Origin of the sequence: Robertmurraya mangrovi, from assembly GCF_034427655.1 — a bacterium.
GTDB lineage: Bacteria > Bacillota > Bacilli > Bacillales > Cytobacillaceae > Robertmurraya_A > Robertmurraya_A mangrovi.
On the sequence record NZ_JAXOFX010000016.1, the window covers coordinates 57,672 to 114,458 of the forward strand.

General features: G+C 35.1%; 55 protein-coding genes and 2 riboswitches (1 of these 57 cut by a window edge). Of the genes, 17 read left to right on the forward strand and 38 right to left on the reverse strand.

Going from position 1 to position 56,787, the window contains the following annotated elements:
• Positions 1 to 380 carry the final stretch of an MGDG synthase family glycosyltransferase gene (locus tag SM124_RS18790; RefSeq protein ID WP_322448068.1) on the forward strand. 748 nt of this gene lie to the left of the window's left edge, so 380 of the gene's 1,128 nt are visible here — the last part of the coding sequence; its start codon lies off the left edge, out of view; the stop codon is at positions 378 to 380.
• 41 nt (positions 381 to 421) lie between these two features.
• On the opposite strand, the gene SM124_RS18795 is transcribed toward SM124_RS18790, so the two are convergent.
• Positions 422 to 700, reverse strand: a complete 279-nt coding sequence (locus SM124_RS18795; protein WP_322448069.1) for a hypothetical protein — start codon at positions 698 to 700, stop codon at positions 422 to 424.
• Between the two features lie 211 nt (positions 701 to 911).
• Between SM124_RS18795 and SM124_RS18800 the strand changes: the two genes are divergently transcribed.
• Positions 912 to 1,403: a GNAT family N-acetyltransferase gene (locus SM124_RS18800; protein ID WP_322448070.1), complete on the forward strand. Its 492-nt coding sequence runs from the start codon at positions 912 to 914 to the stop codon at positions 1,401 to 1,403.
• Positions 1,404 to 1,548: 145 nt separating this feature from the next.
• Here the strand turns inward: SM124_RS18800 and SM124_RS18805 are convergent, their stop codons facing one another.
• From SM124_RS18805 to SM124_RS18830, 6 genes are all read right to left on the reverse strand, one after another.
• Positions 1,549 to 2,334, reverse strand: coding sequence for an ABC transporter ATP-binding protein (locus SM124_RS18805; protein ID WP_322448071.1), 786 nt, complete (start codon positions 2,332 to 2,334; stop codon positions 1,549 to 1,551).
• Positions 2,335 to 2,342: 8 nt separating this feature from the next.
• Entirely contained in the window at positions 2,343 to 3,173 is an 831-nt protein-coding gene (locus tag SM124_RS18810) for an ABC transporter ATP-binding protein (protein WP_322448072.1), read from the reverse strand.
• Positions 3,174 to 3,929: a nickel transporter permease gene (gene nikC, locus SM124_RS18815; RefSeq protein WP_322448123.1), complete on the reverse strand. Its 756-nt coding sequence runs from the start codon at positions 3,927 to 3,929 to the stop codon at positions 3,174 to 3,176.
• Positions 3,930 to 4,003: 74 nt separating this feature from the next.
• Positions 4,004 to 4,945: a nickel ABC transporter permease gene (gene nikB / locus SM124_RS18820; protein WP_322448073.1), complete on the reverse strand. Its 942-nt coding sequence runs from the start codon at positions 4,943 to 4,945 to the stop codon at positions 4,004 to 4,006.
• Position 4,946: 1 nt separating this feature from the next.
• Positions 4,947 to 6,479 carry a nickel ABC transporter substrate-binding protein gene (gene nikA / locus SM124_RS18825; RefSeq protein WP_322448074.1) on the reverse strand — a complete coding sequence of 511 codons (1,533 nt, stop codon included), beginning with the start codon at positions 6,477 to 6,479 and terminating at the stop codon, positions 4,947 to 4,949.
• A 416-nt stretch (positions 6,480 to 6,895) separates the two neighbouring features.
• Positions 6,896 to 7,096 (reverse strand): cold-shock protein, encoded by a 201-nt coding sequence (locus SM124_RS18830; protein ID WP_322448075.1) that lies wholly within the window; start codon positions 7,094 to 7,096, stop codon positions 6,896 to 6,898.
• A gap of 392 nt (positions 7,097 to 7,488) precedes the next feature.
• Here SM124_RS18830 and SM124_RS18835 point away from each other — a divergent pair, with 392 nt between their 5' ends.
• Both SM124_RS18835 and SM124_RS18840 read left to right on the forward strand, forming a co-directional pair.
• The gene (locus SM124_RS18835) at positions 7,489 to 7,647 is read left to right on the forward strand and encodes a hypothetical protein (protein ID WP_322448076.1); all 159 of its coding nucleotides are present in this window, start codon (positions 7,489 to 7,491) and stop codon (positions 7,645 to 7,647) included.
• Between the two features lie 188 nt (positions 7,648 to 7,835).
• Entirely contained in the window at positions 7,836 to 8,462 is a 627-nt protein-coding gene (locus SM124_RS18840) for a LysE family transporter (protein ID WP_322448077.1), read from the forward strand.
• Positions 8,463 to 8,503: 41 nt separating this feature from the next.
• Here the strand turns inward: SM124_RS18840 and SM124_RS18845 are convergent, their stop codons facing one another.
• The 3 genes from SM124_RS18845 to SM124_RS18855 form a co-directional block, all read right to left on the reverse strand.
• Positions 8,504 to 9,877 carry an amino acid permease gene (locus SM124_RS18845; RefSeq protein WP_322448078.1) on the reverse strand — a complete coding sequence of 458 codons (1,374 nt, stop codon included), beginning with the start codon at positions 9,875 to 9,877 and terminating at the stop codon, positions 8,504 to 8,506.
• Between the two features lie 97 nt (positions 9,878 to 9,974).
• Complete coding sequence (locus SM124_RS18850) at positions 9,975 to 10,256, reverse strand: spore germination protein (protein WP_322448079.1); 282 nt, start codon at positions 10,254 to 10,256, stop codon at positions 9,975 to 9,977.
• 167 nt (positions 10,257 to 10,423) lie between these two features.
• On the reverse strand, positions 10,424 to 11,677 hold the full coding sequence (locus tag SM124_RS18855) for a two-component system sensor histidine kinase NtrB (RefSeq protein ID WP_322448080.1): 1,254 nt from the start codon (positions 11,675 to 11,677) through the stop codon (positions 10,424 to 10,426).
• A gap of 311 nt (positions 11,678 to 11,988) precedes the next feature.
• On the opposite strand from SM124_RS18855, the gene SM124_RS18860 reads away from it, so the two are divergent.
• Positions 11,989 to 12,276 (forward strand): DUF6509 family protein, encoded by a 288-nt coding sequence (locus tag SM124_RS18860; protein WP_322448081.1) that lies wholly within the window; start codon positions 11,989 to 11,991, stop codon positions 12,274 to 12,276.
• A 55-nt stretch (positions 12,277 to 12,331) separates the two neighbouring features.
• Here the strand turns inward: SM124_RS18860 and SM124_RS18865 are convergent, their stop codons facing one another.
• The 6 genes from SM124_RS18865 to SM124_RS18890 all read right to left on the reverse strand — a co-directional run bounded on the left by SM124_RS18865 (position 12,332) and on the right by SM124_RS18890 (position 18,551).
• Positions 12,332 to 12,727 carry a cytosolic protein gene (locus SM124_RS18865; RefSeq protein WP_322448082.1) on the reverse strand — a complete coding sequence of 132 codons (396 nt, stop codon included), beginning with the start codon at positions 12,725 to 12,727 and terminating at the stop codon, positions 12,332 to 12,334.
• Between the two features lie 214 nt (positions 12,728 to 12,941).
• Positions 12,942 to 13,142: a cold-shock protein gene (locus SM124_RS18870; RefSeq protein WP_322448083.1), complete on the reverse strand. Its 201-nt coding sequence runs from the start codon at positions 13,140 to 13,142 to the stop codon at positions 12,942 to 12,944.
• A gap of 104 nt (positions 13,143 to 13,246) precedes the next feature.
• Positions 13,247 to 14,734: a degradosome RNA helicase CshA gene (gene cshA / locus SM124_RS18875; RefSeq protein ID WP_507185126.1), complete on the reverse strand. Its 1,488-nt coding sequence runs from the start codon at positions 14,732 to 14,734 to the stop codon at positions 13,247 to 13,249.
• 446 nt (positions 14,735 to 15,180) lie between these two features.
• Positions 15,181 to 15,381, reverse strand: a complete 201-nt coding sequence (locus SM124_RS18880; protein ID WP_322448084.1) for a cold-shock protein — start codon at positions 15,379 to 15,381, stop codon at positions 15,181 to 15,183.
• Positions 15,382 to 15,652: 271 nt separating this feature from the next.
• Positions 15,653 to 16,504, reverse strand: coding sequence for a bifunctional 5,10-methylenetetrahydrofolate dehydrogenase/5,10-methenyltetrahydrofolate cyclohydrolase (locus SM124_RS18885; RefSeq protein ID WP_322448085.1), 852 nt, complete (start codon positions 16,502 to 16,504; stop codon positions 15,653 to 15,655).
• A 42-nt stretch (positions 16,505 to 16,546) separates the two neighbouring features.
• Positions 16,547 to 16,629: riboswitch (ZMP/ZTP riboswitch) on the reverse strand.
• Positions 16,630 to 17,645: 1,016 nt separating this feature from the next.
• Positions 17,646 to 18,551 carry an NAD-dependent epimerase/dehydratase family protein gene (locus SM124_RS18890; protein ID WP_322448086.1) on the reverse strand — a complete coding sequence of 302 codons (906 nt, stop codon included), beginning with the start codon at positions 18,549 to 18,551 and terminating at the stop codon, positions 17,646 to 17,648.
• A 320-nt stretch (positions 18,552 to 18,871) separates the two neighbouring features.
• Between SM124_RS18890 and SM124_RS18895 the strand changes: the two genes are divergently transcribed.
• Complete coding sequence (locus SM124_RS18895; RefSeq protein WP_322448087.1) at positions 18,872 to 20,389, forward strand: M1 family metallopeptidase; 1,518 nt, start codon at positions 18,872 to 18,874, stop codon at positions 20,387 to 20,389.
• Between the two features lie 171 nt (positions 20,390 to 20,560).
• Complete coding sequence (locus tag SM124_RS18900) at positions 20,561 to 21,784, forward strand: S8 family peptidase (RefSeq protein ID WP_322448088.1); 1,224 nt, start codon at positions 20,561 to 20,563, stop codon at positions 21,782 to 21,784.
• A gap of 50 nt (positions 21,785 to 21,834) precedes the next feature.
• On the opposite strand, the gene SM124_RS18905 is transcribed toward SM124_RS18900, so the two are convergent.
• From SM124_RS18905 to ku, 5 genes are all read right to left on the reverse strand, one after another.
• Positions 21,835 to 22,389, reverse strand: a complete 555-nt coding sequence (locus SM124_RS18905; protein WP_322448125.1) for a DUF421 domain-containing protein — start codon at positions 22,387 to 22,389, stop codon at positions 21,835 to 21,837.
• Positions 22,390 to 22,543: 154 nt separating this feature from the next.
• Positions 22,544 to 23,536, reverse strand: coding sequence for a UDP-glucose 4-epimerase GalE (gene galE / locus SM124_RS18910; RefSeq protein ID WP_322448089.1), 993 nt, complete (start codon positions 23,534 to 23,536; stop codon positions 22,544 to 22,546).
• Positions 23,537 to 23,586: 50 nt separating this feature from the next.
• Positions 23,587 to 25,257: a glycerol-3-phosphate dehydrogenase/oxidase gene (locus tag SM124_RS18915; protein ID WP_322448090.1), complete on the reverse strand. Its 1,671-nt coding sequence runs from the start codon at positions 25,255 to 25,257 to the stop codon at positions 23,587 to 23,589.
• Positions 25,258 to 25,438: 181 nt separating this feature from the next.
• Positions 25,439 to 26,929: a glycerol kinase GlpK gene (gene glpK, locus SM124_RS18920; protein ID WP_322448091.1), complete on the reverse strand. Its 1,491-nt coding sequence runs from the start codon at positions 26,927 to 26,929 to the stop codon at positions 25,439 to 25,441.
• A 199-nt stretch (positions 26,930 to 27,128) separates the two neighbouring features.
• Positions 27,129 to 27,998 carry a non-homologous end joining protein Ku gene (ku, locus tag SM124_RS18925; protein ID WP_322448092.1) on the reverse strand — a complete coding sequence of 290 codons (870 nt, stop codon included), beginning with the start codon at positions 27,996 to 27,998 and terminating at the stop codon, positions 27,129 to 27,131.
• A 144-nt stretch (positions 27,999 to 28,142) separates the two neighbouring features.
• On the opposite strand from ku, the gene SM124_RS18930 reads away from it, so the two are divergent.
• Complete coding sequence (locus SM124_RS18930) at positions 28,143 to 29,975, forward strand: DNA ligase D (RefSeq protein ID WP_322448093.1); 1,833 nt, start codon at positions 28,143 to 28,145, stop codon at positions 29,973 to 29,975.
• Positions 29,976 to 30,026: 51 nt separating this feature from the next.
• Here the strand turns inward: SM124_RS18930 and dapF are convergent, their stop codons facing one another.
• The 5 genes from dapF to ribE all read right to left on the reverse strand — a co-directional run bounded on the left by dapF (position 30,027) and on the right by ribE (position 35,073).
• Positions 30,027 to 31,004, reverse strand: coding sequence for a diaminopimelate epimerase (dapF, locus tag SM124_RS18935; RefSeq protein ID WP_322448094.1), 978 nt, complete (start codon positions 31,002 to 31,004; stop codon positions 30,027 to 30,029).
• A gap of 111 nt (positions 31,005 to 31,115) precedes the next feature.
• On the reverse strand, positions 31,116 to 32,360 hold the full coding sequence (locus SM124_RS18940; protein WP_322448095.1) for an EAL and HDOD domain-containing protein: 1,245 nt from the start codon (positions 32,358 to 32,360) through the stop codon (positions 31,116 to 31,118).
• 322 nt (positions 32,361 to 32,682) lie between these two features.
• Complete coding sequence (gene ribH / locus SM124_RS18945) at positions 32,683 to 33,150, reverse strand: 6,7-dimethyl-8-ribityllumazine synthase (RefSeq protein WP_322448096.1); 468 nt, start codon at positions 33,148 to 33,150, stop codon at positions 32,683 to 32,685.
• Between the two features lie 15 nt (positions 33,151 to 33,165).
• The gene (locus SM124_RS18950; protein WP_322448097.1) at positions 33,166 to 34,359 is read right to left on the reverse strand and encodes a bifunctional 3,4-dihydroxy-2-butanone-4-phosphate synthase/GTP cyclohydrolase II; all 1,194 of its coding nucleotides are present in this window, start codon (positions 34,357 to 34,359) and stop codon (positions 33,166 to 33,168) included.
• A gap of 60 nt (positions 34,360 to 34,419) precedes the next feature.
• Positions 34,420 to 35,073, reverse strand: a complete 654-nt coding sequence (gene ribE, locus SM124_RS18955; protein WP_322448098.1) for a riboflavin synthase — start codon at positions 35,071 to 35,073, stop codon at positions 34,420 to 34,422.
• Between the two features lie 256 nt (positions 35,074 to 35,329).
• A riboswitch (FMN riboswitch) is annotated at positions 35,330 to 35,480 on the reverse strand.
• Positions 35,481 to 35,681: 201 nt separating this feature from the next.
• Here ribE and SM124_RS18960 point away from each other — a divergent pair.
• Positions 35,682 to 36,491, forward strand: coding sequence for an EcsC family protein (locus SM124_RS18960; protein ID WP_322448099.1), 810 nt, complete (start codon positions 35,682 to 35,684; stop codon positions 36,489 to 36,491).
• A 61-nt stretch (positions 36,492 to 36,552) separates the two neighbouring features.
• Here the strand turns inward: SM124_RS18960 and SM124_RS18965 are convergent, their stop codons facing one another.
• Both SM124_RS18965 and SM124_RS18970 read right to left on the reverse strand, forming a co-directional pair.
• The gene (locus tag SM124_RS18965; protein WP_322448100.1) at positions 36,553 to 37,131 is read right to left on the reverse strand and encodes a peroxiredoxin family protein; all 579 of its coding nucleotides are present in this window, start codon (positions 37,129 to 37,131) and stop codon (positions 36,553 to 36,555) included.
• A gap of 114 nt (positions 37,132 to 37,245) precedes the next feature.
• Complete coding sequence (locus SM124_RS18970) at positions 37,246 to 38,028, reverse strand: hypothetical protein (protein ID WP_322448101.1); 783 nt, start codon at positions 38,026 to 38,028, stop codon at positions 37,246 to 37,248.
• A gap of 99 nt (positions 38,029 to 38,127) precedes the next feature.
• Between SM124_RS18970 and SM124_RS18975 the strand changes: the two genes are divergently transcribed.
• Together SM124_RS18975 and SM124_RS18980 are read left to right on the forward strand one after the other, a co-directional pair.
• The gene (locus SM124_RS18975) at positions 38,128 to 38,685 is read left to right on the forward strand and encodes a YdcF family protein (protein WP_322448102.1); all 558 of its coding nucleotides are present in this window, start codon (positions 38,128 to 38,130) and stop codon (positions 38,683 to 38,685) included.
• A 348-nt stretch (positions 38,686 to 39,033) separates the two neighbouring features.
• Positions 39,034 to 39,528, forward strand: coding sequence for a GNAT family N-acetyltransferase (locus SM124_RS18980; RefSeq protein WP_322448103.1), 495 nt, complete (start codon positions 39,034 to 39,036; stop codon positions 39,526 to 39,528).
• Between the two features lie 50 nt (positions 39,529 to 39,578).
• On the opposite strand, the gene SM124_RS18985 is transcribed toward SM124_RS18980, so the two are convergent.
• Positions 39,579 to 40,430, reverse strand: coding sequence for a patatin-like phospholipase family protein (locus SM124_RS18985; RefSeq protein ID WP_322448104.1), 852 nt, complete (start codon positions 40,428 to 40,430; stop codon positions 39,579 to 39,581).
• Between the two features lie 200 nt (positions 40,431 to 40,630).
• Positions 40,631 to 40,951: a DUF4870 domain-containing protein gene (locus SM124_RS18990; protein WP_322448105.1), complete on the reverse strand. Its 321-nt coding sequence runs from the start codon at positions 40,949 to 40,951 to the stop codon at positions 40,631 to 40,633.
• Between the two features lie 258 nt (positions 40,952 to 41,209).
• Between SM124_RS18990 and SM124_RS18995 the strand changes: the two genes are divergently transcribed.
• From SM124_RS18995 to SM124_RS19010, 4 genes are all read left to right on the forward strand, one after another.
• Positions 41,210 to 41,989 carry an undecaprenyl-diphosphate phosphatase gene (locus SM124_RS18995; RefSeq protein ID WP_322448126.1) on the forward strand — a complete coding sequence of 260 codons (780 nt, stop codon included), beginning with the start codon at positions 41,210 to 41,212 and terminating at the stop codon, positions 41,987 to 41,989.
• 15 nt (positions 41,990 to 42,004) lie between these two features.
• Positions 42,005 to 42,601, forward strand: coding sequence for an undecaprenyl phosphate transporter UptA (gene uptA / locus SM124_RS19000; RefSeq protein WP_322448106.1), 597 nt, complete (start codon positions 42,005 to 42,007; stop codon positions 42,599 to 42,601).
• Positions 42,602 to 42,856: 255 nt separating this feature from the next.
• Complete coding sequence (locus SM124_RS19005; protein ID WP_322448107.1) at positions 42,857 to 43,984, forward strand: amidohydrolase; 1,128 nt, start codon at positions 42,857 to 42,859, stop codon at positions 43,982 to 43,984.
• Between the two features lie 305 nt (positions 43,985 to 44,289).
• Entirely contained in the window at positions 44,290 to 44,850 is a 561-nt protein-coding gene (locus SM124_RS19010; RefSeq protein ID WP_322448108.1) for a GNAT family N-acetyltransferase, read from the forward strand.
• A 69-nt stretch (positions 44,851 to 44,919) separates the two neighbouring features.
• On the opposite strand, the gene SM124_RS19015 is transcribed toward SM124_RS19010, so the two are convergent.
• From SM124_RS19015 to SM124_RS19035, 5 genes are all read right to left on the reverse strand, one after another.
• On the reverse strand, positions 44,920 to 45,726 hold the full coding sequence (locus SM124_RS19015; RefSeq protein ID WP_322448109.1) for a hypothetical protein: 807 nt from the start codon (positions 45,724 to 45,726) through the stop codon (positions 44,920 to 44,922).
• Positions 45,727 to 45,852: 126 nt separating this feature from the next.
• Positions 45,853 to 47,319, reverse strand: a complete 1,467-nt coding sequence (locus SM124_RS19020) for a phytoene desaturase family protein (protein ID WP_322448110.1) — start codon at positions 47,317 to 47,319, stop codon at positions 45,853 to 45,855.
• Positions 47,316 to 48,419 carry a glycosyltransferase family 2 protein gene (locus SM124_RS19025; protein ID WP_322448111.1) on the reverse strand — a complete coding sequence of 368 codons (1,104 nt, stop codon included), beginning with the start codon at positions 48,417 to 48,419 and terminating at the stop codon, positions 47,316 to 47,318. Before SM124_RS19025 ends, SM124_RS19020 begins: the two co-directional genes overlap by 4 nt.
• Before the next feature lies 1 nt (position 48,420).
• Positions 48,421 to 49,143, reverse strand: coding sequence for a lysophospholipid acyltransferase family protein (locus SM124_RS19030; RefSeq protein WP_322448112.1), 723 nt, complete (start codon positions 49,141 to 49,143; stop codon positions 48,421 to 48,423).
• Positions 49,121 to 49,903 (reverse strand): carotenoid biosynthesis protein, encoded by a 783-nt coding sequence (locus tag SM124_RS19035; protein ID WP_322448113.1) that lies wholly within the window; start codon positions 49,901 to 49,903, stop codon positions 49,121 to 49,123. The genes SM124_RS19030 and SM124_RS19035 overlap by 23 nt, the downstream gene beginning before the upstream one ends.
• 133 nt (positions 49,904 to 50,036) lie before the next feature.
• Here SM124_RS19035 and SM124_RS19040 point away from each other — a divergent pair, with 133 nt between their 5' ends.
• Both SM124_RS19040 and SM124_RS19045 read left to right on the forward strand, forming a co-directional pair.
• Entirely contained in the window at positions 50,037 to 51,131 is a 1,095-nt protein-coding gene (locus tag SM124_RS19040) for a mechanosensitive ion channel family protein (protein ID WP_322448114.1), read from the forward strand.
• 109 nt (positions 51,132 to 51,240) lie between these two features.
• Positions 51,241 to 52,608 (forward strand): MATE family efflux transporter, encoded by a 1,368-nt coding sequence (locus SM124_RS19045; RefSeq protein WP_322448115.1) that lies wholly within the window; start codon positions 51,241 to 51,243, stop codon positions 52,606 to 52,608.
• Between the two features lie 70 nt (positions 52,609 to 52,678).
• Here SM124_RS19045 and SM124_RS19050 read toward each other — a convergent pair whose 3' ends face one another.
• From SM124_RS19050 to SM124_RS19060, 3 genes are all read right to left on the reverse strand, one after another.
• The gene (locus SM124_RS19050; protein ID WP_322448116.1) at positions 52,679 to 53,596 is read right to left on the reverse strand and encodes an aminoglycoside phosphotransferase family protein; all 918 of its coding nucleotides are present in this window, start codon (positions 53,594 to 53,596) and stop codon (positions 52,679 to 52,681) included.
• A 295-nt stretch (positions 53,597 to 53,891) separates the two neighbouring features.
• Positions 53,892 to 55,409: an HD-GYP domain-containing protein gene (locus tag SM124_RS19055; protein ID WP_322448117.1), complete on the reverse strand. Its 1,518-nt coding sequence runs from the start codon at positions 55,407 to 55,409 to the stop codon at positions 53,892 to 53,894.
• Between the two features lie 244 nt (positions 55,410 to 55,653).
• Positions 55,654 to 56,424 carry an SDR family oxidoreductase gene (locus SM124_RS19060; protein ID WP_322448118.1) on the reverse strand — a complete coding sequence of 257 codons (771 nt, stop codon included), beginning with the start codon at positions 56,422 to 56,424 and terminating at the stop codon, positions 55,654 to 55,656.
• Positions 56,425 to 56,787: the final 363 nt, after the last annotated feature.

A 56,787-nucleotide genomic window follows, 5' to 3' on the forward strand; every position in this document is an offset into this window, starting at 1 on the left:
AACGAAGTAATATTATTCCTTTATCTTATATTTCCTGTCGAGAAAAAATGAACGAGTTATATGACAAGATCGATGCCATTATTACAAAGCCCGGTGGAGTAACCGTTAGTGAGGCTTTACTTAAAAAGAAACCGATTTTTTCCTATCATGCTTTACCTGGACAAGAAAGAATTAATTTAAAACAGTTGGACGAACTGGGAGTCATCATTCCACTAAAAATGGATGCTATTGAAGAACAACTGACGGACTTTTTTAATAATCAAGACTTAATACAAACGTACGTTGAAAAAGTAGATCTGTATCACCAGTATTTCTACCAAAAAGAGCCCTCCAAAATTATTGAAGAGCTTATTAATAAGTCTTTTAATTCCTCTGGTTGACTGGCAATATTGTTCAACTGGAGGAGTTGATTTCTCACTTCTTATTTTAGTTCTTTAAACATATCGATAAATTCGTAGGGTTCTTTATACACGATAAAAGAGTAAACACCTTTATTCGTATGAAGGTAAAGAAACCCAGAAGAATTTGAAAAGATTTTATAAGAAATATCATGCACTTCTCTTAATAGGAACACATTTGAATCAGTAATAATTTGATCTGCATACAGATGTAAATAGTCTTCAACTTCAATTGACTTTTGTTGGTTATCCTCTATCGAACGAATTACCTTTATATAAGGCTGTGAAAGAATGATTTCCATTGCCCCTCCTCGGTCCTTAATTGACTCTAGTTTCAGTTACCTCAATAGTTTATATTATAGTGACTATTTTTATCATCAGCCAGCAAGTTTCATTGAAATTTGCTCAAAATATATTTTAAACTAGATGATCTAATACTGAAATGTGTACCTACACTTCAAAGTATCGTCGTATAATATGGTTAATTACAACTGATCGGGGGAAAGTATTAAAATGCTAAACATTCGTAACGCCACGATTTCAGACCTTCCAGCCATGTTGGAGATTTATAATGATGCCATTCTAACCACGACGGCTACCTTCGACCTAGAAGTCGAAACACTAGAGACTCGTAAAATCTGGTTTACTAAATACGGGGAAAAATATCCTTTAATTGTTGCTGAACTTGATAGTAAGGTCGTTGGTTATTGCTGCTTAAATCCTTTTCGGGACAAACCAGCCTATTCCAAGTCTACTGAACTCTCAATCTATATTGACAACAAACACCGTGGTGCGGGGATTGGCAGCTTATTAATGACGGAAATCATTGAAGAAGCAAAGAAACTTGGTTATCATACCTTACTCGGAGGAATAACCGCCGGGAATGAAGGAAGTGTAAGGCTTCACGAAAAGTTCCGCTTTAAGAATGTTGGTTGTTTAAAAGAGGTTGGATATAAATTTGGGGAATGGCAGGATGTATATTTTTATCAATTGATGTTGGAATAGTAAACTTTGCCCACTTTATCTTAAAATAAGTGGGACCCTTCAGACCGAATGACCGAACTTGTAATGATTGGGATTGTTTATTTAGTAAGTCTGTAAACAAGATGAAACGAGAGCCCCCATGGTTCCGTAATAAAATATTCGATTACTAGGATTCAAATACATGTAACAACTGCCTCGTATATGTATGTCTTTCATCTGAGAATAAATCTTGCTTCGTACATTCATCCACAATCTTACCTTGCTGCATGACCATCATTCGATTACTCATAAAATTTACCGCAGCGAGGTCATGTGAAATGAATAAATACGAAACCCCTAGCTGGTCTTGTAAATCTTTTAATAAATTTAAAATTTTCGCCTGTATGGACACATCTAAACTGGCTGTTGGTTCATCTAGGATGATTAGGGAAGGTTCAATACTTAGAGCTCTTGCTATGAGTACTCTTTGTTTTTGCCCACCACTTAATTCATGAGGATAAGAATGAAGATATGTTTTAGATATTCCAACCATATCTAGCAAGTACTCCGCTTTCTTTAACCGATCATTTTGAAATCCATTAAAAAAACAAGGTTGAATATCTTTCTGGAAATCCAATGCCTCCATCAATGAATCCATTATTTTCAATTTAGGATTCAATGAAGCGGTTGGATTTTGAAAGACTGCTTGAATTTCCTTTCTAGCTTTTCTTATCGTGCCTCGATGAACCTCATGAAGTGGGGTTTCTTTCAGCCAGATTTCCCCTTCGTCTAATCGTTCTAATAATAATAAACACCTTGCCAATGTACTTTTCCCACACCCACTTTCCCCTACTAGCCCTAAACATTCACCTTTGTTTATTTCTAGTGAAATACTATCAACTGCCTTATGGCCACACGCATACTTCTTTGTTATATTCTTTGCTGTTAATATACTATTTCCCACTAATTTCATGTTTCCTCCTACACAATAGTGACTTCTTTTTCCTTTTCAGTATTTATAGTTAGTAACCTAGTTGGTGAGTTTCTTAAAGGAGGAATAGCTGATAACAACTGCTTTGTATATTCATGTTTAGGCTTTTCTACGATTTCCTTTTTATCACCGTACTCCACTAACTTCCCACGAAGCATGATGCTCAAGTTGTTAGCATATTTTTTCACATGTCTTAAATCATGAGTAATAAACAAAACAGCACAGCCTGTTTGTTCCTTTAAATTGTAGATAAGCTCCAGTACTTTTAGAGACGTTAAACTGTCTAATGCCGTTGTTGGTTCATCAGCAATTAATAGTTTGGGTTTTAAAATAGTAGCTATGGCTATTGCAGCTCTCTGCACTTGTCCCCCACTTAATTGAAAAGGGTAGTTATTATATACCTGTTGTGCTGATAAATTTACACTGTCAAGCATGTGAAGAGTTAATTCTACTCTCTCCCTTTTTTTCCACGTTGTGTGTGATGCTAACATCTCGTCAAACTGCTTTCCTATTTTAATAAATGGGGAGAATGCACCTTGATAATCCTGAAAAATATAGGAGATTTGTTTTCCTCTAATCTTTCTAAACGCTCTCTCATTTAAGTTTAGTATGTTTTGATTTTCTAAAAGAATGTTACCAGATTCTATTTTTAATGCTTTTGGTAAAAGTCCTCCAATAACGGTAGCGGTAACGCTTTTACCGCTACCGCTTTCTCCTACCAATGCTAACCATTCGCCAGCTTTTATATCTATACAAACATTATCCACAATGGTTTCTTCTTGTTTTTTTATGGTTAAATTTTCTATTTTTAATACAGACAATTAGAGTCCTCCTTTTTGATCTTTCACATCGAATCGATCTCTCAAATAGTCCCCTAACAAGTTAAATATAAAAACAATGATCATGATACTTAGCCCAGGGATTATCATTAATTGAGGTGCATTATAAAAAAATGATTTTCCCTCATTTAACATCGCTCCCCATTCTGGAGATGGGGGCTGAGCACCCAAACCAATATACGAAAGTGCAGCAATCATAAGAATGATTTTCCCAATATCTAACGTTGCTAGAACCATGACATTCCCTAAAATATGGGGAATCATGTGCTTCAGTAATATTTGAAAGGAACTAAGACCGTTAATTTTTGCCCCAGCTATATAATCCTTTTGTTTTTCCGATAAGACCGTACTTCGGACTAACCTTGTATATCCTACCCATTTGACTGTCACAATAGCAATCACTAAATTAATCATCCCCGGTCCTAACAAGCCACTTAAAACGATTGCTACCAAATAATCAGGAAATGCTAGAAATGCATCGACCACCCTCATCATCATACGATCGATTCTTCCTCCTATATAACCAGATATAAGACCAATTGGGATGCCAATCAATAGAGCAATGGATAATACAAAGATACTGGTACCAACAGTTGTTTGTGCTCCTACTAATATTCGGGAAAACAGATCTCTCCCTAAATGGTCCGTTCCAAGAAGGTGTTCTACACTAATAGGTTGAAGTCGATTTCCCATGTCTACATGGTTTGGGTCAAACGGGACTAAAACCGGTACTGTCATTAAAATAACAGATAATGCTAGTAGAACTAGGATTACTACTCTGTAAGGGTTTCTTGATAAAAGCAAAGTTTGTATCAATTACGATCTAGCTCCTTTAAACGAATCTCTGGGTTAAGAAAGCGATATGATAAATCAACCAATATGTTTATGGTTACTACAAAGAGACCCATAAATAATATATAACCTTGTATAACTGGGTAATCCCTTCTAACAATTGCATCAACAGCTAGTTTACCGACACCTGGATACGCAAATAAAACCTCAATGATAACTGCCCCTCCAAGTAAGCTCCCTAAGCTAACACCCAGGACGGTTATTACTGGAATTAAACTATGTCTAAATGCATGAAAAAAGAAAATCCTACTACTACTTAGTCCTCTAGCCTTCGCGGATTTTATGAAATCTTGACCTAAGCTTTCTAGTAAGCTAGAACGTAATAATCTAACATATACAGCAGCCATAACCAGCCCAAGTGTGAGAGATGGTAAAATCATATGTAGAATGGTTCCTTTCCCCATAGATGGTAACCAACCTAATCTAACCGAGAATAATTGGATGAACAATAAACCAAGCCAAAAGCTAGGTACGGATGCTCCAATTAATGCAAAAGCCCTACTCAAATGATCAACCCATGTATCTTTGTAAAGCGCTGAAAGTGTTCCAATAGGTACCGAAATTACTGTTAATATAAGTAAAGCTGAAAAAGTTAATGCTAAAGAGGCAGGTATTCTTTTGGCTAACTCCTCAGTGACTGGTTGATTGGTCATGAAAGATTGACCTAAATCAAACTGAAAGAAACGTAAAACCCACCGACCAAATTGAATATACACTGGGTCATTAAAACCTAACTCTTCTCTTAAACTTTCAATCTGTTCCTCACTGATAGAAACATCATCTACATTTAACATGAATCTAACAGGGTCACCTGGTGTTAACTTCATAATAAGAAAGCTAATAAAAGAAAGAATGAGCAGAAATAGGAGCAGTTCTATTAATCTTTTTCCTATTTGCTTCACTTTATTTCACACCTGTATCTTTTGTTAAAACATAGAACTCACTCTTACTTAAATTCCAGTTTTGAACCTTGTTTTTATATGCTGCAAAATTGTTTGGATAGACAATAAATGAATGTAATCTTTCTTGATCTATGATTGTAATAGCGTCTTTCGCTATTAGATTGCGTTCCCCTTCATCTACTGTCTTATTAAGCTCGTTAATCTTCTCAATCAATTTATCATGCTTTAGGTGTCCCGGATTTAAAGCTCCGCCTACCATATATGCGGAGTTTAAGAAATAACTTGCGTCACCCCTTGGCGCAGTATTCAAGCTATATGTGGCTAAACCCCAGTCGCTGTTTTGAGATAAATACTCGTCGATATTCTCAACAATTTGAATCTCTATATTGATACCAATCTGTTTAGCATTCGATTGGATTAGTTGAGCAATCAAAGGAAGTTCTGGTCTATAAGAATAAGTGAACAACTGTAATGATAATTGCTTACCATCTTTTAAAGCTTTGCCATCTTTAATCTCATAACCTGCTGCTTCTAAGTGCTTTTTAGCAAGATCTATTCCAAAGCTCTTTACCTCGTAATTTGGAGTAAATGGAAATTCAGGTAAAAACGGACCATTTGCTACAGTTGCTTGGCCAGCCATTATACTTTCTACCACTTCATTTCTATTAATTAAAGCATCAAAAGCTTTTCTAACATTTATATCTTTTAATGTTTCATTACTCATGTTGTACATTAATAAATGAGTTCTTAAGCTTGGAACAACTGTAATTACATTTGATTGCTCAGTAGCAAGTGTTTCTAAACTTTCAATTGCAGGACGGTAAACGATATCTGCGTCCCCTGCTTGTAATGCAAGTGTTCGAGCGTTAGCGTCTTCATTAAATGTTAAAGTAGCTCGGTCTAGTTGTACTTTCCCATCCCAATAGCCTTGATACTTATCTAAGACCAATTTACTGTTAGCCTCGTAACTTACTACTTTAAACGGTCCTGTACCAACAGGTGATTGTTCTATTTTTGACTCGCTAACGTCAATGATTGCTGTATTTGGATGCACCAACTCTGATGGAAATTGTGGAAGCGGTTGCTCTGTCTTAATCACGACCATTTGTCCTTCAGAACGGATAGATTTAATTTTTAAAGAAGCTTTCATTGCTTCACTAACTTGAATATTTCTTTCTAAAGATGCTTTAACGGCTTCTCCATCTAATTTATTTCCATTTTGAAATGTAATATCGTCTCTAATCTTAAATATCCAAGTTTGCCCATTATCTTCGCTTTTCCATTCTTCTGCTAGCCAGGGCTCTAGCTTTAAATCTTCTGTCATTTTAACAAGAGTTTCTACCATTCCCGCTCTCAATGGCGTCCAATTCAAATGTGGATCTAGAGTCTCACTTGGAAAGTTTGATAAGAAAGTTAATTCTTTTAAATGATCTCCTGAACTATTTACTTCCTCCTTGCTAGAATTCTCTGTAGAACATGCAGATAAGAAAGTTAATATTATGCTTAATAGCAATGCAAGTTTCATTCTTTTCATAATGTATGTATTCCCCCTAAATTGAAATGATTACGATTTAATGAATATAGTTAAGTTTTAAAAATATATCTCAAAAGTTATATATATTATCTGGTTGCTTATTTAGATTAAAAAATTACGAATTATTATATGTATTAATAAATATAATTTTTGTACAACCACCTTTCTTACATTTGTTTAGTTAACAAATCGTAAATGTTACGATTTGTATTGTATCTTTATTACTTTATGAAATCAAGATAAATTTCTTTTAAAATCGGTTTTTATCTAAAAGATGGTATTATTAATCTATTTTGTCCGTTCTTTTGCTTTTGAAAAAGACACGGGAGTTTCATGATATGTAAAATAATAGATTCATAAATAAATAATAAAGAACCTGCTCTATACAGAACAGGCTCTTTATTATTATATATGGTTTATGGATGTCTCACGGGATTATGAATGACTTCAAGAACTCTTGTAGATTGTTCCATTTCACTGTTACAAATTGGACAAGTTGGTTCTTCGCTACTTTTAAAGTTGTCACGTAACCAACAATTACATTCTTCTGATTTACATACCCAAATTTTAGTTTCTTCTGTAACGACTTCTTCTTGATTTCTCTTACCGAATCCCATACATCTCACTCCTAATAAAGTTGACATTTTCCTAATAAAAGAACCTGAAGGAAATAAAAAACCACTCATTATAAAAAGTACCACTAAAGCGCTAACTCTTTATAATAAGTGAATTGAATACAAAAAGTAAAATCATTTTTATATTTTAACATTTTTTTTATGCTTTGTATATCCATAATACATAAAAATATTAAATATATACTATTCAACTAGATTTGTCTAGACTTTATACTGATTTTTTGATCATTTTTCCCCTCATAAATTTCCCCACCCTCCATTATATTCTAAAAGAAAAATTTAATTCCTATAGACATGTTTTAAGATTAAATTTTGTCTTTGAGTATGGATAACTATAATATAATTGGTCCATGTTATTACTGAGGTGATTTTGTTTGAATGAAAAAGACTTTAATGAGGATAATAAAAAACATTCTAGAAAGGATCATTTTGGATTAGAGGAAGAAATGAGCTTGCAGTCCGTTCAGTTCGCAACCACTTTAAACACCTATTTAAATGAACGTGCACAAGCTGAAGAATTTGAAAATGATTAATTTAAGACATAACCTTTAGGAAACTAGAGGTTATTTTCAACCCTTCCTCCTAACACTCTAGTAGTCAATGAAATTACTTTCTGGATTTTATACTTATAAAATATAAAACAATTAAATAGTGATACATGTCCATCCTCGTGAATAAACTGTGTACAAGCACAGTAACTGTTTTCAGGAGGATATTTTCAATGAGCGTATTTATAAGTTATGTCTTTCTTGGCCTCTCTTTAGCTGCACCTATTGGTCCAATTAACGCTGCACAAATGGATAAGGGAATTAAACATGGGTTTTTAAATGCATGGGTATTAGGATTAGGGTCTGTAGCAGCCGATATCGCTTACATGATGACTGTCTTTTTAGGATTATCACAATTTATTGAAATCCCTATCGTAAAGACATTCTTATGGTTATTTGGCTGCTTTGTTTTGCTTTATACTGGAATAGAGAGTCTACTTGGGGCTGGTAAGTTTGAAATGTCATCTAGAACTAAAGATGAAACTTTAAAGAAATCCTTTTTTACCGGATTTTTCATGGCCATTTCTAACCCGCTAACGATTCTATTTTGGCTAGGAATCTATGGCTCTGTTTTAGCGAAGACCGCTTCTACATATGATACCAGCCAGTTGCTCATTTATAGTAGTGCCATCATTTTAGGCTTAGTTATTTGGGACGTTTCTATGGCAGGAGTTGCTAGTAGCTTCAGAAAACTACTAACAACAAAGGTGCTAACCATTATTACCATTATTTCAAGTATTTCACTTATTGGCTTTGGTATATATTTTGGATATGAAGCGTACAAAGTGCTTTTTGGATAAAATGAATAACCTTCCACCAAAACCTAGGTGGAAGGTTAATTTTATCTTCGAGGTTTACGAGGTTTAGAAATGCGATGATTTCTAAGTTTCTTAGCTCTTTGCTTAATGCGAACAAAATGTAATATGATTGTGGCTGTTGAAATAATCAGTAAGAAAGCTAAACTAACAAATAATCCTGGTCGAGTAGATTTGTCAGCGAGTGTCCCCGTAATGGCAAGGAATATAAAGGCCATCCCTAAGTATCTTTTTATTTGGTCAAAATGTGTAATATGAATTAACCTAGGTGCAGAGAACAACACTAAAATCCAATTATAGAGCAACATTAAACTAGCTGCCGTTGTTATATATTTATACAAACTGTCAGGCATCACTAATGCCAGTATTACGGAAGTTGCAAGACCTGAAACAGTCAGGGCTAATGCTAGTGTAGGAATTTTCAACTTACCCTTTTGAGCTAACTTTTTCGGGGCGTCACTGTCCTCTGCCATCGTGACAAGCATGGTAGTAACAGCAAATAACGAAGCAGACATAGTCGAGAACCCTGCAATAATTAGTGCCCCGTTAAATACATGTGGAACAAACTTCAGATTATCATAATTGTGTAGGGCTGTTACGAATGGACTTTGCTTATCGTTAAAATCAGATAAAGGCACTAAAGTGATAGCTAGTCCTATGGATATTAAATAAATGATAATCAACGTAACTAACATAATCTTCCCGGCTTTTGGCGCGTCTTCTTTATTTTTCAACCTAGTAGCCATAATGCCCATGACTTCAATCCCACCAAAGCCATAGAAACCAAAGATTAATGCTCCCCATAACCCTAGAAAGCCTTTAGGTAAGTATTCACGAAAAGTGTCTGGTAACCCACTTATACTAGCGTTACCCCCTATTACACCAAAGATCGCTAGTAATGCAATAATTATGAACATAAGAATAGCAGAAATTTTTATAACACCTAATATATTTTCAACTTTTTCAAACCCTTTACTACCTAAAAGAACGACAATAATTCCCAGCACGGCATAGATGGATGAAAATACCCATAAAGGAATACTTGGAAACCAAAATTTTGTAAAAATGGATAAGGCTGTCAATTGGCTTCCCATAATCAACATTTCAGCAGACCAATAAACCCATCCACTACTAAACCCTGCCCAAGGTCCAAATGCTTTTTTCGCATAAGATCGAAAGGATCCCTTTTGAGGATCTTGTGCTGACATTCTTCCTAGTGAATCATATACAATAATGGCACCTGTACCCGCAAGAAGATAAGCTATTAAGACAGAAGGACCAGCCATTTGTATAGCAATACTCGAACCAAGGAAAAATCCGGTACCAATAATACTACCGATTCCTAATAATGAGAGCTGCCACCAAAGCAAATCTCCTTTTTCAGCACTTTTATTCGCCACTACTTCCTCCCCTTTCACCAATACTTTTCAGACTTATGTCTATTGTTCGATGAAATGGAAGGAGTTATGTATTAAGGTCTCCTTTTAAAAGGAGAAGTTATGCCTCACTCCCTGTTGGTCCGCCTGAATCCGGCTGATTATTTAGTGCACTTTGTTGTGCTGAAATGGTTGTGTCTATTAGTAAATCATTTAAAAAGGGGTTTAGCCGCTGTGATGTACTGGCACCGTTATTTGTCAAAACAACGCCACCACTGTTTTCTGAACCGGACCCCGAGGTAGAGCTTGAATTTGATGATGGACTATAACGATAAATGTCACCAAATTGTATATTTCCTCCGGATACATTCTTTATTTGAACGGGTCCGAAAATGATTGACATAAGACCATTCCTTTCAATTAAACATCCATTATATTTACATTCCCTTTTTTATATCATATTTAGCCAAAACAACTTGGTTTGTGGACCTGCCCAATAAAAGAACAAAAGGTGCAACATTTTGAACGAATCAAAAAGACCTCATCAACAGATGAAGAGGTCTTTATCTTTTATTTACATTCATGACATGTTACTGGAAGCTCAATATAAAAATGAGTTCCCTCACGACTACTACTTACATTCATTGTTCCCTTATGGTTCTCAACGATTTTTTTTGAAACCGATAAGCCTAAGCCAGTTCCATCGTCTTTCGTAGTAAAGAAAGGGTCAAATACGTGATTTAGAATAGAGGCACTTATTCCTTTACCATTATCGGAAAAAGTAAACCTTACCTTATTACCGACTACTTCAGTCTTGATCGTAATTTTTAATGTATTTTCGGATTTTGCTTGAAGTGAATTTCGAAATAAATTAATAAAAACTTGAAATAACTCATCTTTATCTCCTATGAAACAGCTGCTTTCCGCAACTTCTTCTATATGATAGATTATCTCAACATTATGGAATAGTGCCTCACTGTTAAGAAAATTTGCCAGGTAGTCACTTACAAACTCAGTAATTTTTACAGCCTCTTCCGTTGTTTGTGAAGGTTTGGCCATTCTTAAGAAATCGGAAATGATTTTATTAGCCCGATCAATCTCAGGAATGAGTAAATTTGAAAATAAAGAGGCAGTTTCTACATCAACCCGATTTTGTAATAGCTGCAAATATCCTCGTACCGTTGTGAGTGGATTTCTCACCTCATGTGCTATACCAGCAGCGATTCTTCCCGCAATGGCTTGTTTTTCCGCTTCCTTTATCGCATTCAAAAATTGAAAAATACCTAATACTCTTTCAATTGAACCATCCGGATTTCTAATGATTCGTGTATTATTAATTCCATAGTTTTTATCTAGGACTTCTCGGTTAATAATCGGATTACCAGTAGCTAAGGTTTCTAACATATTGATTTGGGCGTCAGGAATTTTTAATAAATCTCTAATGTGTTTCCCAATAATTTCATTCCGTTCAATATTTAAATCATTAGCAGCTTGTAAATTACATAGTGTAATTCTGCCTTCTTTATCTATAAATACAATATGATGAGGAACTAAATCTAATATTGGATTCAGAAATGACTCTATTTCCTCAAAAGGGATCATATAATGGGAGTCGAGATTCATCTCACGTTTCTTTACTGGACCCTTATAAGGAGACAAAACTCCTTTCCCCATACTCTCTTTTTTCAACTGTAACTGTAATTCAGGATCTATGTATTCCAAAGAGAAAGGTAGTTTATCTACAAGCCCCTTATAAAAGTTAAGTTCCTTTAAAAGTTCCTGTTCATTATTTAATTGTTGCACAGTTTCTTGAACTTCTTTCATTTAATGACTCCTTGTATATATAGAAATGACTATCCCTCAAAGACTTTCCTGCACCAAAAAATCCCATTTAAAACTTCTACTTATAATATAACTATATTTGTGCCTGTATAGACACGAGTATAGCAAAACTTAGCGTAACACTTATACATTTAACTTATTATTAATTAATACTACCTTAATTTTAATTAATTGATAAGTGTCATCCTAGCCATTTCATTAATAAATCTTCCTTAAAGTTTTTTAAAGAAACTATTTTCAAAAAAAATGTGTATAATATAAAATGCAGTCTTTACATAGAGAGGGTGAAACAGATGGAGATTATTAGCCACACTGTTGAAAAAATTGAGGATCCATTTGGAATATTATCAGGTGATCGTTATGAATTTTTCTTAAATATAGAGGTTCCAGAGGATGACGAACTATACTCAGAACATGGTTTAAGAATTAAAGTGCTGTACATAGTGGATGAAAACGGCTCTAGAATTTCACATTATCATATTTTTGAAAACAATACAGAGAAAGTTTTAGAATTTGAACTTGAAGAAGATGAAGAGTCATTAATAAAAGCATATTGTCAAGAGCATTTAATTGAGGAATAAAAAAAGAGCAAATCTGCTCTTTTTTTATGGGCATTTTTAGCAGTTTTATGTAATCTTAAATGTTTTTACCTTCTTCAATAATATGATGCATTAAATGGGCTAAATGATGGATTGGCGTATACTCTTCTTCCTCATTTTCATCACTTGTTTCAGAAGAATAACTTAAATCACTCAAGTAAAGAGCTGAAAACTGATAAAAGTCTTTAAGCTCAAAAGAATAACAACCCGATGGATCTTCGCTATTCTCCTGATAATGTAGAACTAAATACGATTCCACTCCATTACTATCAATTGCATCGAAATAGATAAAATAACCGATATTCGTATCCAATTCAAATAAATGTCTAGTACCACCTTCTGAAACTTTCTCAAACTCTTCTTCCGTTAATTTTTGCACTTGCATAGCATTGATTTGGTCTTCTTTATGAAAGTTTACATTAAAAGTTTTCATTTTTTCACCTCATATATGTATTAGCTTTCTAGCTAATTCTTAGCTTAAACTATTTCTTATGATTTATCATCAAAATAGACATGTTTAAAATGTAACTTATCATTAATCATGTATCCGACAGAATAATTACTCTCATTACTATTTCTTATAAAGTTAATTAAAAAAATCCCAAGTAAAAAGAGTTCCCCTTAAAGAGGAACTCTAGTAGGAACCATTATAGTTTTTGTACATTAACAGCTTGTGGTCCACGTTGCCCTTGCTCGATGTCAAAGCTTACTTCTTGACCTTCATCTAGGGACTTAAATCCTTCGCTTTGGATAGCTGAGAAGTGAACGAATACATCTTCGCCGCCTTCTACTTCAATAAATCCAAAACCTTTTTCTGAATTAAACCATTTTACTTTACCAGTTGCCATGAAAAATTTCCTCCTAAAATTCGAAAACTCTAATTTGATGATAACTTTGTATCACATTACTTATTTTGCCTAATTTTTTAAATTTAAATCATAAATTTAGACATTTATTGATTTTTATTTTTATTTCTTGGTCTACTACCTCTGTCTTTGCCTCCATCTTTGCTTCTATCGCGGTCGCGATCTCTATCTCTGCCTCGATCTCTGCCTCTATCTTTACTTCTATTACGGTCACCTGAACGGTTTCTATCTCTGCTTGCTTTAGGTTTTCTAGATCTTAGTGGCTCGATAGCTGATAATTTGATTGGAGTCACATCTGGCTCTTTTGTTAAAAGCTTAAGTGTAGCTGATAACAAAGTCACTGAATCCATATCTTCTAATAATGTTTCAGCTGTTCTCTTATAGTCGGAGTAATCTTCTTGCTCGATTACTCTCATGATTTTATTAATCGTCGCTTGTTGGTTACCTGCAATTACATCTTTAAAGCTAGGTATCGGTTTCTTTGTCATCTTTTTCTTTGTAACTTGCTCGATAATTTTCAAGTGATCGATTTCTCTAGGTGATACAAATGTGTATGCAAGACCTTTTTTACCTGCACGACCAGTTCTTCCAATACGGTGAACATAGCTTTCAGGATCTTGTGGAATATCAAAGTTATAAACATGAGAAACTCCACTAATGTCTAAACCACGTGCTGCTACATCTGTTGCTACCATGATTTCAATTGTTTGATCTTTGAAACGACGAATAACTTGATCACGCTTCGATTGTGGGATATCCCCGTGAATCCCCTCTGCAGAGTAACCACGCTTGATTAAACCTTCTACCACTTCATCAACGCGCTTTTTCGTACGACCGAAAACAATAGCCAGTTCTGGAGATTCGATATCCAAAAGACTTGTAAGAACATCAAACTTTTGTTTTTCGTGAACTTCCAAATAAAACTGTTCGATATTTGTTACAGTCATTTCTTTAGCCTTAACTTTAACTAACTCTGGCTCTACCATAAATCTCTCTGCTAATGATTGAATTCGTTTTGGCATAGTAGCAGAGAATAGCAAAGTTTGACGTTCTTCTGGTACATCACTTAAAATTCTTTCAATGTCTTCAATAAAGCCCATGTTTAACATTTCATCAGCTTCATCTAGGACTACCATTTTGATGTTATTTAACTTGATTGTTTTTCTATCTAAATGGTCAATAAGACGACCAGGTGTTGCAGCGATAATTTGTGGTCTGTTTTTTAAAGAACGAATTTGGCGATTAATATCTTGCCCACCATAAATTGGAAGAGTGCGGATACCCTTTACTTGACCAATTCGGTTAAGTTCTTCTGCTACCTGCACAGCAAGTTCTCTAGTTGGAGCAACTACAACACCTTGAATGCCACCATCTACTGATACTTTTTCTAATAGAGGTACACCAAAAGCAGTTGTTTTCCCTGTACCAGTTTGTGCTTGCCCAATCATGTCTTTTCCTTGCATAGCAATTGGAATTGCCTGTGATTGAATTGGAGTTGGTTCTTCAAACCCCATGTTTGATAATGCTTTAACTAATTCATTACTAAGACCAAAATCCGAAAATGTAGTTGTCAAATTAATTGTTCCTCCTTAGATTAAAAACCTATATGATTATTCTGCCCTTTTCTCACTTTTACTTTTCCAAAAAAAAATTGTTTTCAAACAAACAAACGGAATTTTCTTTTACCTTTTATCGGAAGTGTTTTTTTGAATGAGGGAAATGGTGCTATTGTACACCTTATTAAGGAAAGCTCTACAGAAGGCGACTAGCCTTCGAGGATTACACTTTTGGAGCCTTACGAAGATATGCCCTCAACACAAAGAAAAGCTTAAGGCGCTTGCCTTCATAATAAGTATTAGCAATAGTAGGTATGTTCTATCCTTCTATACGGAACTTATAACTATTTCTGCACCTGGAGCTAGACAGATTCTAACTGCTCGATTCTCTTTATTAAACTGCTAACAACAAATTAAAAAGGTGATGCTTAATTGATAAGCATCACCCAACAATTAATTATTTATTATGCTTTAGTAACGTTAGCAGCTTGAGGGCCACGGTTGCCTTCAACGATTTCGAAAGTTACAGCTTGACCTTCTTCTAAAGTTTTGAAACCTTCAGTTTGGATAGCTGAGAAGTGAACGAATACATCTTGACCTTCTGAAGACTCGATGAATCCGAAACCTTTTTCTGCGTTAAACCATTTTACTTTACCTGTGTTCATGTGTAAAACCTCCAAAAAAATGTTCACCATAAGTACAAAATATATAATTTAAAAATGAAAAAGTCGTAGCTGTGGCAATAATGTAAGGATCAAAATCGCCTACATTACATTTGCAGCTACGACCACTTATCCAAAAATATATACCGAACTTTATAGCGTTACCCTAATAATAATGAATAATGCTATCAAAGTCAATATATATGACTAACTTTGTTTCTAATCTTTGGTTAGATAGATTATCCATTTCCTATTGTGTTGATTAAATACCTATTTAGACAAATTGTGCTAACTTTTTTTCTGCTGAATCAACTGTATGTTTCAATAACATCGAAATGGTTACAGGCCCTACTCCACCAGGAACAGGAGTAATGGCAGAAGCTTTCTCAAAGCAAGATTCGTATTCCACATCTCCTATATTACCTGGATTGTAACCAGCATCTAACACGATTGCACCTGTTTTAAGCCAGTCACCTTTAATAAAACTCGGTTTTCCTACAGCTGCAATCACAATATCGGCTTGCTCTACTAATTTTGGTAAGTTTTCTGTATAAGAATGACAAGTAGTAACAGTAGCGTTTTTATTTAAAAGCAGTGCAGAAACAGGCTTCCCTAGAATTGGACTTCTTCCGACTACTACAGCATGCTTCCCTTTAGTTTCAATGTTATAATACTCCATGATTTTAAGGATAGCTGCAGGAGTACAAGATGGATAAACACCAAATCCTAAAGCTGTTTGTCCATACCCCCAACTTGTCACACCATCGACATCTTTATCAAGAGAAATCTCTTCGAAAGCTGCTCTCTCATCAATTTGGCTAGGTACAGGATGTTGTAGCAAAATACCGTGTACCGTCTCATCATCATTCAGATCATTAATCGTTTTGATTAGTTCTTCCGTTGTCGTTGTTTCAGGTAAATGTATTCTTCTAGAATCAATTCCTAGACGGGCACAAGCGTTTCCTTTCATTTTCACATATGTAGCAGAAGATGGATCATTACCAACTAAAACAGTTGCTAAACAAGGTGTAATTCCTTGACTTTTAAGTTGAACAACCCTTTCCTTTAATCCTTCTTTAATGTCATTTGCCACTAAGTTGCCGTCTAAAATGATTTTCTCTAACATATATACCCCTCCTGGAATGTAAAAAGAGACAAGGGTATCCCTTATCTCTGCCCAGACGACCGGCTATACAGCGACGCAGCTCCCCTGTGGTTATTTCCACATTGTCGTCAGTTACTGCGATTTTTTAGAGTATCTATTTAATTTTGTGTCTAAAATCCGTATGTATTTACAAATTCATTATATGTAATAAACACAAATAATACAACAAAATTTTCTAATAACGTTCGTGTTTTTATCCGTTTTTTATAATTAAATGTCAATTTTTCAAAAAAATAAAAGGACAATAAGCGGTATTATTGTCCTTTACTGATATCTTTGAGGGGGATTTGTTTGTAAACCTATAAAACCTAAAACAACGAAAGCCCTACCTCTCTTTCATCCTTACGGCTCCTAGGCCGTGCCAGTCAGAATCAGGTACTATATTACTTATAGTAAATAATACTCCATAAATACTTCTCGAAAAAAATAAATAAGAAAAGGATAATCAAGTGTTGATGAGAATAATTGGGTTAATGAAAAAGGAGATGTATGAGGAAAACCATCTAACTTTTTTCGATTTTTTGAATTAAGTCGAAACAAGTATACATTGATGGATTATGCTTATTACTCTTTCTTTACTCACATTCACTTACAAAGCTCTTTTCACAGTACACACTGTAAAAGGCCATATTAATAAGAGCATTATCTGTTACGAACGAATCCGAATAAATAATGGTTAAATCTTTTATATTCTTTGCAGCCTAAGAATAATATCGACTCAAAAATATCAAGAAATTTTATTTTACAACACATTTGCGTTTCTGTCTAGTTTATTTATAAATTTAGTTTATATATATCAAAAGGGTCTGTCCAATATTTCATTATTACAAAGGACAGACCTCGTTTTATTAAACTATTGATTATTTCAATTGTTCTAGTAACTTTGTCCGTTGATTTCCGGTCCAGGCACTTGCTTTCCGCGGGGAGGAAGTCGAGCCTCCTCATACCGTCTGCGGGGTCTCGACCTTTCCTCTGCATCCCGCAGGAGTCAAGTGCCTTCCCCTCCAATCAACTCAGTGCTTTAAACTAAATAGATAAAGAAAAATCTATTTTCTCTACTTCTTATATTTAGTTACTAATTAGACAGCCTCTTCATTAAATCTTATTTATTAACAACTTTCACATTTTCACTTTTATAAAACTCAATCAATTCGTTTAATGTTTTGTGTAAGTCGGAAAATGTAAAGCCAAGAGTTTCTGCTTTTTCTGTATTTGTTGACCAAGAACCAGGTAAAGAAAAAGGAGATGCATTGGTTTGATTTAATTCATCCGTTACAATGGCGCTTTTTCCTGTTTGATTTTCGATCATGTCTAACAATTCTCTCATAGATATATCCCCAGCACATCCAGGGTTAATTGGGCCAGTAAATGAGGACTGTCCGATTTCATATAAGAACGAAGCTGCCTCATGAGATAAAATGTAACCGTATCTACTATCTACATTTTTAATCCCAATGGGTTCATCATTCAGTACTTTATCTACATGGAACTTTAATCTGTTAGTATAGTCATCTCTTCCAACTACAATTGAAAAACGAACGGCAACTACTTCAAAATCGGTTTCTTGAAAAAGATAAGCCTCTGCTGCCCTTTTCGCTTCTTGATAACCCTCGTATCCCGGGTACTCTCTTCTACCTTTAAATTCATACTTAAACTCATTTGGGTTAAAGTTCTCTTCTTTGTGAAGTGTACCATAATCATATACAGCTTGAGAGGATGTAAAAATATAGCGTTTTACTTTCCCTTTTAGAACATCCGCTACATCTTTAACCTCTTGCGGAGAGTAACATGTTTGGTCATAAACAATATCCCACGTTTGACCTTTTAGAGCAGAAATAATTGAATCTTTATCTTCCCTATCTAGAATTAGACGATTAACCTTATCTCCAAAAGAATCTGCTGTTTTCCCTCTTGTTGCGATCGTAACATTTTTACCTTCTTCTATTAATCTCTCTACAAGTCGTTTACCAAAGAACTGTGTACCACCTAATACTAGTATATTATTCACTTTTATTTCCCCTTTCTAAAATTTATTATTCGATGATATAGGTAGACTTTCCTTTTTTTAAATCAAAATTCGAATATCGTCCATTCCTATCATACATAATAATTCTTCAGTAAAAATTTTAGCAAACACCCTTATATATAAAGGCTGTTTTCGTAATATAACCTTTTAAGCCCAATAGAGCATGTATACCACAGATCCATTGAGAACTAGTAGAATGTCAAGATTCTATTACACACAAAAACTATTATAATAGAAAAAAATGGAAGAAACCAAGGATTAAAATGTATAATTAAGGAAGAAACATAAAGGGGGAATAATACATGCTTAAAAGGTATTTCTTTTGCTTATCCATGCTCTCACTTCTCTTAGTAGGCTGTGTACAAAAAGAAGAAATAACTGTTTCTAAACCAGTAGAGAAAGAAAAGGTAGAAGAAACAGACGAAAATAAGGAAACAGATACTCAAGCCAGAGAAGAAAAACTTACATTTAAAAAAGCGACTCAACGACCTGTTGATTTAAGTAGGAAAGATGAATCTATAGCTTCTTTTAAACCAGAAGGATTTGTAACTGAAAATAAAGCAAAATATGACCTAAGCATAAAACTAGCTGAGGATGGTAAGTTTACGGCTTCTAGTACGATTAAAATAGACAACCTTTCAGAAGACACTTGGGATGATATTATATTTTATTTTATCCCAAACTCTTTTACTGAAAAATGGAAGCCTGAACACTTAAGCAACCCCTCTACCGCTGATATTACTCATGTCAGCATTGATGGTGAGAAAGTGGAGTATCAATTAGTAAACGATACTCTGCAACTTCTAGTTAATAAACCTTTAGCTCCTAATGGGAAAGCTGTAGTATCTATTGATTACAAATTTACACTTCCTGAAAACGGGTTTCGTTTCTCTTTTAGTGAAAACAATTACTACTTAGCACAATGGTATCCTATGCTTGCAACTTACCGCTCTGGTTGGGATAAAGAACCATATTTACCCACGGGAGAATCCTATAATACTGGCTTTAGTGATTTTACGGTTAACTACGAGGTTCCAGAAGGTTTTACTATTATTAGCTCCGACGAAAAAGAAGCCAAAAAACAAGGTCCTAAAGGGACGTTAACATTAAAAAATAGCAAAGAATTTTTCCTTGCTATCACCACAAATATGAAAATGCAAGCTAAGAAAGTAGCTGGTGTTGAGGTACGTGTATTCGCCCATTCTATTGATGAAAAAAGGATTGCTTCAGCCCTAGATGTATCAGTTGATTCGCTTCGATATTTTAATAAATATATCGGAAAATACCCATACAAACAATTAGATGTCATTATGGCTGAAGGTGGAATGGAGTATCCTGGAATTGTAACGGTTACTGGCGGTGAAATTCATGAACATACAATAGTTCATGAAATTGCTCACCAATGGTTTTATGGATTGGTTAGTAACCATTCTTACCATCATACATGGGTAGATGAAGGGCTTACTGACTTTGCTACTCACCTCTACTTTATGGATCAAAAAAAATTAAGTGAAAAAGAAGTGTTTGAATTCGGGAAAGAAATGATTGTAAGAGATAGAATAAATAATAATTTAAAAAAGGCACATTTACCTCTACATGAATATACTAATGGTGGATTCTCAGTAGCAAATTATAAAGTACCCTCTGTCGAACTTTGGAAGCTTTCTGGTGACTTTGAGACAGCTCGTTCTTACTTAAAAACTTATGTAAACTTCTACTCATACAAAGAAGTAGATGCACATGAGTGGTTTAGATATACACAAACTTTCTTTAAAATTGAGGATCCATCGGTTCTCACTGAATGGATTCATGTAGAGTAGATAATGAAGTGGGCTAAGTTAGCCCACTTTTTATTTTCAATTAAAAGAAGAAATTGTAAATTTAGCTATTTTTTGATAAAATTAGACATTGAATTCTAATACTCATCGTTTAAGGAGATATATAGATTAAACGTCATTGAGAGATTATAAAAGAAACAAGAGGAATCATATATGAAAAACTTTTTACTGGCATCATTGTTATTGACTAGTCCTATTCAAGTTGACAATATAGAACAACCAGAAATAACAAACTGGGGATCGGTTCCTACCAAAGTTACTGAAGCACATCAGTTAGGCTATAGTGGTAAAGGTGTGAAAATATCTATTTTAGATACTGGGGTTACTCAAAATCATCCGGACTTAGACCTAAGCGGTGGTCAGTCGTTTGTCCCCTATACAACTAATTATGAAGACGATCACGGCCATGGAAGCTATGTAGCTGGGCTTATAGGAGCTAAACACAATAATATTGGAATTAAAGGTATTGCCCCGGGATCAGAAATTTACTCTCTAAAAACACTTGATAGTAAGCGAAAAGGTAATTTTGAGGATATAGTCAAGGCTATTGAATGGTCCATTGATAACAAAATGGACATTATTCATTTTAGTTGGAGTACCGAAATTTACAGTCCTGAATTAGAGGCAGCACTTAATAGAGCTTATGAAAACGGTATATTAATTGTAGGTTCAGCCGGGAATACAAACAGAGATGTTCGATACCCCGCGAAATTCGATAGCGTTATTGCTGTTTCTGCTATTAATCAAAATATTGAAAAAGCTGGTTTCTCATGCTTTGGTCCCGAAATAGAGCTTGCAGCACCTGGGGTATCAATGTATAGCCTTGATGAAAGTCACTTATATTCTACATCTAGCGGAACAACCCTAGCCTCCGCACATGTTACAGGAATTTTAGCTCTTCTAAAAGAAAGGTTTCCGGAGAAGAGCAATATCGATTTAAGACAGCTTTTACAATCTACTGCATTAGACTTAGGGGAAGTTGGTAGAGATTCACATTTTGGGTATGGACTTGTTCAAGTACCTATAAATGAATTCACAAAAAAAGACCCCTTACATCCAACCCTAGACCGACAAATTAGAGTGAACGATCGGAAAAGTCCATACCACGGCCAAACACTTACCGTTTTAAAACAAGACGGAGAAGAATTTACTGTATTAAATCCAAAAGATAAAAAAGTGGTAAAAATAAAACCAGAGGAAGTAGTATATACTGCTGTACAAATAGTCCATACCAATACTAGAAAAGCAATGTATCACAAAAAAGCGGATACTAAAATTGGTTATTTAGATCCTGGTACTTATTTCGCCTATCGTAAAAATGGAGATTGGTATCGAATTCATACCGATTTTGGCTACGTCTGGATTAAAATACAGTAATAAATGCTCCTATACAAAAACCGACTACATCATTTAATTGTAGTCGGTTTTTAATTTAATCTATTAGGATGCGGATCCTCATGTTGGTGATTCTGAACCTCTTTAAATAATGGTCCCGGGCTATTCTGTTGCTGTTGTAGCTGCACAATAAGTTGTGGGAGCATTTTTTCTAAGTCACCTATGGTCACTGGTTTCGCCTCACGAGTCAGTTCGTATCCAAGTTGGCCATTAGGTTCTAAAGTGGCTATTTTAACATCCTCAAAACGTGTGATTCCTTGTTGCCTTAATCTCATCTCTAATTGGTCAACAGTAAACCTTAGTTTCCTAAGCATATTGGTTTGTACAACACCGTTTTCAATCACAATCTTGGACTTTCCAGTTAAAAATCTCTCAATAAAATTAAATCTAACTTGTAAAAATTCCATTAGCACTAAACCAGCGATAAAGATAGCAGACGCTATGATTGTTTTAACGATACTATGCTCTATAATTGGCTGTATGATAATTGAACCAATCGAGATCATGATTACAGTCTGGGCGATCGTCATTTGGCTAATGGATTTCCTGCCTGCAATCCGTAGCAATAATACGCCAACTAGAACCATGATAACCGAATCCCAAAATACGCTCCAAAACACGCATAATCCCTCCAAACCCTTTCACTATTCTTTAGTGTAGTCTACTATAATAGAACTATTCACAGTATTTATGTTTAGAGGTATATATAATAAATATTTTAATTAGGTTGTGCTCTGAACTCTAAATCCTTTTATATCCAATAGGGTTATTTTTATACCAGTTCCAAGCCGTTTCAATCATGATTTCTAAGCTTGTATATTGAGGTTTCCACCCTAGCTCAGTCATTGCTTTTTCGGATGAAGCAACTAACCGAGCCGGATCCCCCTCTCTTCTCTCTGCAATTACTGCAGGAATTTCATGTCCTGTAACTTTTCTTGCAGCTTCTATTACTTCTTTTACAGAAAAACCATTTCCATTTCCTAAGTTATAAGTTCCACTTTTGTTTTCTACTCTTAGTTTTTTTAGTGCTAAGATATGTGCATCAGCTAAATCCGTTACATGAATATAATCACGTATACAAGTACCATCAGGAGTATCATAATCATCACCAAATACAGAAATAAATTCTCTAGATCCAAGTGCTACTTGAAGGATAAGTGGGATCAAGTGTGTTTCTGGATCATGATCTTCACCAATAATGCCTTTTATGTGAGCTCCTGCTACGTTGAAATATCGTAATACTACATGGCAAATTCCATAAGCCTCTTCACACCACTTTAGAATTTTTTCAATCGCTAGCTTAGTTTCCCCATACGGGTTTGTTGGCACCGTAGGAGATGATTCTAAAATGGGAGTTTCCTCTACTTCTCCATAAGTAGCAGCAGTTGAAGAAAACACTATTCTTTTTACTCCGTGACGATTCATTGTTCGTAGCAAACAAATGGATCCATAAACGTTATTATCATAATACGTTAGAGGGTCCGTCATACTCTCACCAACTAAAGAATCAGCCGCGAAATGAACAACCGATTCAATTTCATTTTCCTCAAATACCTTATTTAAAAACACCTCGTCTCGAAGATCACCATGATAAAAAGTAGCTCCTTTTAAAACAGCCTCCTTATGACCCTTTTGTAAGTTATCAACTACTATAACCTCTTCTTTTCTAGCTAATAACTCAGCTACCGTGTGACTTCCAATGTAACCTGCTCCCCCACAAACCAACACTGCCATTTGGAATGCCCCCTTATTTAAATTACTGTTTTTATATATCATAAATAACGTTATTCTATACCATTATCATCTATAGGTGTTGAAGCATTTAATAGTTCTTTATTTAAAGTCTCCTCGTATTGAGTCTTCTGACAATGGTTCCATTGAAAATAATTACACATGTATTCTAATACTTTACTTTTATATCTCTCTACTAATTGGATATTAAAAAGTAAATCTCCTGTTCTCCTATTCCAAAAATCAATTGGAGTTGCCACCATTTCATGTTCTAATGCATATTGCAGCTTTCCAAATAAAACGCTAGGTATCCCCAGACCTTCAGCAATAGATTTATTTTCCTTAATTATTTGTAAAACAATAGTTACATTTGATCCATACTCATTTGCTAGCTTAATTATTTCATCTTTAGTAAATCCAAGTTTACCGTACTTTGCCACTTGTTTTGCGATATACTTTGTAAATCCTTTAGAACCTTCGACTTCCCCACCAGATATAGGCATATATTTAGTTTGACACGTAAGGTATTCTCCTCCCGTTTCTTTCCTCAATTTTTTTGACACAAGATCCACTGTCATTTCCGCCATTTTTCTGTAGCCCGTCAATTTTCCACCTGCAATCGTTATTAAACCTGATTCTGATTCCCATATTTCATCTTTTCGAGATATTTCGGATGGATCTTTACCTTCTTCTAGTATTAAAGGTCTTATCCCCGCCCAACTTGACTCAACATCTTTATTTGTTAACCTATTATTAGGAAACATATAGTTTATTGAGTTAATTAAATAGTTAATATCCGTTATGGTTATTCTTGGGTTAATAGGATCTTCAGTATAAAATGTATCCGTTGTTCCTATATATGCTTTCCTTCCACGAGGAATGGCAAAAATCATTCTCCCATCTGGTGTATCAAAATAAATGGATTGCTTTAGCTTAAATTTTGCTCTGTCAATGACAATATGAACTCCCTTTGTTAGTCTTAATGTTTTGCCAATTTTTGAGTTATCCTTTTCACGAATCACATCCACCCATGGCCCTGTGGCATTTATGATTTTTTTAGCAAATATCTGGTACTTCTCTTGTGTAAGTTGATCCGAGACGGTCACCCCAACAAGTTTCTCCTTTTGTTTAATCATTTCTTCTACTTTTGTATAGTTTAATAGAGTTGCTCCCCTTTCTACAGCAGCTTTTGCCACTTCGATCGTTAGTCTCGCATCATCCGTTCGATATTCTACATAGTACCCTCCTCCAATTAAACCATCCTTCCTTAAAAGGGGTTCTTTATGCAGTGTCTCTCTATCATTTAACATTCTCCTACGTTCGCTTTTTTTTACATTTGCTAAGTAGTCATAAACTCTTAGACCAATAGATGTGCTAAATCTTCCGAAATTCCCACCTTTATGAATGGGGAGGAGCATCCATTCTGGTTTCGTTACATGAGGCCCATTTTCATATACGATTTCACGTTCTCTCCCTACTTCAGCAACCATTTTTACTTCAAACTGTTTTAAGTATCGAAGACCACCATGGATTAACTTGGTTGAGCGACTTGAAGTCCCTGCTGCAAAATCTTGCATCTCAACTAAAGCGGTATCCATCCCTCTTGTTGTTGCGTCAAGCGCGATACCAACGCCAGTAATCCCCCCACCAATGACTAACACATCAAACTCTACAGTTTTTAACTTGTGTTTCATTACCTCACGCATTTTCTGTGAGAATTTCATTTGGTTAGTCCTCCTAAAGTTAGTTATTAGATTTATTCTAAAAGTTTGTTCCTGATAAAAAATAAAGAGACCACAAAACAACACTATCGAACAGCGATAATGAATATTGTGGTCTTTCCGTTTCTACAAAAAGAACTATTACTTGATTTCGAATATACGGACTATGTAAAAAAATTAATCTTTATTTATATGCCATTGTAGCATGAATGGCTTTTTTCCATCCCTTATATAATTCTTCTCTACGTTTGAGGTTCATGGTTGGTTCAAACTTTCTATCAACTGCCCACTGATTTGAAATTTGATCTTGATCCTTCCAATACCCAACAGCAAGACCTGCTAGATAAGCTGCACCTAAGGCAGTAGTTTCATTAATTTTAGGCCTCTCTACAGGGACATTCAATATGTCTCCTTGAAATGCCATTAAAAAGTTATTTTTTACAGCTCCTCCGTCTACTCTTAAAGTCTTAAGTTCAATTTTAGAGTCAGCTTCCATAGCACTTAAAACATCTTTTGTTTGATAAGCCAGCGATTCTAATGTAGCCCGAATAAATTGCTCCTTTGATGTCCCTCTTGTGATTCCAAACACTGCACCTCGAACTTCACTATCCCAATAAGGAGTACCTAAACCGACAAAAGCTGGAACTACATAAACTCCATCCGTAGAATCAACTTTACTAGCGTATAGCTCACTTTCTTTTGCGTCCTTAATCATTCTTAACCCGTCACGTAACCATTGGATGGCTGATCCTGCCACAAAGATACTTCCTTCTAAAGCATATTCCACTTTTCCATTGATACCCCAAGCAATGGTTGTTAATAAACCATTATTGGACTCAACTGCTTTAGCACCTGTATTCATTAACATGAAGCAACCCGTACCATAAGTGTTCTTGGCCATACCTTTTGAAAAACATGCTTGCCCAAACAACGCTGCTTGCTGGTCACCGGCTGCTCCTGCAATTGGTACTCCCTGCCCAAAGAAATGATAGGAAATGGTGTTTGCATAAACCTCAGAAGAAGGTCGAACCTCTGGAAGCATACATAAAGGGATATCCAAGATTTCTATTAACTCCTCATCCCACTTTAACTCATGTATGTTATACATTAAAGTACGTGAAGCATTTGAGTAATCCGTAACATGTGCTTTACCACCTGACAGTTTCCAAATCAGCCATGTGTCGATTGTTCCAAATAAAAGTTTTCCATCCTCGGCTAACACTCTAGCTCCATCCACTTGGTCAAGAATCCACTTTATTTTCGTTCCAGAAAAATACGCATCAATGAGTAGCCCCGTTTTTTTCCTAAACTTCTCATTGTATCCTCTTTGTTTTAATTCCTCACAAATCCCTACAGATTGTCGAGATTGCCAAACAATAGCATTATGTATCGGTTGACCTGTTTCTTTGTTCCATACAACGGTTGTTTCACGCTGATTAGTAATTCCAATTCCTGCAATTTGATTAGGCTTGATTGAGGATTCTGATAAAACTTCAGCAATTACAGATAAAATTGAACCCCAAATTTCATTAGCATTCTGTTCTACCCAACCTGGATTAGGATAGTATTGCGTAATTTCTTTTTGAGCCGTGTGAACCATTTCACCCTTTTGGTTAAAAAGGATTGCTCGTGAACTTGTAGTTCCTTGATCTAATGATAAGATATATTTTTCCATCAAATCATCCCCTTATTAGATTTATATTTATACTAGTTAAGATGATTACATTCCTTTTCAAGATGATATTAATGAGATTATGTATCAAGCTCGTTTCAATAATAACGTATTATATATGTTAAAAGTCTTTATGAAATTTCACAACATTTTAATGTAAAAACCGATCCAGTTAAATAACTTGATCGGCCCTCACTTACCTCTATGCTTGTTTCTTTTCTTTTACTACACGTTTTTTCTTAGGAGTAGCTGTACCTGTTGCTGCCACTGGAGTTTTGGCTGCTGGTTCTCCCTTTTCTGGTTTTGTTCGATCAATAGAAGCTTGAAGTGCAGCCATAAGATCTGTAACATTTGATTTTGTTTCTTTTTCAACCGGTGTTACGATTTCTTGACCTGTTCTTTTCGCTTCAATTAATTCGATTAAAGCTGTACGATAATCATCTGTATATTTACCTGGTTCAAAATCTGTTGTTAACTGATCAATTAGCATAATGGCTGTATCGATTTCTTTATCCGTAACTTTGTCCTCAGCAGGTACATTTGGTACATCCCCTGCTGCTCTTACCTCGTCAGGAAAATGGATCGTTTCCATAACAAGAGTGTTTTCATAAACCCGGATAACCGCTAATTGTTCTTTTGAACGGATAGCAATTTTAGCAATCCCTACTTTTTGTGATTGACCGAGAGCCTTTCTTAGAAGGGAATAAGCTTTTCCTCCACCTTCACTTGGTGACATATAGTAACTCTTGCTAAAATAAATCGGATCAATTTGCTCCATCTTGACAAAATCAATGATTTCTACGGCTTTTTCCTCGTTCTCTTTCCGTAGTTTTTCCATATCTTCATCCTCTAGAATGACAAATTTACCTTTTGCATATTCGTATGCCCTAACAATCTCCTCCCCTTGAATTTCTTTATCACAAACAGGACAAACTTTTTCATATTTAATCGGTGAGTGACATTCTTTGTGTAGATTTCTTAATTTAATGTCTTTATCTTCCGTTGCGGAATGCAATTTTATTGGTATGTTCACTAGTCCAAAACTTATACTACCCTTCCAAATTGTATGCATAGGAATTCTCCATTCTCTAGTTTGTATTATTAATTTGTGTGGCTGGAGGAACAACATGCCTTTAAACTTTTGGAAATAGATTATTTTTAATTGCAAAAGGAAAACTAATGACAAATAATGAAGGTTTTAGAGAGGAGGGACACTTTGAAACCCATGCTACCTAGTCTTTCCTTTGATGTACCTCAAGGGGAAGAGTGGAGATATGAAGTAAAATATGACGGTTTTAGGGCGTTTCTTGAGTGGGATAAAGAAATTAAACTAACGAGCCGAAATGGTAAATCTTTGTTGGAAATATTCCCTGAAATCGAAAGTTTTCTATTAGAAAAGAAGGACTTATTTGCACCATATTTGCCGTTAACCTTCGATGGTGAATTAGTCTTTCTTGAGAATCCGTATAAAGCTAATTTTGCAAATATACAAGTAAGAGGACGGATGAGGTCTGAAAAAAAAATACTAGAAAAGGCTCAACAAGCACCTTGTAAATTACTTATTTTTGATTGTTTAAAACTGAAAGGTGAAAATACAAGTACATTTGAATACTTAAAGCGAAAAGAAATCTTGAGAGATTTTTTTGAATCTAATAGGTTACCTGTTAAGCCAGATGAAAATTCTAACTCCCTTTTACAACTAATTCCTCAGTATGACCATTTTGATTCGGTTTGGGAAAAAGTTGTTTTACATGACGGAGAAGGGATTGTAGCCAAGCAGCTAAAAAATGTTTGGGAAGAAGGAAAACGTTCAACCCTCTGGGTAAAATACAAGAATTGGAAATATGTCTCTTGCTTTGTCACTGCATACGATAAAAATAGTGGTTATTTCTATGTAGCTGTTTATAAAGAGGAAGAAATTCATCCGATTGGTTTATTTATTTTTGGTATTAAACCTGAGGAAAAACAGGCTTTAGCACAAATAGTTAAAGCAAATAAAACATCCGAAGATCAGCAATTCATCTTCGTAACACCGGCTATTTGTGTGGAATTGAAATACTTAGAAATATACGATGGGCAAATGCGTGAACCCCATTTTGATCATTTCCGTTTTGACATTACACCAGAGCAGTGCAAATATGAGGATTTTGTACAACAACAGAAAAACCTTCCTACTGATGTTGACATTACACATCCTGATAAACCGCTTTGGGAAACACCACTTGTAAAAAAAATCGATTTTATTCATTATTTAAGGGAGATTTCTCCTTACTTTCTACCATTTTTGAACAATCGGTTATTAACGGTCATTCGGTATCCTCATGGAATTTTTGGAGAGGCTTTTTACCAAAAAAATGCACCTGATTATGCACCAGACTTTGTTAAAACTCAAGTTAGTGAAGGAATTAACTATATTGTTTGTAACAATTTAAAGACCCTTTTGTGGTTAGGAAATCAAATATCCTTTGAATTCCATATTCCGTTTCAAACCATTTCTGGCACAGGGCCCAGTGAGATTGTTTTTGACCTAGATCCTCCCTCAAAAGACCATTTTCACCTTGCCATAAAAGCTGCGAGACTAATTAAAGAGGTTCTTGATCATTTAAAATTAATTAGCTTTATTAAGACTTCAGGAAACAAAGGTTTACAAGTGTATATCCCTTTACCAGAAAACACTTATACTTATGATGAAACAAGATTATTTACCGAGTTTATTGCAAAATACCTAATTTCAAAAGAGCCTGATGACTTTACGATTGAGCGTTTAAAGAAAAATCGTGGAAACCGTTTATATGTAGATTATATCCAGCATGCGGAAGGGAAAACCATTATCGCTCCTTACTCCGCTCGCGGGAATAAAAATGCCACCATTGCGGCGCCACTTTTCTGGGAAGAGGTAAATGATCAATTAAAAATGGAGCATTTTCAAGTAACGAACATGTTGAGAAGGATTAAAACACATGGGGATCCTTTCCGAACATTTTTCCAAGCGAAAGACGAACAAAAATTTCAACCCGTGTTAGACTTTTTGAAAAATGGCGGATTATAACTTAAGCAAAAAAACAACCAGTGTTTTCATTAAAACACTGGTTGTATCTTGTCAATTGTTTAAAAATTGCCCGATATGCTGCTGAAGTTTTTGATACTGTTCGCCTTCAGACGTAAATTCTTCTTTACTACCGCAATTGAAAGATGTAGGGTTGCTTACATCCACTTCTACCACTGTTTTATATACATAGGTAGCATTGCCAATTAAGTCAATAGTATAAGTCTCATCATTCTTATGAACAACACATCGAACTTTTCCACCTGGATTATATACATCAACTGACTGCTCTAATTCATTTAGTCCCTGTAAACAAGTGACTAATGTTGATGCGGACATAGCAGTTCCACAAGCATTTGTGAATCCGACCCCTCTTTCATATGTTCGAACAAAGATATGACCTTTTTGGATTGGCTTTACAAAGCTTACATTTACACCGTCTGGAAAAAGTGGGTTGGCACCATTTACGTAAGTACTGATTTTTTCCTGAACGTTTGATTGAAGCGTTTGTTCATCAACAATCGTTACAATATGTGGGTTAGGTACAGCAAGTGCAGTAAATGTTAAATCATTTGAAAGCTCAGGAATTTTTCCATCCACTAATACTTCTTTTTCCAAGTTAAGAGGTAATGCTTTTAAGTCAAATAACACAGGTGATATTTCGACTAAATATGTTGGGATTTCAGGATAAATATCCTCTTCTTTTTTTACTAGTAAGTCAGCTTTCATCGTTTCGATTAGAGCCGTTTCCTTATTTATTAGCTCACAAACGTATCTCGCTACACATCTTAATCCATTTCCACACATTGATGCTTCTGAACCATCAGCATTAAATACTCGCATACGGCCATCTGCTTTCTCACTTTTCATTACAAATAAAATACCATCTGCCCCAAGTTCCGTTTGCCTGTTACAAAGGGCCTTTGCAAGCTCAGCTCTCTTTTCCTCGGTAAAGATATAGTTATGAGACATTTCATCTATGATTAAAAAGTCGTTTCCAGATCCATGGCATTTTAAAACCTCAATATTCACGTGATTACCTCCAAATTAGACTCGGTCTATTATTAAAAGTGTGCCATATTTCTTTTTAATCTTCAATTCTTAATTACGAAAAAAAGAAAAACCCACCAATCATGGTAGGTTCTAATTGATTGAAAATTCAGTTGTAACTAATTCACTTGACCAATTTAGGGATTCTGCATAGATTTTAAACAAATCTTTCTCCTCAATATTCAACACTTTGCACTTTTCACTAATGACATTCCAGTTTGCTGTTTCTACGGCTATTACTAAATCAAGAACATCCTTTAATGAATTTTGATTCCCTTTTAAAGCATCGGTAATCTCATCACGAAGAGGTAGGTCCTTTAAAATTTTATCCATCGGCACACCCATTATCGAGTCCATAAGTGAAAACATGCCTGTCATAAAATAACCCGATGCAGGTGCCTTGTTAAATCTTAAACGCTCTATTGATTCACAAAGCTTAGCTCTTGTTAAACAGAGCTTAATCATTTCTTGTGCTCCTTCATGTTTGTTCGTTGATTTTTCACGAACAGCTAATACATAAATCCATTTCTGAATTTCAATTAGACCTAGAAGGACGACAGCTTGTCTAATTGAATCAATCTTAAATTTCGGTCGAAAGGCAGGTGAGTTAATCAATTTTAACAGTTTATATGATAAGGAAAGGTCTCTTTCAATTAATTCTGTAATTGTATCAATACATGGCTCGGTTGTAGATAATTTTTGAATTAACTCATAATAAGATAAAAAATAAGTAGGAATATCATGGGTTGACACAATGGTTGGTCTAGCAAAGAAGTAGCCTTGGAAATAGTGATACCCTCTTGATTTAGCTTCCTCAAATTCTTCTCTCGTTTCAACCTTTTCAGCGACCATTTTTAAATTCAACTGCTTAGCGAAAATTTCGACCTTCTCTCTCATTCCTCTTGTGGTAGCCATAAAATCAACTTTAATAATGTTGGCATATTTCAACAATTGGAGAGAATAAGGATTTTCGTCATTAAAGACAAAGTCGTCCAGGGCAATTTGATAACCTAATTTCTTTAATTCTATACATATATTAATTATTTCTTGGCTAGGTTCAACGGTCTCTAGAATCTCCACTATTACTTCACGTGGTCTAAAATATGTAGGTAACCGTAATTTCAGGAGATTTTCTGTAAAGTTGATAAAGCAAGGTTTTCCGTCTGAAAGTTCATCTATCCCAATATTTAAAAAACTATTAATGATTACATCGGCTGTTGCTTGATCTCCATTGATATTAGGGAAGACATTCTCCTCATTACTTCTGTAGAGAAGCTCGTAGGCAAAAACTTCCTCACCTCTATTAAAAATTGGTTGCCTTGCTACAAACACTTCCATAGTCAAACCCCCGAAAAAATCTCTATCTATTTTACCTAATTTAATCTCTTATTAGAACAAATGTACCTTATACCCAAGTTCCACTATCTAGCAATATTTCAATTATTTACATATATCTTAGACAATCAATATTAATAATACTGTCGAAATTTGTACAAAATGTGAATTTTTTTAGTGAATTTTGATAATTTAACTCTAACATAGAATACTTTAAAATCTACAGGATATCCTTTTAAACAGCAAGAATATTTTTATTATTATTAAAATTTAAAATTCAAATATAAAACAAGAGAACTATTAAAGTCCTCTTGTCATATCAAACTTATCCTAATTGTCTATAAAGGTTACCCATTTCGATTGCTCCTACAGCAGCTTCCCAACCTTTGTTTCCAGCTTTTGTTCCTGCTCTTTCAATCGCTTGTTCAATGGAATCTGTCGTTAGTACACCAAAGATAACTGGAACACCTGTCTGCATGGCCGTACCCGCAACACCTTTTGCTACTTCATTACTAACAAAATCAAAGTGAGGAGTAGCTCCACGAATAACGGTACCCAGTGTAATGACTGCATCATACTCTCCTTTTTCCGCTAATTTTTTAGCAGCTAAAGGAATTTCAAACGCACCAGGTACCCACATTACTGTTACATCTTCATCATTTACACCATGACGCTTTAAAGCATCTTCTGCCCCACTTAATAATTTACTAGTAATAAATTCGTTAAAACGAGCCACAACGATAGCAACTTTTAAACCTGTACCTACTAAATGACCTTCAATAATTTTTTTCATGATTCATTCCTCCAATTAAAATTTTAGTAAATGTCCTAATTTGGACTGTTTTGTTTTTAAGTACTTTTCATTTTCTTCTTTAGATGGTAGCTGCAATGGAACACGTTCAACTACTTCTAATCCATATCCGCCTAAACCAGCAATTTTTCTTGGGTTATTTGTTAAAAGCCTCATTTTTTTAACACCTAAATTACGTAAGATTTGGGCTCCAACCCCATAGTCCCTCAGATCATCTTTAAATCCGAGCTTGTGGTTTGCTTCTACTGTATCGTAACCTTCTTCTTGTAGTTTATAAGCTTTTAATTTATTGATTAAACCAATTCCTCTTCCCTCTTGTCTCATGTAAAGAAGAATTCCTTTCCCTTCCCGTTCAATTTGGGACAAAGCCGCTTCTAACTGTGGACCACAGTCACAACGATTGGAGCCAAATACATCACCCGTTAGACATTCAGAATGAACTCTTAATAAAACAGGTTCATCTTCATGTATTTCCCCTTTAACTAAAGCGACATGGTCTTTACCCGTTAAAGTATCAGTAAAACCAACCGCTTTAAAGCTACCAAACTCAGTTGGTAAGTCGATCTCTACTTCTCTTTTAACTAGTGAATCATGTTCTAATCGATATTCGATTAAATCTTTGATTGTGATGATTTTCAAATCAAATTTGCTTGCTACTTCCAGTAAATCTGGAACCCTTGCCATGGTTCCATCGTCTTTCATGATTTCACAGATGATTCCTGCTGGTTTTGCCCCTGCAAGCCTTGCTAAATCAACTGCTGCTTCTGTATGACCAGCTCTCCTTAATACCCCACCGTCTTTAGCGACTAATGGAAAAATATGTCCAGGTCTAGCAAAATCAGAAGGTTTAGCAGCATCGTTTAATAGTTTTTCTATCGTATAGGACCTTTCAAAAGCACTGATTCCTGTTGTTGTTTCCACATGGTCAATACTTACAGTAAAAGCTGTACTATGACTATCTGTATTCACATCAACCATTGGTTTAAGATCTAATCTTTGGGCTAATGGTTCCGTGATAGGTACACAAATCAACCCTCTACCTTCTTTAGCCATAAAGTTAATCGTTTCAGGAGTGACAAATTCTGCAACCGAAACGAAGTCCCCTTCATTTTCACGATCCTCATCATCACACACAATAATGACTTTCCCTGCTTTTAAGTCTTCAAGTGCTTCATCAATAGAATGGAACATAGGATTTTCTCCCTTCCTGTTATACTCACATGTGTTAAATGAATACTCTTTGACAACCTACTACATAAAACCGTTTTCTCTTAAAAAATCGCCCGTTACACCTTTTTTAGGCTGATTACTTGTATCTCCTTTAATAAAAAAGCGATGCAAATATTTGGCTATCATATCAAACTCAATATTTACGATATCCCCAGCTTTTTTCATTCCTAGAACCGTTTCTTGTGCTGTATGGGGGATAATACTAACCGTTACATGATTATCCTCTAACCCAAAAATGGTTAACGAAGTCCCATCAATAGCGATGGATCCTTTTAAAAGGGTCCAATGCTCGAAGTTTTCCGGTACAGCTATTTCAATATAAATAGCGTTTTCCTTAGGTGTTTTCTTTACAATCTGACCTACCCCATCGACATGACCAGTTACAAAGTGTCCACCAAACCTTCCATTTGCAGCCATGGCTCGTTCTAAATTGACAAGAGAGCCTTCCTTTAAAGAAGAAAGTGAAGTACTTTTAAACGTTTCAGGCATAACGTCAACTTCAAATAGCTTGTCTGTGAAATCTGTAACCGTTAAACAAACACCATTTATAGCGATGCTGTCCCCTAGATTTACATCTTTTAATATTTTTTGTCCTTGGATTGTGAGCTTTAACGTATTCCCTTGTTTATTGATTTTCTTCATGACGCCCAATTCTTCAATAATTCCTGTAAACATAATTGCTCCCTCCTTTGAAGGATAGTTTTTCAAAATAAGTTAGTGGGATATCCCACCTTGGAGTCTTTAGTGGTAGATAGAAGTGTTTAACTTAGTAAAGTTAAATATAAAAATAGGCTATGTACTAGTATCATGCCAGAACAATCCTACAATCTTATATTTGAATACAAAAACCCCCGTATATGTGTATACACGGGGGCATTAGGTTAGGCATAGTTAAATAAGCGTAAAAAAATAATATTTTTTACACTATACAAATCTCCTTCTCCCATCCAGACTTTTACTGTCGGCTTTGGAATTTCACCAAATCCACCGCTTTCACATATATGAAACCGGGTCACGGACTAAGAGGCATTTCTAGCCTCATCACCGCCGGTTGGGATTTGCACCCGACCCCGAAGGCGACTATAAAAAATATAGTCTTTTCATTTATTAAGTTGTTTGTACGAATCATACACTATTTAATACTATTCTGCAATTATAACTATCTGAATAGTCTCATTTCCCCTCATGACTTATACAACATTTAATTAAGTTTTAGTTTTCTTGTAACTTTTGAGAAACTATTTCGTATAAATTCTTAGTAACAATAAAGGAGCGGATCTTCTGTGGGCGAAAGTAAAGAGAACTTATTAATTGAACTTAGAAAAAGTGAGGACTGGGAAAAAGAACAAAATGATCTATGGTTTTGGGAAAAAATTGGTCGCCTTCCTTTTAAACTGTTGGACAAGTGGACCCCAGCATTTTTTCAAAAGAAGATTGGTTTATTATTGGATGAGCTTGGTCAGTATCTACAAACAGGCGGGAGCTACTTAAGTTCCATTTCCTCAATCAAAACTTACTTTCCTAATCTTCAAATACAAACTTTTGATGAGGTAAAAAAACTATCCATCCTGGAAATGGACTCAGCAGTTGAAAAACTGACCGTTAATAGAAAGAGATTAGCGACCTTACAAGGGGCGAGTACAGGGATTGGCGGAATATTTACGTTAACCATTGATATACCTTTACTCTTAGGTATGCAACTAAAAACCATTCAAGATATTGCCATGTGCTACGGCTATAACCCAAAGGATATGAAAGAGCGACTGTTTATTGTGAAATGTCTACAATTTACTTCCTCAGATATTGTTGGTAAGAAAGCTATATTACAGCAACTATCATTGTTTGACCAACCCGATAATACAGTAGAAAGAGAGGTCGTATCGGAGCTCCAAGGTTGGCGTGAAGTAGTATATACCTATAGAGACCAATTAGGGTGGAAAAAGCTTTTTCAAATGATTCCAATAGCGGGTCTTATTTTTGGAGCTTTTATCAATCGTTCGGCTGTAGGCGATATATCTGAAACAGCTATGATGCTTTATCGTAAGCGTAGGATCCTTGAAAAGCTACAAATAGAACCTGCAACCACAGAGTAGATGACAAAAGAAAGCCTCATAACAACATCTTTGAAAAAAAGTTGTTATGAGGCTGTATTATTTATGGTAACTTATTCATTTCCCTATTCATATGTTCCTTACTGATTGCTCCAAGTACCTTACTTCGAATAACACCGTCCGTGTCAATAAAGTAACTTGTAGGGTAAGTTAGAACATTATAATCTGAAGTTGCTCTTCCCTTTTCATCTAACAAAATAGGAAAAGTTAATTTTTTTGATTCAACAAATTCTTTCACCACTTTAAGTCCTTTTGACTCTGTATTAGTTAAATTTACGGCTAGAACAACAAAGTCTTCACTTGATTGATTTTCATACATTTCTTGCATATCGGGCATTTCTGCTTTACAAGGAGGGCACCAACTCGCCCAAAAGTTCAATAGAATCTTTTTTCCTTTATAATCTTCTAAGGAGACTACGTTACCTTCTAAAGTGGTTAAGGAAATCTCCGGAGCACGATGATTCACTTCTATTCCTATAGGTAATGAAGCTGGGTCCTCTATTTTTTCATATTGATTTATTTGTTCAACTTGCTTAATCATGCCCTTTTCCTTTAATACCGTCTTATCAATGATTGCTAAAATAAAAATAAGAATAGCGGCACCTATTAAAAAATTTTTCATATTTAACTACCTTTTCGTAAAAAATTGCCAATCAAAAAAACATCCTTAATCAGCTTTTTTTATCATACTATATGAGCGAACTTAAAACCATTTTTCTGTTCAACTTCAGTTCTATTAATGATTGCTATACCGAAAGCATTTAGTTATGAGGGCCAGGAAAGCCAAACGCTCCTCTTTAGATTGATGTTTTTTAAAAGACAATACAGGTACATTCGGATCATTTGAAAATTTGTTCCACTCTCTCGGTAGCCATCCCTTTCTAACACGACACATTACAGACTGTTCCTTTGAAAGGAACTTTACATCGGTAAATAAAGGACTGGCAAGTTGGTGGACTATGAATGTATGTGTGGGACTGACATACGATATTGCCTCTTTACCGTTTAAATCCAGCCATCCTATCATTTCCTTATTATCATTTAATATATCAATCTTATACTTTTTAATGTTAATGATAGCTACTAAACGCTCTCCTTCAAAAAAACCATAGCTGATTGGAATGAGCTTATCAAGAAAGTAAGGGAGGAACCAACGATATTTTTTACTATTTAAATCCTTTATTTCTCCTACTTGTACCCCGTCAGGATTATAGATAAGAAGATGGAGTGATGGTGAAGGTACAAAGGTGATTGGAAAATGTACGCCTTCAAACAAAGTTTCAGAATGATGATTAACTAGAACTTTTTTTTCTAAATCTAAGTATCTCTCTTTATTTAATTGAAAGCTATGAAAACAAATCAGACTGTAAAGTAAAAAAGGTACAGTTAAAATAACAATTTCTCTATTTGGGATAAATATGGATGTTACAATAATAAATAGTACCGGTAAATATATGGAGACTAGACTAGCATTTAGAGATATGTTTGCAGCTTGTCGATAATATTGTTGAATGTTCATAAGTGATCTCCCTTATTACAAATAGAATCTTTAATCAATTCTATTAACTTTTGGTTTTGAAAATGATTCTACAATTCTAATTCATTTGAGGTGAAACTTTTGAAAAAATATCTTTTGCTCATTCTATTCCTGTCCCCTATCATTATGATTTCAATCTTTCATTATCAGATAAAGAAAACAGCAAAAACAACTCCCCCTAGTGATGTCCCTTATATAATCGTGTTAGGAGCGAAAGTAAATGGAGAGGTTATGTCTTTAAGCTTGCTTAATCGTGCGAATAAAGCACTAGAATATTTGAATGAAAATCCTAATACAAAGGTCATTACAACCGGAGGTCAAGGTCCAGGAGAGGACATTACTGAATCAAGTGCGTTAAAGGCGTTTTTTATTGAAAACGGGATAGATGAGACTCGAATTCTAGAAGAGGATCTTTCTACTTCCACTTATGAAAATTTACGCTTTACAAAAAATTTATATGACGTTCATGAGGCTGTTATTGTTAGTAACGACTTTCACCTTTACCGATCGATTGAATTAGCAAGAAAAGTGGGAATTAAAGGGCATCCATTAGCCGCTGAAACTCCAGCCATAGTTAGAGTTAATCTATATCTGAGAGAGTATGCAGCGATTCTAAAAATGAAAATTGTAGGAACATAAAACATTTGCTATGAATTTGGCGAATGTTTTTTTTGAAACTTTATTTTCGCAAATCCCTTTTTTATCACTTTCTTCAAACTAATCTCCCACTTAGGTGGACCAAATACATATCTATTAGAAAAATATTGTACGCACTCTTCTAAAATAATTAGAAACAGAAAAGGAGATGCAACAACTAGTATCCAAAACCACATACTAACCCTCCTGACATTACAAGCTTTATACTTCTACTACTATATTCAAAAAAAGATAGTTTAGACTTACAATCTAGTTTTATTAATAGTTCTTGTCATTCCTCTACTCTTAAAATAGTATATGGTAATAAACGGTATAAAAGGGGTATGGACGATGTTGATTAGAGAGATTCAATTATCAGATGCAGAGGCATTTCTACATTTATTAAAGCAGGTAGATGATTCTGGTTATATGTTATTTGCCCCAGGTGAAAGGGATTCAAACGTGGAAACCGAACGTAAAAAGATAGAGCATTTCTTAAAGGAATCAAACTCTACCATCTTTGTTGCTGATACCGGGAACGAATTGGTCGGCTACCTAATGGCTAAAGGAAATCACTTAATAAGAGCCAAACACAGTGCCTACTTAGTAGTTGGAGTCCATGTGAACTATAGAGGACAAGGAATTGGTAAGGAATTATTTGAAGAATTATTTATTTGGGCTAGGAGACTTCAGTTAAAAAGATTAGAATTAACTGCCATTCAAGACAACAAAAATGCAGTCAAGCTGTATCAAAAAATGGGCTTTATTATTGAAGGTGAGAAACATGGTTCTCTTCTGATTGACGGGGAAGCTGTTGATGAATATTTTATGTATAAGTGGCTATAGTAGAATTTAAAAATTGAACCGGTCGACCGGTTCAATTTTTTGTTAGTACATTACCAATTCATGATTTTATCTAACATTTGGTTAGCATCATGGTAACCCTGTTCATAAAGACGTTCTAGTTTCAACGGGTCTCTTTCAAGTCTACCAACTTCCACTGGCTGTTTTGGTCTTATAATTATAATGTTTCCCTTTGTCTCTTCCTCTTCAAGGTAATGTAATGTTTCATTATACATTTTATATCGATTCATCAGTGCTTTTTGAAGTCCAGGGTATTTTGGGTATTTTCTTTTAACCAGGAAATGAAACTTTGATGGACTCTTTAAATAGCCTGAATTTCTAGTTAACACTACCACATTCTTTTTTAACCCATCTAGTTGTGCCTTCTTGATAGGTATAGAATCACTGATGCCCCCATCTAGCAAAATCTTATTATCGAAATGAATCTCTGGTGCCATAAAAGGTAAAGAACTTGATGCCTTTAAGATGGTTAGCATTTCTTCTCCATAGTCATTCTTCCCGTGATACACGGGTTCCCCAGTCACGCAATCCGTTGTTACAATGACAAACTCAGATGGATTCTTGTAGAACTCCTCATAGTCATATGGAACAAGTTTGTGGGGAAGCTCATCAAAAATAAAGTCCATACCAAAGAGCTGCCTATTCTTCCAAAAGTTCCTCCAAGATATATACCGAGGGTCCCTTATATAATTAATATTAACAGTTTTATTTCTACCCTTTTGCTTGGATAGATAGGATGCAGCATTACATGCCCCAGCTGAAACTCCAATTACGTAGGGGAATTGAATATCTCTTTCTAAGAAACTCTCAAGTACTCCAGCTGTGTAAACTCCCCGCATCCCTCCTCCTTCTAACACAAGTCCGATCCTTTCGTTTTGGAACACCGCTTCTCCCCTCCTATTTAAACTTATATATTAGAATAAAATTCTATAGCTATTTTAACAAACTCCTTGTCCATTTTAGTAATTTTTTGTACGCTATCCGCCCAATTAGCGTCCACCTGACAATGGAACCTATTCGAAATTAATCCCTGAGTTGTAAACAATAAAGAGATCTGGAATTTTTCCAGATCTCGACGAACGAACTACAGTAATCGAAACACTAAAGGAATTCGATATTCTTTTCCTTCATAAGCCTTAATAGCTCCGATGATTGTAAAAACAAAAGCTAAAATCCCTACAATCCAAATCGTTAGGAAACCTACTAGAACGAGCATTAAAACCATACTAACAATTGTGTAAACACTGTAAGAGATTAAGAAATTCAAATACTCTCTGCCATGGTAATCAATATACGATGATTGATCCTTCTTAATTAACCAAATAATTAAAGGTCCTATAAATACGGTAAAAAAGCTTATTACATAAATTGCAGCTGCCAACATACGTTCTTCTTGTGTAGGCATATTCTTTGTCTCCTTTACTAGAAATCTTCTTCTACTAATATGTACGCTCATACAAGTAAAAGGTTTCATCTTTTTCTTAGAATTCCCCTCACTTAGGTCAAGTATATCCTATAGGCAGGGTATATTTGGTGCGTTGATTTTTTACTTTCTAAAACGATTGCTTTTTAACTATTAACACCCCAATTTTATTGTTCTTGTTTTGGACAACTTGAATAGATTTTTAAATAGGACAACTTTTTGTGGAGGTGTTTGAAGATGATGTCAAAATTAGAAGCCTTTATACTAGGGATCATTCAAGGCTTAACGGAGTTTATTCCCATCTCTAGTACTGGCCATCTATACTTAGGCAGGCATTTATTTGGATTAGATGAAGCCGGTATTTTCCTAGATACAATGCTTCATGTAGGTACTTTACTGGCAGTGTTAGTGGTTTATAAAAATGAATTGCTTCAAATAATCAAAAATCCTTTTGGTAAGCTCTCCATGCTCCTAGTAGTGGGAACAATTCCAGCAGTGGTAGTAGGACTATTGCTTAGTGATTTATTTGATTCCATTTCAAAAACTGGAGTCACGATTGGCTGGGAATTTTTATTTACTGGGCTCATTTTATGGATGGCAGATGGAGTAAAAAAAGGTGCTAAAAAAATGGACAATATCACGTACGGAGATGCCCTATTTATCGGTTCTTTTCAAGCTGCAGCTATATTTCCAGCCGTATCTCGTTCGGGTTTAACGATCGCAGCTGGCCTATTTAGAAAGTTAGACCGAGAAACGGCCGCCTATTTCTCTTTCTTATTATCCATCCCTGCCATTGCTGGAGGCATTGTACTCCAATTTGGAGAACTGGCCTCAGGACATGTGGAAGCTATTTCTTTTTCAAGTCTATTCATTGCTACTGCTTCGTCCGCAATCTTTGGCTATGTGGCAGTTGTCTGGATGATTAATTTCCTTAAAAAGAAATCATTAAAAGTATTTGCCATATATGTTTGGATATTAGGATTTACCATTCTTCTCCTTCAATTATCTGGAATATTTTAAAAATGGGGGCCAATCATGCATGATCTAATCATGAAAGTATTTGAGTTCTTAGCTGATTTGGGCTATTTAGGGATTGCACTTGGCTTGATGGTTGAAGTCATACCAAGTGAGATTGTTCTGAGTTATGGAGGATTTTTAATTAGTATTGGAGAAATTCATTTCATTGGCGCACTTATTAGTGGAGTAATAGGAGGTACACTAGCCCAATTATTTCTATATTGGCTTGGTGCATACGGTGGGCGCCCTTTTTTAGATCGCTACGGAAAATATTTACTCATTCAAAAAAAACATTTAGATGCTTCTGAAAAGTGGTTTAACCAGTATGGTACAGGGGTTATTTTTTCAGCAAGATTTGTACCGGTTATTCGTCACGCTATTTCTATTCCAGCTGGCGTTGCTAAGATGCCACTTTCTCAGTTTACCATTTATACTGTCGGTGCAATGATCCCTTGGACTGTACTCTTCTTATTGCTAGGAATGGAACTAGGGGATCACTGGAGAGATATCGAAACATATGCTAAACCATTTATTCTTCCAATTATCACCATTGCCGTTGTCTCTGTAGTCATTTATTTCCTATATAAAAAATGGGCAACCAAAAATCATTATTAAAAACTCATGTGACAATGAGTTTTTTTTTGTAAGAAAAGCGGAAATGTCCCGTTTAGCGAAGTACACTAGTAACTTGGCGCCGGAGCTAGACAGTTGTCTCGCTTCAGAAAACTATACTTATTATATAAAAATAGTTGTGTTTAATTTCTATTCATCCCCATTTATCAAAAATTCGGCAAATTTTGCAATATTCCACTTCCATTTTACTTGTAATATTATAAAATGTAGAAAAACAAATATAAGGACGATATTAATATGAAAAAAATACTTTTAAAAAATGCTCACGTCATTCCGGTTACATCAAAATCGATTCCTCATGGGGATGTATTAATAAAAGACGGTAAAATTATTGAAGTCGGAGAAAATCTTACGGCTGATAGTGATACGAAAATCATAGATTGTCACAATCAGTATCTACTTCCTGGTTTTATTGATGTTCATACACATCTTGGTTTATATGATGAAGGAACAGGTTGGGCTGGAAATGATGCAAATGAAACACATGAACCAATCAGTCCTCATATTCGTGCAATAGATGGGGTTTATCCATTAGATCCAGCTTTTTCTGATGCAATTAAATATGGAATTACGACCGCCCATGTGATGCCTGGTAGTGCTAATATCATTGGTGGAACAACCTCTGTTATAAAAACATTCGGCAATAACATTTCTAAAATGATTATCCAGCAAACTGCAGGCTTAAAAGTAGCTTTTGGGGAAAATCCGAAACGTATTCATAGCCAAGGCAATAAAGATTCCATTACTCGTATGGGAATTATGGGAATGCTCAGGGAAGCCTTTTACGAAGCTAAACATAGTGACAATCCAGATTCCATCCGAATTGCACCGATTGTTAAAGCATTAAAAAGAGAAATTCCATTGCGTATCCATGCACACCGTGCGGATGATATTATATCTGCTATTCGATTTGCCGAAGAGTTTGACCTAGACTTCAGAATTGAACACTGTACAGAAGGTCATTTAATCGCAAAAGAACTTGAGAACAAAAATCTAAAGGTAAGTGTAGGTCCTACATTAACGAGACGCTCAAAAGTTGAATTAAAAAATAAAAGTTGGAAAACCTACCAAGAGCTTACCGATCATGGTGTTGAGGTATCTATCACAACAGATCATCCCTATACCCCTATTCAATACTTAAATATCTGTGCGGCAGTAGCCGTTCGTGAAGGATTATCGGAACAAAAAGCACTAGAAGGAATCACGATTTTACCTGCTCGAAATCTTCGTATTGAAGACCGTCTTGGAAGTATTGATAAAGGAAAAGATGCCGATTTAGTCTTATGGAGCCATCACCCTTTTCATTTCTTAGCAAAGCCAAAATGGACGATGATTCATGGGGAAATGGTGTATAGAGAATCATAAAATTTTTGTCAAACTTTGTATGTAGAATTTTGCCATTATTAATCAAAAAATATAAGCAAATTTCCTATTCCCTTTTTAAAAAAAATTTAGTATGATACTAAAGGTAAAACAATACAATATAAAAATAATTAAAAAGCAATAGGGAAGGCAAATGGTGCGCCACCAGTAAAGCTGGTTCTAGTGGGTTCGATTCCCACCCCGAAATTTTTTAGCACTACAAAAAATTTCGAGGGTGGACCTAGGTAAACCAAGGACATTAGTCTGTCTTGGTGTGGATTGGACTGCCCTCAATTGGAGGGATAAACATGATCAAGAAACGTGATCTTCACGAATGCCATGCTTTGTACGAGATGATGACGCACCCCGAAGTCTTCCCTTTCGTGCGCCAAAAAGCAAATTCATACGATGAATTCTTATTCTTAACAAAGCAAACCATTGAAGCTGAAGAACGTGGTGAACTTGTTTCACGAACGATTCTTGATGAATGGGGAGCTCCAATTGGGACGATTAATTTATTTGACATTGAAGAAGGTGCTGGTTTCTTAGGTACTTGGATTGGCAAACCCTATCATGGTAAAGGTTACAATAAGGTAGCAAAAGATGCTTTTTTTGAAGAGTTGTTTTATGAATTAGGAATTGAAACAGTATTCATGCGTATTCGTAAAATTAATATTCGCTCTCAAAGAGCAGCAGAGAAGCTCCCTTATGTGATTCAAGCAAACGAGACTAGAAAATCGATTTATGATCAATTAAATAAAGATGAAGATATCTACAATCTTTATGAAATTCCAAAGGATTTATATACTCTTCATGTCATGCGTCATGGTCATGAGCAGCAAGAATCGTCACAATTGTTAGAAGCATAACTTATTCATACACACTTAAAAACCACTCCAATTTAGGAGTGGTTTTACTATTTTATGAAGAATGAATTCCTATTTCAAATTAGCTTTTTTTAAAAAAATAACTTCAGAATAAACTTTATTACCTTCCACTTCTGGGAGCCATTTTTTCGTGACTGAGTTTGACCTTAGAAAATGAATTAATCTTGAAGGATAATCAAATCTTCCATCTCTTGCCTTGTAATAATTATAAAGTGAGTCCCTTTCAATAGTACTCTTATCCAGAAATTGATACTTCTGCCATTTCATGATGGTATGTACAAATGAATAAAACTTATTTCTCTCAAATTCTGGTTTCATTCCTTCTTCTGCTGAAAAAGCAATACAAATAATCTCCCTTTCCATCTTGCTTACTTGAATCATTCTTTTTAATGCATCCGTCTCTTGATAGGTTAATTTTTTTAAAGACTTTGGGAAAATTAATACATTAGAGTCATTTAAACTCAATTGACTTAGATCATTCATCTCTCCCCATACCCAAGACAAGTAATTAGGTGGGGCACCACTTTGATCTGGCCATAAGTCCGGTTCTATACCCGTATAAGAAAACGATGAGATATGCTCTTCATCAAGAGCACCATAATATGCATCATAATCAATCCCACTTCCACTTCGAAAACTAATAATATTTAATGGTTCTACCAGCAATGAAGGCTCCAATGTGGCTTTCGCCAGCAAGTAATATTCATATAAATAAGCAGGATAGTTTTTTAACAAAAATAACCTTTGTTTGACTAGTTCATCACTGATTATTTTTGCATTTCTTTTATCCTCTTGCTCTAGGTACTTTTCTATTTCACCCCAAATATATGTAAGCTTGTTAGCTATTAATGAACGCATATTTCCTCAACTCCTAACTATAAAAACAATCAAAATGCCCTAATGTTCTTCCATTAGGGCATTATTACTCAAACTTAGAGGTATGACACATAGATAAGATTTGTAAAATCAATATATGCGAAAATTTTAGAAAAGATTCTTAAGGATTAACTCAGCTGTGTTCATTCCGCTTAATGTTACCATAGGGGAACCACCTCCTGGATGAGTAGTCCCTCCTGTAAAGAACAAATTCTTTATCGCTGGGTCACGGTTAAATGGTCTTAGAAAAGCGTCTTTTTTTCGGTGGGAGGAAATACCATATAAGGCACCCTTATATGCATTAAATTGTGTTTTTATATAATTCGGAGTAACGACCATTTCTTCCTCAAGATGAGGGCTAATATCTATACCGAATTGTTTAAGCTTCGAATAGATTTTTCCCTTATATTCTACAATCTCTTGGTGGGACATGTTTGGATTAGCAGGTGCGTTTACTAAAATAAATAAGTTGCTGCCTTTCGTTCTATTAGGATCAGTTGCGGATGAATTACATATATAAATGGTCGGGTCATCTGGTAACTTTTTATCTATAAAGATTTGCTGAAACTCTTTTCGATAATCAGATGTAAAATACACTTGGTGATGAACAAACTCTTTAAAAGTCTTATTAACCCCTGCCATCATGACAAATGCAGAAATGGACGGTTCAAACGAAGCAATTTTGCGATTATCCATATGTGGCCGGTCTGTTTCCGCTAATAAATGTGAGTAAGAAGTAAGCAAATCACCATTTAAAATGACAAGATCCGCTTCCAGTTTCTCTCCTCCAGCGAGCTTGACACCCCTTACTAGTTTATGATCTATTATTAAACTAGTTACTTCTGTATCTAGTAGAAGATTCCCCCCTACCTTCTTAAATAACTCAGTAAATGAACTCGCTATTGAAGTGTTTCCACCTTTCGTATAGTAAACTCCATCAACCATTTCCAAATATCCGATTAAGGAAAAAGTAGCCGGACAACTGTAAGGAGAAGAACCAATATAGGTGGCATACCGATTAAAAGCCATTAGTACTCTTTCATCCTTAAAGAAACGTCTATGAAAGTGATCCATAGATTCTAGCGGTCTTACTCTCATTAAAGCCGTCGCAAGGCTAGGTGATAAATAGTCTTTTACACTAGAGAAGGTACGAGAGAAAAAATGCTTCTCTGACAACTGATAGAGATGTTTCGTTTCCGATAAGTAACGATGGTAATTTTTAAAACTGTAACGATCTATTGAACTTAATATACTTTCCATTTTTTCAATATTAGTAGTTTGCAAAAAAGAAGTCCCATCCATATACCAGTTTTTGGTGTGATCTGTAATTTGTTCAAATTGTAGATATTCCTCTGGATTTTCCCCAACTTCCTCAAATACTCTTTTAAAAACGTCTGGCATGGTAATCGTGTTTGGTCCAAAGTCGAATGAATATTCTCCTAACTGTACCGGCATCATCTTCCCACCGGTATGATTGTTTTTATCCACAATGGTTACAGAAAATCCGGATGCAGCAAGTTTAATTCCAGCTGATAGCCCTCCAAGTCCAGCCCCAACAATAACTACTTTCTTCATTCATACATCCTTCCTTTCCATTCGTACCCTTTACTATTCATTCCTCTCCTCATGGAGCTGAACATTAGGAAAATGAATGCGCCCGCAGCTAGCGGCATATAAAAAAAACGCCCCACTCCTTGTCTAGAAGAGAGATCAATGATTAAAGTTTGCGTAAGGATCAGGATTAAGGGCAAGATGTAGAATGAACGAGAGAAAAAAAGACCTCCAACTGCTAAAAATAATGGAAGTACATAAAAAATAAAGTAAAATACACTCATCAAGACGATGGAGAAAACAGAACGTCCTACTCCACTAAACGTATTCTTTAAAAATCCATTCCATACTTCTATATTAGAAGAATACATGAAACAAGTTACATGCGAGCTTATATTCGTTAAGGTCACCTTTTTTCCAATACGCTTAACTTCCCTTGCTAAATGAACATCTTCTACTAAAGAAGCTTTAACCGCTGAATGCCCACCTATTTTTTCATAAACTCGCTTATCAAAAAACATAAATCCACCATGCGCGGCTGTAAAAGGGATTAACTTCGTACGATTAGCTATTATATTTGGTAAATGGAAATAAACTAAGAAATGTTGCATCGGTACTAAAAGTTTGGCTAAAAATACATCAGTAGGAAACCGCGCGAATCCTGTTAGCAGTCCCGAGCGATAAGTTTTTAATAGGTTAATAGACTTCTCTAGCGTGTCTTCCTTCACTCGAACGTCAGCATCCAAGAATAGCATGTATTCTCCTTTTGCCATCTTTGACAACTGATGGCAGGCAAACACTTTTCCTACCCAACCTTCAGGAAGTTCTTTGCCTTTTATAATGTTAAATCTGTTATCGTTATTAATACAAACTCTTAACTTGGAATAAGTCTGATCCATCGAATGATCATCTAATAATATAAATTCCACATTCTTATAGGTTAACTCTTTTAAAGATTGAATTAACCCTATTACATTTCTTTCTTCATCTCTTAAAGGGACTAAAACGGAAACTAATTCATTTTTTGTTAAATAAGTTGATTTTCGATTTAGTTTTGGCATCGTTAGGATATTAAAAATCGTAATCAATAAAAACGAGAATAAGCAAATAATATATACGTTCATTTTAAGCTTCCTTCTTTTTATCTGTCAGTTGGTCAACCCACTCATTTACAGTCCTAGTACCCTTCGTCATAACTTGAAATTGATAGGTCCGTTCATTTAGTATATCTTCTTTTAACACATCTACTAAACTAGTTAATTCATTTTCTAATAAACTAGTGACTTCTTTTCGAGAAAGATGGTCCATTGGGCGATGTTTCATATTAACCATCTTAATAAATATTTCCGGTTTTTGATGATGAGTATAGGTGTAATACAAGGCAATCATTACAATGGATATAGATTTAGACTTTTCTATTAAGTAAGCAGGTCCTTTCATAAACTCGAGAGGTCTCTTTTCTAAGTGCTCCTCTTTCCCTTGTGGAAACATCCAAACATACTTGTTATCATCCAACAATTCTTTCGCGAACTGAAGGGACTTCATTAAACTTTTTGGTGAGTTGGGATCTACCGAAAAGGCACCAATCTTTCTAAAAAACGGGTAGTCCTCTATTCCTTTTTTACTCATTACGGCATAACTATCTTTTTTAAATACGGTCTGATTTAAGTAAAATGAAACAAGTCCATCCCACCAATTGGAGTGGTTTAGTAATACTAGAACGGGCCCTTCTGGGATGTGCAGTTTACTTACATCTACATGGACTTTATAGAAATGCTTTCTAAAAGAATAATTCAGATAATAATAGAAAACTCTTTCAAACATCTTACTCTTCTTTGGATAAATCACGGATGTTATCCCCCTTTTGTAGTAATAAAAGAAATGGAATGATACTGAGTAAGACGACAATCATAGCTAAATAAAGTTCACTTTGAAGTGCAGTCAGGACAAACATAAAAATAATTAAGAAATAAAGGATTCTTATTCTTTTCTCCCATCTAGGTTCTAGATTCATGCTTTTCTTTTTCCAGATTGGAAATAAAACGATTTGAATAATCATAGAAACGAGAAACCACCCAAAAAAATTATTTAAAGGAATATCATAGTAAAAGCTATCCCCATTCCATATCCAATATTCTTTTGCTTTAAACGCTACTGGGTCAATGATTAGGTCCATTATAACGGCTAATAATGATGTAAGACCTATATACTTAATAAAATAAAAGTTATAGAGTGGATTTAATATTTTTTTAGAGATTGCATGTGTGGTCATGATGACCATGTACCAGGCAAAGCCAATGGTTAATGGCACACCGAATACTTGTATCCCGAAATCCTTTTCATAATAATACTCCCCAAAAATCAATCCGTACTTTACCCCTAAGTGTTCCGCTCCAATGGAAATAAAAAGGACAATAAGGAAGGATTGAATGGCATAACTCCAACCATAAACAACTCCAGCGTATATAAACGTTACAATCCCAGCCAAATATAGAAAGACGGCATTCGCCCACTCTAAACTTTCCGGCAATAAATCAAATGCTACAAGAATAATTCCAACAAAATACCACACGAGAAATGTACGGTAAATATACTCCTTTGTCCTCAAATTCTCACCTCAAGATAATAATATTGTATTTAGATAAATATGATTAGAATGAAGCACCACTTCTTATGTTGATGATTTACTATTTTAGCCCGACAAATCACTTATTTCTAATTTAGATGTGCGGAGGATGTGTATGAACTTTAGTCTCAATAATGAAACCCTTTTACAATTAGGAATGGCATTAAGTATATTCCTAACCTTTATTTTTTTAAGAAAGTTGCTCACCAACCAGCTTATTAAACTGATCCTTGCTCTAACTCAGAAACTTAAAGTAGATTTTGGCACAAAATTAATACTCGCTTACGAGAAACCCATTAGATGGTTTATAGTTATATTTGGTTTATATTTAACAATCAAATTTATACCATTTACATTAATGACTACTTCTATGGAACAAAGTCTCCTTAGAACAGCACTTATTGGCTTAATTTCATGGGGAGCCTTTAATTTCAGTACTGTTACCGATGTGTTATTTCCTCGATTAATGGAGAGGCTTGATTTTAATGTGGACAAGATTGTGATTCCTTTTATTACAAAGCTTTTAAAGACCATTATTGTGACAATGGCCATATGTATGATAGCAGAAGAATGGGGATTCAATGTGAATGGCTTCATAGCTGGTCTAGGCCTAGGTGGCTTAGCTTTTGCTTTAGCAGCAAAGGAAACGATTAGTAATTTATTTGGTGGGGTTGTCATTGTGACAGAAAAGCCTTTTACGATTGGAGATTGGATCAAGACGCCTAGTGTTGAAGGGATTGTAGAAGATATTACGTTTAGGAGTACGAAGATTCGTACATTTGCTCAAGCATTAGTGACAGTTCCAAATTCAACCCTTGCAAACGAGCCGATTGTTAACTGGTCCAAGATGGGAAAAAGACAAATCACCTTTCACCTTGGTGTAACCTACTCTACAACCAAACAAAAGCTAGAAAAAGTTGTTTATGAAATTGAGCAAATGCTAATCGAACATGAAGAGGTTCATAATGATACGATTATAGTAAAATTTGACCGTTTTAATGATTCTAGTCTGGATATTTACATGTATTTCTTTACTAATGTTATTAATTTCGCAGATTATTTAAACATAAAAGAAGATATTAATTTTAAAATCATGGCCATTCTTGAAGAGCTTAAGGTTGATATTGCGTTTCCAACAAGAACTTTAGTCCTTCAATCAGATCAAGTTGTCATTGAAAATGAGAAAAGATTTGAAGCACTTTCCTCATAATAAAACATCTAGACCTGAAACTGAAAATAAGTAAAATGGTTCCATTCTTTTACCTTAAAATATGATATAATTCTTTCGGTATTCGAAAAGAGAAAAAGAGGGCCAAAGAATGAATCAAACTTATAATAAAAAGCAAAAAATTAATCAACTCCTAGTTATACTTATTCCTGTATTAGTCACTCAACTCGGGATGTTTTCAATGAATTTCTTTGACACGACCATGTCAGGACATTACAGTCCAGAAGCACTTGCCGGTGTTGCAATTGGCTCTTCCCTCTGGATACCTGTTTTTACAGGCCTTAGCGGGATTTTACTTGCGATAACTCCCATTGTTGCTCAGTTAGTTGGCGGGAAAAAGGATCATGAAGTTGCCTACAATGTGATCCAGGGTTCTTATTTGGCTTTGATCATGGCCATTATAGTTATGATTGTAGGTGCCTTTTCATTAAATCCGATCCTTAAAGGGATGAATTTAGAACGAGAAGTTTATGAAACAGCCCATGATTATTTAGTGGCGTTAAGCTTTGGAATGATTCCGTTATTTGTTTATAATGTACTCCGTTCCTTTATTGATGCTTTAGGAAAAACAAGAGTAACCATGCTTATTACCTTATTAACACTACCAATCAATATTTCTTTTAATTATGTATTAATTTACGGAAAATTTGGCTTTCCTGAACTTGGAGGGGTCGGAGCAGGTTATGCCTCTGCAATTACCTACTGGTTAGTTACAATAATCTCCATCTTCATCATTATGAAACAAAAGCCCTTTTCTGAATTTCAAGTCTTCAACAAGTTGTACGGCATATCTCTAAGAAAATGGAAAGAAATCTTACTCATTGGTGTACCGATTGGATTATCCATTTTCTTTGAAACTAGTATCTTTTCTGCCGTTACGTTACTCATGAGTAACTTTGACACGGCGACCATTGCCTCTCACCAAGCCGCCTTAAACTTTGCATCTTTTCTATATATGATCCCATTAAGCATTTCAATGGCCTTAACCATTGTTGTTGGATTTGAAGTAGGTGCTAAAAGGTATAAAGATGCCAAGGAGTATAGTTGGATTGGGGTTGCAATGGGTGTTACTTTAGCCGTTCTTTGTGGCATTGTTCTTTATTTATACAGGGAACCTATTGCTGGTATTTACACTAGTGATGCAAATGTGTTAAAACTAACTGCTCATTTCTTAATTTACGCTTTATTCTTCCAGCTCTCGGATGCTATTGCTGCACCAATTCAAGGGGCACTAAGAGGGTATAAAGATGTGAATGCGACATTTATTTTATCGCTGATTTCTTATTGGGTTATTGGTCTACCTTTTGGCTACTATTTAGCGAATTCCACTGATTTAGGAGCCTTTGGTTATTGGATTGGTTTAATAGTAGGTTTGGCTGCTGGAGCAATTGGCTTATCAAGCCGATTGATTTATATTCAGAGGAAGAAGTACTCTGTTGTTAAAGGGAATTTAGGTTAAGATGAGAGGTCAATCCTTTATTGGATTGACTCTCATCTTTTTATGTCTAAATTCCAAAGTCCAGTATCCTCTAATTATATTGTCTATACCAGCTAGGAATGGATGATTGGAAGTTGTGGTGATCTTTTATGATTTGCTCACATCTTGTAATCATTCCTTCCATTTGCTCTGGGTAAAATTGTTGTGTCCACACGATTGCTGAAATGATGGCCATCGCCGCATAGAGTGTATACCGTTCCCAAAATTCTTCATCAGGATTACCTTGAAAATACCCATGAATTTGTCCTCTTGCAAACGGAACCGATATATTTCTCGTAAATAAAGCCACTTTATGAAGATCATGATAAGGGTCGCCCCATTCAAATCGATTAAAATCTATTACACCTGCAAATTCTTTATTATGAATGATTAAGTTTGATGGATGAAAGTCATCATGTAAAAGCATATTTGGTCTTCCTTCCAACTTATGTTCATTTTCCCTTATGTACTCAACAATGTATTTGTATTCAGAATATCCTTCTAAAGTTAAAAATGTCTTCTCATACCTTGCATGTTTATTTGACTTCAAAACATCCCATAGTTCTAGATTACTCGGAGCAGGGATGGTATGCAGCTTCCGTAAAACTTCCCCCGCTGATAAACCAATTCTATACTGTTCTTCCTCAGTATGGGACGATAAGCTTTCTTCCCCGTCTACACCTTCTACGTATGTAAGAAGCATAGCTACTTTCTGTTCCTTTTCAATCAACTCCAATCCAATTGGCCTTGTCATTGGAATGTTTAATGCCTCAACAGATTGTAGTAATTGAAAATGATTTTTTGCAGATTCAAGCCTTTCTATATCACACACTCTCAATAAATATTGATTCCCTTCTTGATCTGATAAGCAGTATTTTTCCTCGCCGGAAAAACCTTTGTCTATTTTAAAATTTACTTTTAGTTGGTTTATTTTTTTCTGGAATGGATTTAGTAAAGTTTCAGTACTCAATTAAAAAACCTCCTAATTGTATAAATGGTTATTCTACAGGGTTTTTTGATAAGCCATTCTATAAAAAAGCTAAAAAACCTTCCTAAGAGAAGAAAGGTTTCAAAAAAAGAAAAAAGCTTTATTAACTTTCCTACTGTCATATTTTAGATAACCGTTGATTTCCTCTACGGGAGAACGCTTTCCACGGGGTGTGTCTTGAGCCTCCTCAGTCGCTTTGCTCCAATCAACTAGTAACCGGAAACAATTAGAGGTAACCTACTATGTTAAAACATTAAGGCCCATCTCACTCTTTCTATTAACCTACAGCTTTTTCAAATGGCCCCTTTATTTGTTTGCTATTAATGATTGTAATGAACACATCAACAATGGTTTCATCCCATTGTGTACCCTTACCACTTTTAAGAATTTCAATTGCTTTTTCAATTGACATGCCTTTGCGGTATGGGCGGTCGGACGTCATGGCGTCAAAGCCATCTGCTACGGCAATAATTCGACCAAAGTAAGGAATATCAGTCCCTGTTAAACCGTCAGGATATCCTCTTCCGTCTATTCTTTCATGATGGTGTCGTACACCCGGAAGTAACCCCGCGATTTTACTTGCTGGTTGTACTTGTTTAAGTATGTTTTCACCAATAACTGGATGGGCTTTAATATAGCTAAATTCATCATCAGTTAATTTACCATCCTTTAATAGGACCGAATCAGGAACACCAATTTTCCCAATATCATGGAGGAGTGCCGTTTGATAAAGCAATTCTAGGTCCTCTTTTGATAAATTCAATTCCCTACCAATCTCGTATGAATAAGAAGCTACACGCATAGAGTGACCAGACGTATACGGATCTCGTGCATCTAATGTGATAGATAACGTAGCCATAAAGCTTTCTAATAATTGCTTATTCGTTTCTTCCCTAGAGTGAATGGTCTTGGTCATGTGGTTAAATCCAGTGAACACTTGTGAAAATTCATCTGTATAGACATTAACCTTTACAAAATCATAGTTTTCATTATAAACATTGTTCATAAAGTGTTGTAATTCTCTAATTGGTTGTTCGATATCTCTTGTTAAAAATTTTGACACTAAGAATGCATACACAACAGTGAAAATGAGGATACTCCCCGCCCAATTCCAGTATAGGTTCATATCCATTCCTGTTAAATCGGACAATTTAATCTGAGCTGCTAGCAAGAACACTAAAATTGGTAATATCCCCATTAATAATACGGTCACTTGGAACTTACGATTGATAGGAAGAATTAATTCATTTTCATTAAAAATAGCTTCGTTTTTTTGAAGATAGCTTGACTTAATATGTATTAATAAAGGCTTTATTGCTTGGAGTGTTAAATAAAATTCGATTAATGCGTGTAAAACAGCAATAAAAAAAGCTGCAACAATCGCGTACACGATATACATCTTTGGTAAATGTAACAATTCAAAATGTACAAGGACGTATGCACCAATCGATGCAGGTACGGTTAGTCCTAAGTAATGAGGAATCATGATTCTTTTAACAGTTGAGAGAGGAAACTTTAACAATGCCTGAATAGATTGTTCTACCACTATCCGTGATGGAGTTTCCACTTTAAAAACTGCTTTAATAGGCTTTAAGTGTTTTAAAAATATTAACCCTTCACAAAAAAACATACAAAGAACTGAACTAAACATTAAAAGTAAAACTATGTTTTGTTCATTATGAATTAAATCAATTGTTACAAAAATTAATGTTCCCCCAATACCGAATACAGCTAGTAGGGAACCAAATAGATAATTAATCACTAACCTTCTAATAAACTGCTGATAAATTTTCATATTCCACCCGAACGTGTGATATTTTAAGTGAACTCTATAGACTAGAATTTGAAAGTGTCATACTCTACTTTTAGAGTATAGAATCTATTTTTATAATACACTAATTATCCCATATTCATAGAGTTTTTTAGGTTCTTTTACTTAATTTATAAGATACGCTGGTTAATTAACACTATAAAAATACAGGTATTATCCAACTATAAAAAAAGTCCGACATGTAATATGCCAGACTTTTTTGTCACTTTTATTGATATATTTTCCCTAGAACATCTTTACTACCTGTTACGGGAATAACACTTCCAGTAAGAAAGCTTGAATTTTCATCAATTAAAAATTCAATCACCCTTGAAATGTCCTCTCCAGTCCCTGGTCTTCCTATGGGTGATTGTTCATCAAAAATATCTCTTGTATCGCTAATCATTTTTTCTTTCCATTCGCCAACAATATCTCCAGGACAAACCATATTAGCCGTGATTCCATTCTTTGCTTCCTCTAACGCAATCGTTTTGGTTAATGAAGCTAACCCCGTTTTAGCAGCAGCAAAGGCTGAGCGATTTACCCATCCAGGTGTTGACTCAACCCGATCAAATCCTAAAGTAATGATTCGTCCCCATTTTTTCTCCCTCATTTTTGGAATTAAGAGCTTGGTAAGATAAAAAACAGCATTTAAATTGCCATTAATAAGGTAGTTCCACTCGTCAAAGGTATAGTCGACCATTTTTTTTCTTTCATGTATGTAAGGACCTGCGTTATGAATTAATATATCAATAGAAGAAAATTTGGTTACAGCAATATCTACAATTTTTACGCAATCCTCTTGTTTTGCGATATCGCCTTGAACAATTTGATTTTCCGTACCATATTGAGTATTTAAAAATCCAACTAGCTCTAATGCTTCCTTCTCACTGCTTCGGTAATTAATGACTAAGTTAATGCCCTTTTCCGCGAGCCCAACAGCCGTACGTTTCCCTATACCGGTTGCTCCTCCCGTGATCAAAGCGGTTTTTATATTCACAAATGATTACCTCGCAAAATATTTTTTATTAATTCTCTTATCAATATACTAAAAAGAACATTTAGGATATGCAAATTTAAAGCTTTTTTATTAAACTGTTTTTAAAAGATTGGTGTCTGCATATTATTCTGTCCGTTCCTCTCCGCTCCAGGCACTTGCTTTCCGCAGGGAAGAATTAATAATAAAATCCAAAAGCCGATTTTTTCAAAGTGCGAATTCTTCCTCGGGAGGAAGTCGAGCCTCCTGATATGAACGAAACTGTCAAGGCCCCCACTCAACATTGGTATATAGGTTGTTTTTAGGCATCTTTAATAAGAGAAGCTATATTCGGCTTCTTTACTAAGTTAAGCTATGAGCCTTTAG

Bases quoted from the DNA above. Each gene is read 5' to 3' on its own strand.
- SM124_RS18840 (WP_322448077.1), top strand. From the start codon at position 7,836: ATGAGCGTATTTATAAGTTATGTCTTTCTTGGCCTCTCTTTAGCTGCA.
- SM124_RS18855 (WP_322448080.1), bottom strand. From the start codon at position 11,677: ATGAAAGAAGTTCAAGAAACTGTGCAACAATTAAATAATGAACAGGAA.
- nikC (WP_322448123.1), bottom strand. From the start codon at position 3,929: ATGACAGTACCGGTTTTAGTCCCGTTTGACCCAAACCATGTAGACATG.
- SM124_RS18885 (WP_322448085.1), bottom strand. From the start codon at position 16,504: ATGTTAGAGAAAATCATTTTAGACGGCAACTTAGTGGCAAATGACATT.
- SM124_RS18830 (WP_322448075.1), bottom strand. From the start codon at position 7,096: ATGGGATTCGGTAAGAGAAATCAAGAAGAAGTCGTTACAGAAGAAACT.
- SM124_RS18995 (WP_322448126.1), top strand. From the start codon at position 41,210: ATGTCAAAATTAGAAGCCTTTATACTAGGGATCATTCAAGGCTTAACG.
- SM124_RS18990 (WP_322448105.1), bottom strand. From the start codon at position 40,951: ATGCCTACACAAGAAGAACGTATGTTGGCAGCTGCAATTTATGTAATA.
- SM124_RS19010 (WP_322448108.1), top strand. From the start codon at position 44,290: ATGATCAAGAAACGTGATCTTCACGAATGCCATGCTTTGTACGAGATG.
- SM124_RS19015 (WP_322448109.1), bottom strand. From the start codon at position 45,726: ATGCGTTCATTAATAGCTAACAAGCTTACATATATTTGGGGTGAAATA.
- SM124_RS18800 (WP_322448070.1), top strand. From the start codon at position 912: ATGCTAAACATTCGTAACGCCACGATTTCAGACCTTCCAGCCATGTTG.
- SM124_RS18860 (WP_322448081.1), top strand. From the start codon at position 11,989: ATGGAGATTATTAGCCACACTGTTGAAAAAATTGAGGATCCATTTGGA.
- SM124_RS19005 (WP_322448107.1), top strand. From the start codon at position 42,857: ATGAAAAAAATACTTTTAAAAAATGCTCACGTCATTCCGGTTACATCA.
- SM124_RS19055 (WP_322448117.1), bottom strand. From the start codon at position 55,409: ATGAAAATTTATCAGCAGTTTATTAGAAGGTTAGTGATTAATTATCTA.
- SM124_RS19020 (WP_322448110.1), bottom strand. From the start codon at position 47,319: ATGAAGAAAGTAGTTATTGTTGGGGCTGGACTTGGAGGGCTATCAGCT.
- SM124_RS18805 (WP_322448071.1), bottom strand. From the start codon at position 2,334: ATGAAATTAGTGGGAAATAGTATATTAACAGCAAAGAATATAACAAAG.
- SM124_RS18795 (WP_322448069.1), bottom strand. From the start codon at position 700: ATGGAAATCATTCTTTCACAGCCTTATATAAAGGTAATTCGTTCGATA.
- SM124_RS18915 (WP_322448090.1), bottom strand. From the start codon at position 25,257: ATGAAATTCTCACAGAAAATGCGTGAGGTAATGAAACACAAGTTAAAA.
- SM124_RS19025 (WP_322448111.1), bottom strand. From the start codon at position 48,419: ATGAACGTATATATTATTTGCTTATTCTCGTTTTTATTGATTACGATT.
- SM124_RS18905 (WP_322448125.1), bottom strand. From the start codon at position 22,389: ATGGTTCTAGTTGGCGTATTATTGCTACGGATTGCAGGCAGGAAATCC.
- SM124_RS18980 (WP_322448103.1), top strand. From the start codon at position 39,034: ATGTTGATTAGAGAGATTCAATTATCAGATGCAGAGGCATTTCTACAT.
- ribE (WP_322448098.1), bottom strand. From the start codon at position 35,073: ATGTTTACAGGAATTATTGAAGAATTGGGCGTCATGAAGAAAATCAAT.
- galE (WP_322448089.1), bottom strand. From the start codon at position 23,536: ATGGCAGTGTTGGTTTGTGGGGGAGCAGGTTACATTGGAAGTCACACG.
- SM124_RS19045 (WP_322448115.1), top strand. From the start codon at position 51,241: ATGAATCAAACTTATAATAAAAAGCAAAAAATTAATCAACTCCTAGTT.
- SM124_RS18900 (WP_322448088.1), top strand. From the start codon at position 20,561: ATGAAAAACTTTTTACTGGCATCATTGTTATTGACTAGTCCTATTCAA.
- SM124_RS18870 (WP_322448083.1), bottom strand. From the start codon at position 13,142: ATGGCAACTGGTAAAGTAAAATGGTTTAATTCAGAAAAAGGTTTTGGA.
- SM124_RS18865 (WP_322448082.1), bottom strand. From the start codon at position 12,727: ATGAAAACTTTTAATGTAAACTTTCATAAAGAAGACCAAATCAATGCT.
- uptA (WP_322448106.1), top strand. From the start codon at position 42,005: ATGCATGATCTAATCATGAAAGTATTTGAGTTCTTAGCTGATTTGGGC.
- SM124_RS18940 (WP_322448095.1), bottom strand. From the start codon at position 32,360: ATGGAAGTGTTTGTAGCAAGGCAACCAATTTTTAATAGAGGTGAGGAA.
- nikA (WP_322448074.1), bottom strand. From the start codon at position 6,479: ATGAAAAGAATGAAACTTGCATTGCTATTAAGCATAATATTAACTTTC.
- SM124_RS19040 (WP_322448114.1), top strand. From the start codon at position 50,037: ATGAACTTTAGTCTCAATAATGAAACCCTTTTACAATTAGGAATGGCA.
- SM124_RS18970 (WP_322448101.1), bottom strand. From the start codon at position 38,028: ATGAACATTCAACAATATTATCGACAAGCTGCAAACATATCTCTAAAT.
- SM124_RS18850 (WP_322448079.1), bottom strand. From the start codon at position 10,256: ATGTCAATCATTTTCGGACCCGTTCAAATAAAGAATGTATCCGGAGGA.
- SM124_RS18895 (WP_322448087.1), top strand. From the start codon at position 18,872: ATGCTTAAAAGGTATTTCTTTTGCTTATCCATGCTCTCACTTCTCTTA.
- glpK (WP_322448091.1), bottom strand. From the start codon at position 26,929: ATGGAAAAATATATCTTATCATTAGATCAAGGAACTACAAGTTCACGA.
- ribH (WP_322448096.1), bottom strand. From the start codon at position 33,150: ATGAAAAAAATTATTGAAGGTCATTTAGTAGGTACAGGTTTAAAAGTT.
- SM124_RS18950 (WP_322448097.1), bottom strand. From the start codon at position 34,359: ATGTTCCATTCTATTGATGAAGCACTTGAAGACTTAAAAGCAGGGAAA.
- ku (WP_322448092.1), bottom strand. From the start codon at position 27,998: ATGCATACAATTTGGAAGGGTAGTATAAGTTTTGGACTAGTGAACATA.
- SM124_RS18880 (WP_322448084.1), bottom strand. From the start codon at position 15,381: ATGAACACAGGTAAAGTAAAATGGTTTAACGCAGAAAAAGGTTTCGGA.
- SM124_RS18965 (WP_322448100.1), bottom strand. From the start codon at position 37,131: ATGAAAAATTTTTTAATAGGTGCCGCTATTCTTATTTTTATTTTAGCA.